At 42.6% G+C, this 57,671-nt stretch carries 50 protein-coding genes and 1 tRNA gene (1 of these 51 running past the window's edge); 25 read left to right on the top strand and 26 right to left on the bottom strand.

All coding sequences use genetic code 11. The features are described from left to right. The 3 genes from EZV76_RS12555 to EZV76_RS12545 form a co-directional block, all read left to right on the top strand. Positions 1-779, top strand: partial view of an FMN-binding glutamate synthase family protein gene (locus tag EZV76_RS12555; RefSeq protein ID WP_136566913.1) — the 3' end only. Its footprint begins 796 nt before the window's first position; 779 of the gene's 1,575 nt are visible here — the last part of the coding sequence; its start codon lies beyond the left edge, outside the window; its stop codon occupies positions 777-779. Positions 780-819: 40 nt separating this feature from the next. Continuing rightward, a complete protein-coding gene (locus EZV76_RS12550) occupies positions 820-1,593 on the top strand; it encodes a mitotic spindle assembly checkpoint protein MAD1 (RefSeq protein ID WP_136566912.1) in 774 nt (257 codons plus the stop codon). 74 nt (positions 1,594-1,667) lie between these two features. Continuing rightward, positions 1,668-2,189 carry a DUF7935 family protein gene (locus tag EZV76_RS12545; RefSeq protein ID WP_136566911.1) on the top strand — a complete coding sequence of 174 codons (522 nt, stop codon included), beginning with the start codon at positions 1,668-1,670 and terminating at the stop codon, positions 2,187-2,189. A 1-nt stretch (position 2,190) separates the two neighbouring features. Here the strand turns inward: EZV76_RS12545 and EZV76_RS12540 are convergent, their stop codons facing one another. Both EZV76_RS12540 and EZV76_RS12535 read right to left on the bottom strand, forming a co-directional pair. Further along, entirely contained in the window at positions 2,191-3,105 is a 915-nt protein-coding gene (locus tag EZV76_RS12540) for a patatin-like phospholipase family protein (RefSeq protein WP_136566910.1), read from the bottom strand. Further along, positions 3,102-5,192, bottom strand: coding sequence for a M1 family metallopeptidase (locus EZV76_RS12535; protein WP_136566909.1), 2,091 nt, complete (start codon positions 5,190-5,192; stop codon positions 3,102-3,104). The genes EZV76_RS12540 and EZV76_RS12535 overlap by 4 nt, the downstream gene beginning before the upstream one ends. A 46-nt stretch (positions 5,193-5,238) precedes the next feature. On the opposite strand from EZV76_RS12535, the gene recG reads away from it, so the two are divergent. Then, positions 5,239-7,344, top strand: a complete 2,106-nt coding sequence (recG, locus tag EZV76_RS12530; RefSeq protein WP_136566908.1) for an ATP-dependent DNA helicase RecG — start codon at positions 5,239-5,241, stop codon at positions 7,342-7,344. A gap of 45 nt (positions 7,345-7,389) precedes the next feature. Here recG and EZV76_RS12525 read toward each other — a convergent pair whose 3' ends face one another. Next, the gene (locus tag EZV76_RS12525; protein WP_136566907.1) at positions 7,390-8,502 is read right to left on the bottom strand and encodes a DUF2911 domain-containing protein; all 1,113 of its coding nucleotides are present in this window, start codon (positions 8,500-8,502) and stop codon (positions 7,390-7,392) included. 312 nt (positions 8,503-8,814) lie between these two features. Here EZV76_RS12525 and leuC point away from each other — a divergent pair, with 312 nt between their 5' ends. From leuC to EZV76_RS12500, 5 genes are all read left to right on the top strand, one after another. After that, positions 8,815-10,224 (top strand): 3-isopropylmalate dehydratase large subunit, encoded by a 1,410-nt coding sequence (gene leuC, locus EZV76_RS12520; protein ID WP_136566906.1) that lies wholly within the window; start codon positions 8,815-8,817, stop codon positions 10,222-10,224. A 102-nt stretch (positions 10,225-10,326) separates the two neighbouring features. Then, positions 10,327-10,923 (top strand): 3-isopropylmalate dehydratase small subunit, encoded by a 597-nt coding sequence (gene leuD, locus EZV76_RS12515; protein WP_136566905.1) that lies wholly within the window; start codon positions 10,327-10,329, stop codon positions 10,921-10,923. A gap of 29 nt (positions 10,924-10,952) precedes the next feature. Then, entirely contained in the window at positions 10,953-12,470 is a 1,518-nt protein-coding gene (locus EZV76_RS12510) for a hydroxymethylglutaryl-CoA lyase-like TIM-barrel protein (protein ID WP_136566904.1), read from the top strand. A 35-nt stretch (positions 12,471-12,505) separates the two neighbouring features. Next, entirely contained in the window at positions 12,506-13,561 is a 1,056-nt protein-coding gene (gene leuB, locus EZV76_RS12505; protein WP_136566903.1) for a 3-isopropylmalate dehydrogenase, read from the top strand. A 181-nt stretch (positions 13,562-13,742) separates the two neighbouring features. Continuing rightward, a complete protein-coding gene (locus tag EZV76_RS12500; protein WP_136566902.1) occupies positions 13,743-14,501 on the top strand; it encodes a methyltransferase family protein in 759 nt (252 codons plus the stop codon). 290 nt (positions 14,502-14,791) lie between these two features. Here EZV76_RS12500 and EZV76_RS12495 read toward each other — a convergent pair whose 3' ends face one another. The 11 genes from EZV76_RS12495 to EZV76_RS12445 form a co-directional block, all read right to left on the bottom strand. Further along, on the bottom strand, positions 14,792-16,384 hold the full coding sequence (locus tag EZV76_RS12495; protein ID WP_136566901.1) for an NADP-dependent glyceraldehyde-3-phosphate dehydrogenase: 1,593 nt from the start codon (positions 16,382-16,384) through the stop codon (positions 14,792-14,794). Between the two features lie 158 nt (positions 16,385-16,542). Next, positions 16,543-17,808 (bottom strand): threonine ammonia-lyase IlvA, encoded by a 1,266-nt coding sequence (gene ilvA, locus EZV76_RS12490; RefSeq protein WP_136566900.1) that lies wholly within the window; start codon positions 17,806-17,808, stop codon positions 16,543-16,545. A 16-nt stretch (positions 17,809-17,824) separates the two neighbouring features. Next, complete coding sequence (gene ilvC / locus EZV76_RS12485) at positions 17,825-19,300, bottom strand: ketol-acid reductoisomerase (protein ID WP_136566899.1); 1,476 nt, start codon at positions 19,298-19,300, stop codon at positions 17,825-17,827. Between the two features lie 21 nt (positions 19,301-19,321). Next, entirely contained in the window at positions 19,322-19,849 is a 528-nt protein-coding gene (gene ilvN / locus EZV76_RS12480; protein ID WP_136566898.1) for an acetolactate synthase small subunit, read from the bottom strand. A 2-nt stretch (positions 19,850-19,851) separates the two neighbouring features. After that, a complete protein-coding gene (locus tag EZV76_RS12475) occupies positions 19,852-20,433 on the bottom strand; it encodes an O-methyltransferase (RefSeq protein WP_136566897.1) in 582 nt (193 codons plus the stop codon). Continuing rightward, on the bottom strand, positions 20,434-22,167 hold the full coding sequence (gene ilvB / locus EZV76_RS12470) for a biosynthetic-type acetolactate synthase large subunit (protein WP_136566896.1): 1,734 nt from the start codon (positions 22,165-22,167) through the stop codon (positions 20,434-20,436). 55 nt (positions 22,168-22,222) lie between these two features. Then, on the bottom strand, positions 22,223-23,899 hold the full coding sequence (gene ilvD / locus EZV76_RS12465; protein WP_136566895.1) for a dihydroxy-acid dehydratase: 1,677 nt from the start codon (positions 23,897-23,899) through the stop codon (positions 22,223-22,225). Between the two features lie 366 nt (positions 23,900-24,265). Further along, the gene (locus EZV76_RS12460) at positions 24,266-25,102 is read right to left on the bottom strand and encodes a 5-oxoprolinase subunit C family protein (RefSeq protein ID WP_136566894.1); all 837 of its coding nucleotides are present in this window, start codon (positions 25,100-25,102) and stop codon (positions 24,266-24,268) included. After that, positions 25,095-25,829, bottom strand: coding sequence for a 5-oxoprolinase subunit PxpB (gene pxpB / locus EZV76_RS12455; RefSeq protein ID WP_136566893.1), 735 nt, complete (start codon positions 25,827-25,829; stop codon positions 25,095-25,097). Before pxpB ends, EZV76_RS12460 begins: the two co-directional genes overlap by 8 nt. Continuing rightward, positions 25,826-26,569 (bottom strand): 5-oxoprolinase subunit PxpA, encoded by a 744-nt coding sequence (pxpA, locus tag EZV76_RS12450; RefSeq protein WP_136566892.1) that lies wholly within the window; start codon positions 26,567-26,569, stop codon positions 25,826-25,828. The genes pxpB and pxpA overlap by 4 nt, the downstream gene beginning before the upstream one ends. Further along, the gene (locus EZV76_RS12445) at positions 26,570-27,766 is read right to left on the bottom strand and encodes an Nramp family divalent metal transporter (RefSeq protein ID WP_136566891.1); all 1,197 of its coding nucleotides are present in this window, start codon (positions 27,764-27,766) and stop codon (positions 26,570-26,572) included. It lies immediately after the preceding gene. A 181-nt stretch (positions 27,767-27,947) separates the two neighbouring features. Here EZV76_RS12445 and EZV76_RS12440 point away from each other — a divergent pair, with 181 nt between their 5' ends. Continuing rightward, entirely contained in the window at positions 27,948-28,391 is a 444-nt protein-coding gene (locus tag EZV76_RS12440; RefSeq protein ID WP_136566890.1) for a hypothetical protein, read from the top strand. On the opposite strand, the gene EZV76_RS12435 is transcribed toward EZV76_RS12440, so the two are convergent. The 7 genes from EZV76_RS12435 to EZV76_RS12405 all read right to left on the bottom strand — a co-directional run bounded on the left by EZV76_RS12435 (position 28,388) and on the right by EZV76_RS12405 (position 38,247). Further along, on the bottom strand, positions 28,388-28,798 hold the full coding sequence (locus EZV76_RS12435; protein ID WP_136566889.1) for a hypothetical protein: 411 nt from the start codon (positions 28,796-28,798) through the stop codon (positions 28,388-28,390). The two genes, EZV76_RS12440 and EZV76_RS12435, sit on opposite strands and share 4 nt — an antisense overlap. 167 nt (positions 28,799-28,965) lie before the next feature. Then, entirely contained in the window at positions 28,966-30,501 is a 1,536-nt protein-coding gene (locus tag EZV76_RS12430) for a YifB family Mg chelatase-like AAA ATPase (RefSeq protein WP_136566888.1), read from the bottom strand. A gap of 127 nt (positions 30,502-30,628) precedes the next feature. Beyond that, the gene (locus EZV76_RS12425; RefSeq protein ID WP_136566887.1) at positions 30,629-33,022 is read right to left on the bottom strand and encodes a penicillin acylase family protein; all 2,394 of its coding nucleotides are present in this window, start codon (positions 33,020-33,022) and stop codon (positions 30,629-30,631) included. Between the two features lie 79 nt (positions 33,023-33,101). Continuing rightward, positions 33,102-35,081 carry a protein-disulfide reductase DsbD family protein gene (locus EZV76_RS12420; protein ID WP_136566886.1) on the bottom strand — a complete coding sequence of 660 codons (1,980 nt, stop codon included), beginning with the start codon at positions 35,079-35,081 and terminating at the stop codon, positions 33,102-33,104. Then, positions 35,078-36,385 (bottom strand): tRNA lysidine(34) synthetase TilS, encoded by a 1,308-nt coding sequence (gene tilS, locus EZV76_RS12415; protein WP_136566885.1) that lies wholly within the window; start codon positions 36,383-36,385, stop codon positions 35,078-35,080. Before tilS ends, EZV76_RS12420 begins: the two co-directional genes overlap by 4 nt. Positions 36,386-36,407: 22 nt before the next feature. Then, positions 36,408-37,706 (bottom strand): anthranilate synthase component I family protein, encoded by a 1,299-nt coding sequence (locus EZV76_RS12410; protein ID WP_136566884.1) that lies wholly within the window; start codon positions 37,704-37,706, stop codon positions 36,408-36,410. A gap of 7 nt (positions 37,707-37,713) precedes the next feature. Continuing rightward, positions 37,714-38,247, bottom strand: a complete 534-nt coding sequence (locus EZV76_RS12405; RefSeq protein WP_136566883.1) for an NADPH-dependent FMN reductase — start codon at positions 38,245-38,247, stop codon at positions 37,714-37,716. 129 nt (positions 38,248-38,376) lie between these two features. Here EZV76_RS12405 and EZV76_RS12400 point away from each other — a divergent pair, with 129 nt between their 5' ends. Beyond that, complete coding sequence (locus EZV76_RS12400; protein ID WP_136566882.1) at positions 38,377-39,573, top strand: heparan-alpha-glucosaminide N-acetyltransferase domain-containing protein; 1,197 nt, start codon at positions 38,377-38,379, stop codon at positions 39,571-39,573. A 79-nt stretch (positions 39,574-39,652) separates the two neighbouring features. On the opposite strand, the gene lpdA is transcribed toward EZV76_RS12400, so the two are convergent. The 3 genes from lpdA to EZV76_RS12385 all read right to left on the bottom strand — a co-directional run bounded on the left by lpdA (position 39,653) and on the right by EZV76_RS12385 (position 42,144). Then, positions 39,653-41,059: a dihydrolipoyl dehydrogenase gene (lpdA, locus tag EZV76_RS12395; protein ID WP_136566881.1), complete on the bottom strand. Its 1,407-nt coding sequence runs from the start codon at positions 41,057-41,059 to the stop codon at positions 39,653-39,655. 128 nt (positions 41,060-41,187) lie between these two features. Continuing rightward, positions 41,188-41,577, bottom strand: coding sequence for a hypothetical protein (locus tag EZV76_RS12390; protein WP_136566880.1), 390 nt, complete (start codon positions 41,575-41,577; stop codon positions 41,188-41,190). A gap of 108 nt (positions 41,578-41,685) precedes the next feature. Continuing rightward, the gene (locus tag EZV76_RS12385; RefSeq protein ID WP_136566879.1) at positions 41,686-42,144 is read right to left on the bottom strand and encodes an Lrp/AsnC family transcriptional regulator; all 459 of its coding nucleotides are present in this window, start codon (positions 42,142-42,144) and stop codon (positions 41,686-41,688) included. Between the two features lie 153 nt (positions 42,145-42,297). Between EZV76_RS12385 and EZV76_RS12380 the strand changes: the two genes are divergently transcribed. The 11 genes from EZV76_RS12380 (at position 42,298) to ribB (ending at position 53,174) form a co-directional block, all read left to right on the top strand. After that, a complete protein-coding gene (locus tag EZV76_RS12380; protein WP_136566878.1) occupies positions 42,298-43,521 on the top strand; it encodes an aminotransferase class I/II-fold pyridoxal phosphate-dependent enzyme in 1,224 nt (407 codons plus the stop codon). Between the two features lie 68 nt (positions 43,522-43,589). Then, positions 43,590-45,080 (top strand): Na+/H+ antiporter NhaC, encoded by a 1,491-nt coding sequence (nhaC, locus tag EZV76_RS12375; protein ID WP_136566877.1) that lies wholly within the window; start codon positions 43,590-43,592, stop codon positions 45,078-45,080. A gap of 209 nt (positions 45,081-45,289) precedes the next feature. After that, entirely contained in the window at positions 45,290-45,934 is a 645-nt protein-coding gene (locus EZV76_RS12370) for a peroxiredoxin (protein WP_116217827.1), read from the top strand. Positions 45,935-45,939: 5 nt separating this feature from the next. Continuing rightward, positions 45,940-46,254 (top strand): thioredoxin family protein, encoded by a 315-nt coding sequence (locus tag EZV76_RS12365; RefSeq protein ID WP_136566876.1) that lies wholly within the window; start codon positions 45,940-45,942, stop codon positions 46,252-46,254. Next, positions 46,235-46,492, top strand: a complete 258-nt coding sequence (locus EZV76_RS12360) for a DUF6952 family protein (RefSeq protein ID WP_136566875.1) — start codon at positions 46,235-46,237, stop codon at positions 46,490-46,492. The genes EZV76_RS12365 and EZV76_RS12360 overlap by 20 nt, the downstream gene beginning before the upstream one ends. Positions 46,493-46,585: 93 nt before the next feature. Beyond that, the gene (gene tpx, locus EZV76_RS12355; RefSeq protein WP_136566874.1) at positions 46,586-47,092 is read left to right on the top strand and encodes a thiol peroxidase; all 507 of its coding nucleotides are present in this window, start codon (positions 46,586-46,588) and stop codon (positions 47,090-47,092) included. After that, on the top strand, positions 47,085-47,450 hold the full coding sequence (locus tag EZV76_RS12350; RefSeq protein ID WP_136566873.1) for a diacylglycerol kinase: 366 nt from the start codon (positions 47,085-47,087) through the stop codon (positions 47,448-47,450). Before tpx ends, EZV76_RS12350 begins: the two co-directional genes overlap by 8 nt. 63 nt (positions 47,451-47,513) lie before the next feature. Further along, positions 47,514-49,895: a DNA translocase FtsK gene (locus EZV76_RS12345; RefSeq protein ID WP_136566872.1), complete on the top strand. Its 2,382-nt coding sequence runs from the start codon at positions 47,514-47,516 to the stop codon at positions 49,893-49,895. 4 nt (positions 49,896-49,899) lie between these two features. Further along, the gene (gene lolA1, locus EZV76_RS12340) at positions 49,900-50,547 is read left to right on the top strand and encodes an outer membrane lipoprotein periplasmic chaperone LolA1 (RefSeq protein WP_136566871.1); all 648 of its coding nucleotides are present in this window, start codon (positions 49,900-49,902) and stop codon (positions 50,545-50,547) included. A 3-nt stretch (positions 50,548-50,550) separates the two neighbouring features. Continuing rightward, the gene (locus EZV76_RS12335; RefSeq protein WP_136566870.1) at positions 50,551-52,041 is read left to right on the top strand and encodes an LptF/LptG family permease; all 1,491 of its coding nucleotides are present in this window, start codon (positions 50,551-50,553) and stop codon (positions 52,039-52,041) included. After that, the gene (gene ribB / locus EZV76_RS12330) at positions 52,038-53,174 is read left to right on the top strand and encodes a 3,4-dihydroxy-2-butanone-4-phosphate synthase (RefSeq protein ID WP_136566869.1); all 1,137 of its coding nucleotides are present in this window, start codon (positions 52,038-52,040) and stop codon (positions 53,172-53,174) included. The genes EZV76_RS12335 and ribB overlap by 4 nt, the downstream gene beginning before the upstream one ends. Positions 53,175-53,213: 39 nt before the next feature. Here ribB and EZV76_RS12325 read toward each other — a convergent pair whose 3' ends face one another. Together EZV76_RS12325 and EZV76_RS12320 are read right to left on the bottom strand one after the other, a co-directional pair. Further along, positions 53,214-54,407 carry a DegT/DnrJ/EryC1/StrS family aminotransferase gene (locus EZV76_RS12325; protein ID WP_136566868.1) on the bottom strand — a complete coding sequence of 398 codons (1,194 nt, stop codon included), beginning with the start codon at positions 54,405-54,407 and terminating at the stop codon, positions 53,214-53,216. Between the two features lie 21 nt (positions 54,408-54,428). Then, on the bottom strand, positions 54,429-55,181 hold the full coding sequence (locus tag EZV76_RS12320) for a sulfite exporter TauE/SafE family protein (protein WP_136566867.1): 753 nt from the start codon (positions 55,179-55,181) through the stop codon (positions 54,429-54,431). Positions 55,182-55,284: 103 nt separating this feature from the next. On the opposite strand from EZV76_RS12320, the gene EZV76_RS12315 reads away from it, so the two are divergent. The 3 genes from EZV76_RS12315 to EZV76_RS12305 all read left to right on the top strand — a co-directional run bounded on the left by EZV76_RS12315 (position 55,285) and on the right by EZV76_RS12305 (position 57,470). Then, positions 55,285-55,369, top strand: a tRNA-Ser gene (locus EZV76_RS12315). Between the two features lie 220 nt (positions 55,370-55,589). Then, a complete protein-coding gene (locus EZV76_RS12310) occupies positions 55,590-56,729 on the top strand; it encodes a tyrosine-type recombinase/integrase (protein WP_136566866.1) in 1,140 nt (379 codons plus the stop codon). A gap of 99 nt (positions 56,730-56,828) precedes the next feature. Continuing rightward, a complete protein-coding gene (locus EZV76_RS12305) occupies positions 56,829-57,470 on the top strand; it encodes a hypothetical protein (RefSeq protein WP_136566865.1) in 642 nt (213 codons plus the stop codon). Positions 57,471-57,671: the final 201 nt, after the last annotated feature.

Genomic DNA, 57,671 nt, shown 5'->3' with positions numbered 1-57,671 from the left:
TGGGCAAAGATGTACTTTCCCCTTCAACCCACAAGGCCTTTAGTTCTATCCCAGAGCTTTTAGAACTCATAGAATCCATTGCCGATGAAACCGGACTGCCAGTAGGCATCAAGGGTGCTGTGGGAAAAATGGACCAATGGGAAGAATTGGCCGATTTGATGAAAAAATCGGGAAAGGGCCCTGACTTTATCACCATAGATGGCGGCGAAGGAGGAACCGGTGCCGCTCCCCCAAGTTTTGCAGACCATGTCTCGCTTCCATGGACTTATGGTTTCTCATCAGTCTATAGACTTTTTGCAGACCGTGGATTAACAGAAAGAGTGGTTTTCATTGGAAGTGGGAAACTGGGATTTCCAGCCAAGGCGGCCATGGCCTTTGCCATGGGTGTAGATTGCATCAATGTAGCCCGGGAGGCTATGATGAGCATAGGCTGTATACAAGCACAAGTATGCCATACCAATCGTTGTCCCACTGGTATCGCCACCCAGAACAAATGGCTTCAGAACGGCATAAATGTACCTTTAAAGTCTGACCGATTGGCACAATACTTCAAGACCTTCAGAAAAGAGTTTTTGGAAATTACCCATGCTGCCGGTTACGAACACCCTTGCCAATTTACCATGAACGATATCCAAGTAAACGTGGATGACGATTACCTAAGTAGTGATCTCGAAGCCGTGTATCGATATAAAAAAGTGGTGGTCCCGTTCGAGTCCATGCAAAGTCTATATGAATGTTCTCATTTGGGAGGACGACCAATTTTGAAAAAAACATCCTAATTTAGCAGTCGATTAAAACAGACCAATACACATACCACATATGAAAAAAAAGTTACCCCTTATTGTATTCTTAGCCATGACCGCAACTATGTTTTCACAAAGAAAAAGCGATCTTTTGGCCGAGATTGAAAGTTTAAAATCCCAAATATCAAGTGTTGAGCAGGATTTGGCCAAGGCCAAGCGAGAGATATCTTCCAGCAAAGCCAAAGCTGAAACTTTGGAGGTGGAAAATGTAGGTCTTAGGGATGCCAATGCAACACTCTTGGGCAACTTGAGCAATTTCTCGGAGCTTTCAAAACAAAATTCAGAAAATGTAAACCGCGCCATGGCTGCCTTGGCCAGAAAAGAAAAACAGCTTAGCGGTATAAACGATATGATATCGGCAAACGATTCCACTGCTATTGTTTCCTTGACCCGAATTAAACAAACCTTGGGTGAAAATGCCAATGTTGGTGTTGGCGATGGCGTAATTGTTATTTCCAATAGCTTAAGCAGTCTTTTTGGCTCTGACACCTCCACCACCCTAACCGATGCTGGTAAAGCATGGCTGGCCAACGTATCCAAGGTAATTTTGGCCAACCCTTCTTTTAAAACCGAAATTGAAGGGCTCAACATTACGGGGGAATTTGGCCCTACTTATGACCAAGCGGTATCCGTTTCCAAAGAGTTGGTAACGGTGTTGGGGGTTCCTAGTACAAGCATTCAAGTTTCTGCCAAAGATGGTAACTTCAAGGAAGGTATCAATATTAAATTACAACCAGATTACAAAGGTTTTTACGCCAAGGCCAAAGAAAGTGCCAAAGCCACCCAATAATATGGGAAGATAGATACTTTTTAAAAGTTTGGTGCGTTCTTGTTCTGTAAAATCAACAAAAACCAAACTGTCTTATGAGTGGAGATGACATCCTTCAGCTTTTTGCCTATTTATTACCTGCCGTTGTAACCGGGGTCGTTGCCTTTTATTTTTTTAGGTTGCATACCCGTAATGAAGATGGCCGCAGAAGATTTCTTTTGCACAAAGATTCCCAAAAAGATACACTACCCGTGCGTTTACAGGCTTATGAACGTATGGTGCTTTTCTTGGAACGTATTGCCATAAACAGCTTGGTGGTTCGGGTGGCACCAAAGGGAAAAAGCAAGAGTGATTATGAGAATCTGCTCATCAAACAGATTGAAACCGAGTTTGAACACAACCTTTCCCAGCAAATTTATATGTCCGATGAATGTTGGAATATTATAAAAGCAGCTAAAAATGCTACCATACAAATTATTCGCTCTGCAGGGATGAGCCAAACGGATTCCCCTGACAAGCTTAGAGAGGACATCCTTAATCAAACTATGGAAAAACAATCCCCGTCCAACACGGCATTGGCTTATGTAAAAAAAGAAGTCAGTGAATTATGGGATTAATCTATTCCTGAAGTTCGGGATTGATTGGACTTGTCTCTTCGTTTTTGTTCTTGGCATACAGATACCCTCTTTTCCACCACAAGGTCATTCGTTCTTTGTTGAAGATGAGCGAATTGGTCGTTAGAACCGTAGGCGTGTAATAAAAGTTGATGATGGCATCCCGCTGATTGGCCACGAGTTTCCCTATCCGTATATTTTGATTTTCTATCCTATCCAACATAAAACCGAAGATAGTGGTAATCAAGTCAAAAGGATTTTTGGAAGACATCCGGTTCAGATAGTTCACCTCAGTATGCAAGACCACTACATCAACTTCAGTTGCGCCACGACTTAGTGCTTCCTCTATGGGGACCAAACTGCCCAGCCCCCCGTCGGCATATTCGCAGCCATCTTTTTTCACCAAGCTCATAAATGGTGTGTAATTGGATGAAATCCAGATCCAATCGCAAAACTCATCATAGGTACACTCGTTGATAGATTTGTATTCTACCTGGTTCAGGGACAAATTGGAAACCGTGACCACAACATCCATATCGCCTTCCTTCAATTCTTCGAACTCCTCCTTGGTTATGGACTCCCTAATCAATTTCCTTAGGTTTTCACTTTCCCCAAACGTTTTCTTTCCCCTGATAAAATTTTTCACCACATTCCAGTGGTTGATGGCAATAATCTCTACGCCATGCTTTTTTTTGATAAGGAAAGGACAATTGTTAAATATGCTATCTTGATCAACGGACGAATAGATTTCCTTGATTTTATCGAGCTTGTTGAGTGCCAAATGGGAAATCAGTAGGCTTCCCGTGGATGTACCCACAAAAATATCGTACTTGTGCTGGGCTTCTTGAATCAAAAACTGCGCAACACCGCCTGCAAAGGCCCCTTTGCTGCCTCCTCCCGAAATGACCAATGCCCTCATTTGCCCAAAGTTTTATCCAAATATTGCTGTTCTTCTTGGTTTAACAAAGGATAAAGTGCTTTTAATCTTGCCATGCTGCCCTCACTTTTCAAAAACTCCTTCAACATGTTCCGAGACGATTTTTTAAAGTGCCATACGTGATGCCCACACGCCTCAATCAAGTTCCGCAACGTTTCATCGTTTAATCCCCCTATGCTTTTCAAATATTGAAAAGCCAACAACCTAACCTCAAAATGATAGTTGGAATTTGTATATGAACCCAATTCCTTGAAAAAGGAAGGTTTTGAATCCATTCGATATTCTGGGGTCACCAAGGCCAGTGTCAACCAAAGCAAACGAATATTTTTGTTTGGAAATCCAATAATGCCATCGACTTTGTCCAGATATTTTGCTTGCTCTTCCGGAAAATCTGTCCAAAGTCTATATAAAGCAGGCTCCAAGGTCGCATAGCTCTTATCGTTAAGCAAGGTCTCAAAATCCTTTTGCAACGCTGCATCTACATTGGACAAAGTAAGTGCCACTGCTTGGCGAACTTTTGTGTCCTCCGTCTGCAAGATTTTTGAAATGAAACTGGTAGGCAATTCAACCCCATAATCCAAAATCAAACGATATTTTAACTGGCTGGATCGTAAAGTGGTCCAATGGTCCGTTAAGATTGCGGCAGCTTCAGCCTTAGATTCCCCAATACTATCCTTGATTTTAAAATAGGTTTTAATGGATGGGCTTTTTTCCATTAAAAAGGTCTTTATTTGATCAAATGGAAAGTCAGAATCTTGCAACCACGTATTCTCAAAATCGGCAAGATTCATTCCAGAAGCTTTTTCCATTTCCCACATAAAATCGGGTATGGTCACATTTTGAAAAGCATATTTGGTCAAATAATTCTTTATCCCTTGTCTAAAACTGGCATGCCCTACCCTGTCTTGAAGCATGACCAATGCCCAGGCTCCTTTTTCATAAAAGGTAAGGCTCCCTGCCCCGGAGTTGATAAGTTCCTCTCCACTGCCATCTTGCGAAAAACGTTCCAAGGCCTCTGCGGTTCCCAACAAATGCCAGTAAAAATATTCTTCTCCAAAAATGTCCTTTTCCGCCAAGTACGCATAGAATGTAGCAAATCCCTCATGCAACCAATGATGACTTCCGCTCTCCTCGGTCACCAAGTTTCCAAACCATTGATGGGCAAGTTCATGCGCATTTACATTGACGTAGTTTTTGTCCACAAAAGCCGTGGAATCGATTACATATTGGTTGGAAAAAATGGTACAGGTGGTGTTTTCCATGCCTGCATACAAAAAATCCTGAACGGGCACCTGTTTGTAATTCTGCCATGGATAAGGAACACCGATCTCCTTCTCCAAAAAATCAAAAATGTGTTGGGTATACCGATACGTGGGTTCAGCTTTTAGGCTGTCCTTGGGTTCATAATACAGCTCAATGGGCACTCCAGAAGAAGATTTGAGCTCTTTTTTATCGAAATCCCCAATGGCAAATCCTACAAGATAACTGCTCATAGGTTTTGTCATATCAAACTGCCATAGAAAAGCTTTTGAGTCTGGATGTGTGTCTTTCTTTTTCAGTTTTCCATTGGCGATGACCTGATAGTCTTCCTTCAAAATAATGTCCAAGTCAAACTCTACCTTCTCCATCATGTCATCAAAACTGGGTAACCAATGACTGGTATATTTACCTTGGCCTTGAGTCCAAACTTGGTCATTGCCAGGAATGTCATCATCCCAACCCAAAAAATATACTGTCTGTTTAGGTTGTGTCGCATATTGGATAAACAGCTTATTCTTTGCTGAAGGTTTTAATTTCTTATGGATTATTAACTTCTTTGTATTGTACAAATAGTCAACTTCTTTTCCGTTCAACTCTACTTTAAAGATTTTCATGTTTTGAGCATCAAGAAAAAAAGTGTCTAGTTGTGAAATGACATTAAATGAATATTCTACCGATCCTTTTATTTTCAAACTATCAACATCCACATAAATACCAGAATTGGCATGGGTAAAATCCACCTTGTCCTGAACCTGGGCGTTCAGCAATTGCACAAATAGGAAAAAAATAAGAGTCGGGCTCAGCTTCATGCCATCATCGTATCAAAAGTCCTTCCAAATTACATATTTTAGTTTGATGAATCCCAATTTTCTGCAAACTCCCATTCCCTATTTAAAAGGTGTTGGCCCCAACCGGGCGGATACCCTCAAGGCAGAACTGGGCATTGAAACCTATCGAGACCTGCTCCATCTATTCCCCAATCGGTATTTGGACAGGACCCAGTATTACAAAATTGCCCAATTGCAGCCCAGCGGAGCCGATGTCCAAATTGTTGGAAAAATCATCCATCTAAAAACGGTTGAACAGAAACGGGGAAAACGCTTGGTGGCCACTTTTGTTGATGAAACCGGACAAATGGAACTGGTCTGGTTCCGCGGCCACAAATGGATAAGGGAAAATCTGAAAATCAATGAACCTTACGTGGTTTTTGGAAAGGTTTCACGATATGGTAGTGCCTTTTCAATGCCCCACCCCGATATGGAGCTCCTGTCCGAACATCAACAAGGGGTAAAAATTGCCATGCAGCCCATTTACCCTTCCACCGAAAAGCTTGTGGCTAAGGGTATTACCAATCGGGTTATAGGGAAAATGATACAGCAATTGTTTTTGGAATCAAAAGCACAGTTCCCTGAGTCATTATCCAATACTATTCGGGAAGAATTACAACTCATTTCAAAAAGCGAAGCACTTTTCAACATTCACTTCCCAAAAAACCAAAACTTACTGGCCAGGGCGCAGTTTCGGTTAAAGTTTGAAGAGTTGTTTTTTGTGCAAATGCAGCTCATCTCCAAAAAAATGCTTCGCAAACAGAAAATCAAAGGGATGCCGTTTGAGGCTGTAGGCGAAAAGTTCACCGAATTCTTTGAGAGTCACTTACCCTTTGACCTTACAGAAGCCCAAAAACGGGTAGTCAAGGAAATCCGAAACGATTTGGGCAGCAACGCACAAATGAATCGTCTCCTACAAGGTGATGTAGGTTCGGGAAAAACCATAGTTGCACTGATGTGCATGTTGTTGGCCATAGACAATGGTTTCCAGACCTGCTTAATGGCCCCAACTGAAATTTTGGTCACACAACATTACAACGGACTCAAGGAGCTTTTGCAGAATATGGACGTGAAAATTGCCCTATTGACGGGTTCCACCAAAAGATCGGAACGGACCTTACTACACAATCAACTGGAAAACGGCAATTTGAATATTTTAGTGGGCACCCATGCGGTTTTGGAAGACAAAGTGCAGTTTAAAAACCTTGGCTTGGCCATTGTGGACGAGCAACATAGGTTTGGCGTGGCACAGCGATCTAAACTTTGGCACAAAAACCAAACTCCGCCCCATATATTGGTAATGACTGCCACTCCAATCCCTAGAACTTTGGCCATGAGTTTATATGGAGACTTGGATGTTTCGGTTATAGATGAATTGCCACCAGGCCGAAAACCCATTAAAACTGTACACCGTTTTGACAGTAACCGATTGAAGGTTTTTCGCTTCATCAAAGATGAAATTAAGAAAGGGCGGCAAATCTATGTCGTATATCCCCTAATCCAAGAGTCTGAAGCACTTGATTACAAGGACTTGATGGATGGTTACGAAAGCATTGTCCGGGATTTTCCGCAACCACAATACCAAATATCCATTGTCCATGGAAAAATGAAGCCCGCCGACAAGGATTATGAAATGGAACGTTTTGTAAAGGGCGAAACCCAAATTATGGTGGCTACTACGGTGATTGAAGTTGGGGTGAATGTTCCCAATGCATCGGTAATGATCATAGAGAGTGCAGAACGTTTTGGGCTCTCCCAACTGCACCAGCTCCGCGGGCGTGTGGGTCGTGGTGCGGAGCAAAGTTTTTGTATCCTGATGACGGGGCACAAACTTTCTGAAGATTCCAAAACCCGGCTACAGACCATGGTGCGTACCAATGATGGTTTTGAAATTGCCGAAGTAGACCTCAAACTCCGTGGCCCGGGGGATTTAATGGGCACCCAGCAAAGCGGCATGCTCAATCTTAAGATTGCCGATATTGTCAAGGACAACCAAATCTTGAAAACGGCACGCTACCACGCCGTTCAATTACTAAAGGAAGATCCCAGGTTGGAAAAGGAAGAAAACAAGCCCATACTTATCGCCTATTCCAAAATGATGCAGAACAAGACGATTTGGAATTATATCAGCTAAAAAAAGCCCGATCAATGCCGGGCTTTATCTTTTATCAACTGATTATTAATTGATATCCGTACCTTCCTGCAATCTGGTTATATTGGCGGCTATGGCATCCTTGTTCAATTGGTCTGGGGCACGACCTTCGGCCACTTTAAGGTGTTTAAGGGCGTTCTTATAATCCCCTACCGCAGAATAGCCTCTGGCCAATCCGTAATCCACTGGCCAGGTACCCTTATGATTTTTTGCATTCCACTGGAACACCGCTAGGGCTTCATCTTTTTTCCCTTGTGCGATCAGTTGCCGTCCGTAACCGTGAATTTCAAATACCGTACCCAGTGGCATGGCTTCATCCATTACCGCTTTAGCCTCTGCAGCTTTCCCCTGTCGCTCCAAAATTTGGGATTTAATGCTCAAGTTGTTAAAATTCTTTTCACTAAAAAACTGTCCCTCAATGGCAGCATTTGCCCAACTTAGGGCCTCATCCAAATCACCTCCATTGTTAAGGGCATAATTAGCGGCCTGTTCCCAACTTTGCCTATTGAATCCCGGGCTTGTCTGCAATTGCTGGCGGATTTCTGCCAATATGTTTTGGGTAACATCGGTTTCAACCTTAAATGGAATTTTCTTTTTCTCCCAACTTAATGAAGCTACCGCAGAGTTGGCATCCACTTGGTCAAAACCAAAGGTAAGTTGCTCCACATGGGAAACCTCTTGGGTTTCAACATCAACGCGAAGGGCATCTTCTGCAGGATCATAAAAGTAACTGCCCCAAGCCCCATAATTCTTCGAAAAAATAACCGTTGCGGTATTGTCTTCATTTACAATCATGTGCATTCCGTACTTACCCGCTGGAAGGTTTTTCCCGCCAATGGTAAGGTCGTGAGTGGTCTTAAAAATGGTGTTCTCGTTGGCTCCTGCCCGCCATGGGGATTCCGCCGCTGTCCCAAATCCAAGATTGTTCATCCCATACGGGACCAATGCTCCCCAGACTTCCCTCTCATTTACGCTAGGTCGGGAGTAAACGATGGTGACATCCGTATTTCCTATCCGTTGGGAAACTTTTGCCATTTGACTTCCCCGTGGTAAAAAGTCCAATTGCGCAAAAGCGGTACTGGACATAAGAAATACGGTCATTAGAATTGTGGCCGAAAAGGCCGAGTAAAATTTTCTCATGGTTCGTTTTTTTGATGTAGTTAATGAATAAACTTTCAAGTTGATGTCCTAAAGTATGCAGCTTCAGGCTTGGATAGCGTTACAACAATGTTAAATAATACTGGAACATGTTAAATAACAATCATTTACCTTGTGCACTTTAAAGTTGAAGGATTCCCTTAAGTGATATTTGAAAATACTACGCCCGCTTTTGTTAACATTCGATGTTTTCTACAAAAATTGGAGTTGAACATCGTAATTTTAAACACAAAAAGCTAGCAAGTTTTTATTCGTACCTTAAATTTGTTGGCTTACCAATTATTGAATGCAACGATGAGTAAAACACTATTTGATAAAGTTTGGGATTCCCATGTGGTCCAGCATATTGAGAATGGTCCAGATGTCCTTTTTATTGACAGGCATTTGGTGCATGAAGTAACAAGTCCCGTAGCTTTTTTGGGATTGAAGAATAGAGGCATCAAAGTACTGTACCCTGAACGTACATTTGCTACGGCAGATCACAACACCCCTACCCGAAACCAACATTTGCCTGTTAAGGACAAACTATCGGCCAATCAACTAAAAGCATTGGAAGAAAATTCCAAGGCCCATAACATCCCATATTGGGGTCTTGGACATAAGAAAAATGGGATTGTGCACGTCATTGGGCCAGAAAATGGGATTACGGTTCCTGGAGCAACCATAGTTTGTGGGGATTCACACACTTCTACCCACGGTGCATTTGGAGCAATTGCCTTCGGAATTGGAACCAGCGAAGTGGAAATGGTCCTTTCCACCCAATGCATTATGCAGCCCAAACCCAAACGAATGCGCATCAATGTGGACGGAGCCTTGAGCAAGGCCGTTACCCCAAAAGATGTGGCTTTGTTTATCATCTCCCAATTGACTACTTCCGGTGCAACCGGATATTTTGTGGAATATGCCGGGGAAGTGTTCAGGAACATGTCCATGGAAGGTAGAATGACCGTTTGCAACTTGAGTATTGAAATGGGCGCCCGTGGTGGGATGATTGCTCCTGACGATAAGACTTTTGAATACATTAAAGGTCGCGAATACACTCCAAAAGGCCAGGATTGGGATACTGCAATGGAATATTGGAAAACTTTATATTCCGATGAAGATGCTGTTTTTGACAAGGAACTTTCCTTCAATGCCAGCGATATAGAACCAATGATCACCTACGGAACCAATCCAGGAATGGGTATGGGTATCCAAAAGTACATTCCGCTTGCAGAAGCCGTTGAAGGCGGTGTGGCCACCTATAAAAAATCCTTGGAATATATGGATTTCAACGAAGGTGAAGCCATGATCGGAAAACCTATTGATTTTGTTTTCTTGGGAAGCTGTACCAATGGTAGGATTGAGGACTTTAGAGCCTTTGCCTCCATCATTAAAGGGAGAAAAAAAGCAGACCATGTGACCGCATGGTTGGTTCCCGGTTCCCACCAAGTGGAAGCAGCCATTAAGGAAGAAGGTATTTTGGACGTTCTTCAAGAAGCTGGTTTTGAGCTTCGTGAACCCGGATGTTCCGCCTGTTTGGCCATGAACGATGATAAGATTCCCGCTGGAAAATATGCCGTGAGCACCTCCAACCGAAACTTTGAAGGAAGACAAGGTCCCGGAGCACGTACCCTATTGGCAAGTCCTCTGGTTGCTGCCGCAGCGGCTGTTACCGGTAAGGTCACTGACCCACGGGAACTCATGGAAGAAGCGTTCGCATAACAATAAACAATGTACAATTGACAATAAACAATGAACCATTATCAATATACCCTGGAGCAATCCATTGTTAATTGAACATTGATAACTGAAAATTAAAAAAACATGGCATACGATAAATTCAACATATTAAAAAGTTCGGCGGTACCCATGCCCATTGAAAACGTGGATACTGACCAAATCATCCCAGCCCGATTCCTTAAAGCCACGGAACGTAAAGGTTTTGGGGACAATTTGTTCCGCGACTGGAGGTACAACTCCGATGACACCCCAAAAGAGCATTTTGTGCTGAACAACCCCATCTACAGTGGAAAAATACTGGTAGGTGGAAAAAACTTTGGTTCCGGGTCATCCCGGGAACATGCCGCTTGGGCTGTATACGATTACGGATTCCGTTGTGTGGTTTCCAGTTTCTTTGCTGATATTTTTAGGAATAACTGCTTGAACATTGGGGTTTTGCCCGTGCAGGTAAGCCCAGAATTTTTGGACAAGATTTTTACGGCCATTGAATCCAATCCCAATACAGAGTTGGAAGTAAACCTTCCTGAACAAAAAATCACCATTTTAGAAACTGGTGAAAGCGAAAGCTTTGACATCAACGGATATAAAAAACAAAATATGCTCAACGGTTTTGATGATATTGACTACTTGTTGAACATCAAAAATGATATCGAGGAATTTGCCGAAAAAACTCCTTTGTAGGCAGCAAAAAACCCGTCAGTAACGTAAAAATGAAGGCACGCACCGTTGAAATCATGGACACCACCCTTAGGGATGGTGAACAAACCTCTGGGGTTTCGTTTTCAGTCTCCGAGAAGCTCACATTGGCAAAGTTGCTATTGGAAGAACTTCGGGTAGACCGCATCGAAGTTGCATCCGCACGTGTTTCTGAAGGAGAGCTTAAGGCAGTACAGAACATCACGGAATGGGCCGCTACCGAAGGTTATATTTCAAAAGTGGAGGTGCTTACCTTTGTGGACAATGGTGTATCCTTGGATTGGATGGTAAAAGCTGGTGCCAAGGTGCAAAACTTGCTAACCAAGGGGTCACTGAATCATCTTACCCATCAACTCAAGAAAACACCCGAGCAACATTTTTCAGAAATTGCCGCTGTAATCCAAAAAGCTCAGGAACTGGGCATTGAAACCAATGTTTATCTTGAAGATTGGAGCAATGGTATGCGAAATTCCAAAGAGTATGTTTACCAATTTTTGGATTTTCTTACCGCCCAACCTGTAAAACGAATTTTGTTGCCCGATACCTTAGGGGTATTGACGCATGGTGAGACAGGCCTATTTTTCAAAGAGATCATTGAAAAATATCCAAACTCACATTTCGATTTTCATGGGCATAATGATTACGACCTCAGCGTGGCCAATGTCATGGAAGCCCTTAAGGCAGGTGCCCGCGGGCTACACCTTACCGTAAATGGTATGGGGGAACGGGCCGGTAATGCCCCCTTGGCCAGCGTAGTGGCCGTTATCAATGACTTTATGCCCGAAATTTCCATCGGGGTCAAGGAATCCTCGCTGTACAAAGTGAGTAAATTGGTGTCGGCATTTACTGGATTTGGCATCCCGGACAACAAGCCAATTGTGGGGGACAATGTATTCACTCAAACTGCTGGTATACATGCAGATGGCGATAGCAAAAAGAACCTTTACTTTAATGATTTATTACCAGAGCGCTTTGGTAGAAAGCGGAAATATGCCCTAGGCAAAACATCAGGCAAGGCCAACATCCAAAAGAACCTTCAGGAACTGGGACTCACCTTGAACGACGAGGAGCTCAAAAAAGTCACCGAGCGCATCATAGAACTGGGCGATAAAAAGGAAAGGGTCACCAAGGATGACCTTCCCTATATCATTTCCGATGTGTTGGACAGCGATCTCCATCAACAAAAGGTGTTTGTAAAGTCCTATGTGCTCACCCACTCCAAAGGACTGAAGCCCTCCACTACCCTTTCCATCGAAATTGAAGGAAAGAGTTATGAGGAAAATGCACAGGGAGATGGACAGTTCGATGCATTTATCAACGCCCTGAAAAAAGTATACAAAAAAGAAGGCAGAGAACTGCCCAAGCTGGTGGACTATGCCGTTAGAATCCCCCCAGGGAGTAATTCGGATGCCCTTTGCGAGACCATCATCACCTGGCAGACCAAGGAGAATGAATTCACTACACGTGGATTGGACTCCGACCAGACCGTATCGGCCATAAAGGCCACAGAAAAAATGCTCAACCTAGTATAGATAATTGTGTTTATTGAAAACTGATAATTAAAGAAATGAAATTAAACATAGCCCTATTGGCCGGGGATGGAATCGGCCCCGAAGTAATAGACCAAGCCGTAAAAGTATCCAATGCCGTAGCAAAAAAATTCGGACATGAAATCAATTGGACGCCTGCCCTTACCGGTGCAGCCGCCATTGATGCCGTAGGAGAGCCCTATCCGGACGAAACCCATGAGGTGTGTGCCAATGCCGATGCCGTACTTTTTGGAGCCATAGGCCACCCCCGCTTTGACAACGACCCATCAGCCAAGGTACGTCCTGAGCAAGGCTTATTGAAAATGCGCCAAAAATTGGGTCTTTTTGCCAATGTACGTCCTACTTTCACTTTCCCGTCTTTGATTGACAAATCCCCATTGAAAAGAGAACGTATCGAGGGCACCGACCTTATCATTCTTAGAGAGCTTACAGGAGGAGTTTATTTTGGTGAGAGAGGAAGAAAGGACAACGGGAACACTGCCTTTGACACCATGACCTATCAACGGTTTGAGATAGAGCGATTAGCCCGTAAAGGTTTTGAAATGGCCCTAAAACGCTCCAAAAAACTTTGCTGTGTGGATAAGGCCAATGTTTTGGAATCCTCTAGATTATGGCGCGAAACAGTACAGAACATGGAAAAGGAGTATCCAGAAGTGGAAGTGTCCTACGAATTTGTAGATGCAGTCGCCATGCGTTTGGTACAATGGCCCAAAGCCTACGATGTTATAATCACCGCCAACCTCTTTGGGGATATCCTAACCGATGAAGCTTCGGTAATTTCTGGTTCCATGGGGTTAATGCCTTCCTCCTCGGTAGGCAGCAAAGTATCGCTTTACGAACCTATTCATGGTTCATATCCACAGGCGGCAGGCAAGAATATTGCCAACCCACTGGCAACCGTGCTTTCGGCGGCCATGTTATTTGAAGACCTTGACCTAATTGATGAAGCTGAGGTAATTCGTGCTGTTGTCAACAAGTCATTGGCTGAAGGCATAGTAACCGAAGATTTGGCCGAAGGCGGTAAATCTTACGGTACCAGTGATGTCGGGGACTGGTTGGCTTCCAATATTTAATCAAACCACAAAAATCAACTTAAAGAGCCCCATTTTGGGGCTTTTTTTATGAGACAAAAGAAGTCTCTTCAACTCAAAACCCCACTACGTCAACCCAAAACCCGTATCCGTCAATTGACCTTCTTTTTTTGTGATAAGCCATGATAGCTTTGGTGCCCAACAAAATCTCAAAAATAATAAGATGGCACTACAAGAGGAATTTGAACAACAGGGCATTTGGTTATTTCGACACCGAAGTTTTTTGCCCATAATTATTATTGTCATTGGGGCAGGCTTATACATCAATACTGAAATACACCCCGAAACATTTTTCCTTAAAGGCACCCCATACGAATTCTACTATGGCCTCTTTTGTTTGGTCGTAGGAATTCTGGGGCAATTCATTAGGGTCATCACCATTGGCTATGTTCCCAAGAACACATCAGGCCGTAATGTAAAGGGTCAAGTGGCCGATACATTAAACACAACTGGTATTTATTCCATAGTGCGTCACCCACTCTACTTGGGCAACTTCTTTATGTGGTTGGGCCCAGCCCTATTGACCGGGAATTTTTGGTTTATCATGGCGTTCTGTTTCCTTTTCTGGGTATATTATGAGCGTATCATGTTCGCCGAAGAGCAATTTTTACGCAAGAAGTTTGGGATGACCTATCTACATTGGTCCGAAAGGGTTCCAGCCTTTATACCCGATTTTAAAAATTATAGACACCCCATCATGACCTTCAATTGGAAAAAAGTCTTGAAGCAGGAGAAAAATGGTCTCTTTAATCTCTTTGTCATCTTTTTTGTTTTTGATGTGATTGGAGAGCTCATTATAGGGGGCACCAACTTCAATCTTATCTTTTTGGGAGGTTTTATCGTTTCAGGAGTCAGTTTTATAGTTTTGACCTTCTTAAAACGACGAACTACCGTCTTGCAAGTTGAAAATAGGTTGCGGTAAGGACTCTTTATTTCTATTTACATATAGCAGCCTTTCTATCATAATAATTATGAATATCAATACACTAATTATGCAAAGCCACACTTGTCTATTTATGAAATAAGTAGTCTGCATTGATTAAAAAAGCCTTGGAGAGATGCCAAGGCTTTTTTTTACACCAAAGCAATACTAGAGATTTCTCGTTGTCCCGATAACCATCGGGACTCACTCGAAATGACATCGAAGCGTTCCTGTCATTTCGAACTGTCATCCTGAGCTCAGTCGAAGAAGTATGTGAGAAATCTGTTCTGCTATAAAATATAATCCGTGCTCAAAAAATTGCTCACCTTAGCTTCCAATAACTGTTCAATGGTCTCATTGTTGAGGTCGTTGTCCTTAAAGGCTACAAAAGTCCGTATGGAGAACGAACGCAGGGCATCATGTACACTCAAGGTGGACTGGGCTGAATCCTTTCGCCCCGTAAACGGGTACACATCCGGGCCACGCTGGCAGGAGCTGTTCAAATTCACCCGGCAAACGAGGTTTGCCAAGGAATCAATAAGCGGTGAAAGTGTATACACATCCTTCCCGAACAAACTCACCTGCTGACCATAGTTGCTTTCAGCCATATCATCCAAAGGTTCCTCAATGTCCTTGAACGAAACAACGGGAATTATGGGTCCAAACTGCTCTTCTTCATACACCCGCATATCCTTGGAAACCGGATATAACACTGCTGGCCAGATGTAGTTATCAAAATGTTTTCCTCCTTTTTTGTTCATCACCTTGGCCCCTTTTGTTTTGGCATCATCCAACAGTTCTTGGATATAGGCAGGCTTACCGGGCTCTGGGAGCGGGGTAAGGTTCACTCCCTCATCCCACGGGTTTCCAAACTTAAGAGCATCGACTTTTTCTGAGAAACGCTTTAGGAACTCTTCCTTGATATCCTCGTGCACATAGACCACTTTGAGCGCCGTACAACGTTGTCCATTAAAGGACAGCGTACCGGCAATACATTCATTGATAGTGAGGTCCAAATCGGCATCGGGCAATACAATGGCTGGGTTCTTGGCTTCCAAGCCCAACACCAAGCGCAATCTGTTGCTCTTGGGGTGCTGTTCTTGTAATGCATTGGCCGATTTACTATTGCCTATAAGGGCCAAGACGTCTATTTTGCCTGTTTTCATAATGGGGGCCGCCACGGCCCTCCCTCTTCCGAAAAGAATATTTACCACGCCTTTAGGAAAACTACTCTTAAAAGCTTCCAAAAGGGGTGTAATCAACAAAACTCCATGTTTTGCAGGTTTAAATACAGTAGTGTTCCCCATAATGATGGCAGGAATCAACAATGCAAAAGTTTCGTTCAACGGGTAGTTATATGGTCCCAAACAGAGTACCACTCCCAGTGGCCCTCTACGAATATGGGCATAGACCCCATCATGCTTTTGAAACTTGGCGCTATCCCTATCCAACTGCTTATATTCCTCAATGGTATCATAAATATACTCTACGGTACGATCAAATTCCTTATAGGAATCTGGCAGCGACTTGCCAATCTCCCACATCAGTAATTTCACCACCTCATCGCGCTTTTGCTCCATTTTCTTCACAAAGGATTCCATGCATTCAATGCGGTCCTTCACTTTCATGGTGGGCCATACACCTTGCCCTTTGTCGTAAGCCGCCAATGCCGCATCCAAAGCCTCCATGGCCTCGGGCTCTCCCATATCGGGAATACTGCCCAAAGTGGTAGGGGCATAATCATTGGTGGAAGAAATTGTAGAAACCACAGGGGTTGTGCTGCCCTCCCATTTACGGAGTTCACCATTGACCAGGTAGGTTCCTTGGTGGATTTCTTGAGTAATTTGAAATGCTTCGGGTATTTTAGTTTTAGTTGCAGGCATAGGTTGTGATTATTGTTGTTAGTGTTCAAAAAAAGTCGCCCATTCATCACAAAGCTAACATAAAAATAGCTGTAAATCGGCTTGTTTTCAAAGGTTTCCCATCGAAAACGATAGAGTTTACACCAGTTTCAAAATAAGCTCAGAATTTGTTAAAAAGGTCACACCAGATACTGAAAAAGATCAGGCTTATTATTGAGATAATCCCCAAAGAAGTTGTTGGCCTTCATCCTCTTGATCAAAGGTTCCAGGTCTTCTGCCGATTTTAGTTCTATGCCCACCACTGCGGGGGCATTTTCCCTACTCGATTTCTTGGAGTATTCAAAATGAGTAATGTCATCGTTAGGCCCCAAGATGTCAGCAACAAATTCTTTGAGTGCTCCCGGACGTTGCGGAAACCTCACAATAAAATAGTGCTTTAAATTGGCGTACAACAAAGCACGCTCCTTAATTTCGGCGGTTCGGGTAATGTCGTTGTTGCTTCCACTGATAATGCAGACCACATTCTTGCCTTTGATTTCATCGGAAAAATCATCCAATGCGGCAATAGTCAATGCCCCTGCTGGTTCCACCACAATGGCATCCCGATTATACAAGTCCAATATAGCCTGACAGACTTTCCCTTCGGGAACAGTCGCCATTTTGTGAAGATGGTCTCTACAAATAGGAAAGGTCAATTGCCCCACTTTCTGAACAGCGGCCCCATCAATAAACTTGTCAATCTGTTGAAGCTCCACTAGTTTTCCATTATCGATGGATTCTTTCATGGAAGGGGCTCCTTGGGGCTCCACTCCAATAATCTTGGTACTTGGGGACAATGCATGAAAGGTGGCACAAAGTCCAGAGGCCAATCCCCCGCCCCCTACGGCAGCAAAAACATAGTCAACTGGAACATCGGTCTGCTGAAGCAATTCCAATCCCACAGTTGCTTGTCCTTCAATGATTTTTTCATCATCAAACGGGTGGACAAAGGTTTTTCCTTCCTCCTCGCAAAATAATTGGGCTGCTTTATTGGAATCATCAAAGGTATCTCCCTCCAAAACCACCTTTACCCAATCGCCGCCAAACATCATGGTCTGGTCTATTTTTTGTCTTGGGGTCACTACAGGCATGTAAATGGTTCCTTTTACCTGCAAATGACTACAAGCAAAGGCCACGCCCTGGGCATGGTTACCTGCGCTGGCGCAGACAACCCCTCTCTTTAATTCTTCTTTGGAAAGCGAACTGATTTTATTGTATGCACCTCGAATCTTGTAACTCCGAACGCGGTGCAGGTCTTCTCTTTTCAATAAAATATTGGCCCCATATTTTTTTGAATAACGGATGCTCTGTTGTAAAGGCGTAACCTCGGCCACCTGGCCAATCGTCTTTGCAGCTTGGTATATGTCCGCTATTTGAGGGAAATAGGCATCCACGGTCTTCTTCATGGGGCCAATATCTATATTATGCTATAGGCTTCATAGCCGTCATTGATGCACGCAAACGAGCTCCCACAACCTCTACGTCATGTTCGCGAATAGCTTTGTTCACTGCAATTAGCTTAACATTGTCCACACCGCTGTCTTTTCCTTCTCCAAAGTGTTTGCCAATAACGTCTGTTTCCACTTTTTTCATGAAATCGGTCAACAAAGGCTTACAAGCATGGTCAAACAAATAGCAACCATACTCAGCGGTATCGGAAATTACCCGGTTCATCTCGAACAATTTCTTTCTTGCTATGGTATTCGCAATCAATGGAGTTTCATGTAGAGACTCATAGTAAGCAGATTCCCCAATGATTCCAGATTCTGTCATGGTCTCATAGGCCAGTTCCACACCAGATTTTACGAAAGCAACCATTAACACCCCATTATCATAGTAGCCTTGCTCAGAAATGGCCACATCTCCTGCAGGTGTCTTTTCAAATGCAGTCTCTCCAGTTTCTGCTCTCCAATCCAATAGGTTTTTATCACCATTGTCCCAATCTTCCATCATGGTTTTAGAGAAATGACCACTCATGATGTCATCCATATGCTTTTGGAATAAAGGACGCATAATGTCCTTCAGCTCCTCTGCCAAATCAAAGGCTTTGATTTTGGCCGGGTTGGACAAACGGTCCATCATATTGGTAATCCCGCCTTGTTTCAACCCTTCAGTAATGGTTTCCCAACCGTATTGAATCAATTTGGATGCATATCCCGCATCAATGCCTTTTTCGATCATTTTATTGAACGAAAGGATAGATCCTGTCTGTAGCAATCCACAAAGAATGGTTTGCTCCCCCATCAAATCTGATTTTACCTCAGCCACAAAGGAAGATTCAAGCACACCAGCCTTATCACCACCGGTAGCAGCAGCATAGGCCTTGGCTTGTTCCAACCCTTTTCCTTCAGGGTCATTTTCTGGGTGAACGGCTATTAGCGTAGGAACACCAAAACCTCTCTTGTATTCTTCCCGTACTTCAGAACCAGGACTCTTAGGAGCAACCATGATAACAGTAATGTCTTCACGTACCTGCATTCCCTCCTCCACTATGTTAAATCCATGGGAATAGGAAAGTGTAGCGCCTTTCTTCATCAAGGGCATAACAGTGCTTACCACATTGGTATGTTGCTTGTCCGGAGTCAGGTTGATGACCAAATCTGCGGTAGGGATCAATTCCTCGTAGGTACCTACCGTGAAGTTATTCTCTGAAGCATTCTTAAAAGATTGTCTTTTCTCTTTGATGGCCGCTCCCCGCAGCGCATAGGAAATGTCCAATCCGGAATCTCTCATGTTCAACCCTTGGTTCAACCCTTGGGCCCCACAGCCCACAATTACAATTTTCTTACCTTTTAGAGCGGTAACACCATCAGCAAACTCGCTGGGGTCCATAAACCTGCATTTTCCCAATTGGGTCAATTGCTCGCGAAGTGATAGTGTGTTGAAGTAATTTGCCATTTTCTGTATTTGATTTTCTATTTATTGATTTTGAAATTCTGCTAAAATGTTGGTGATCGGCATAGCCGCCTTGCTCACGGCTATCCTGCCCGAACGAACAAACTGCATTATACCATATGGTTCAAGGGCATCGTGCATTTCGTCAATTTCATGGCGTCGACCTGTTTTGGCCAAGACAAAGAAATCCCTGCTCACAGTAACAATCTGAGAATTGCTTTCTTTGATGATATTTTGAATTTGGCGTTCATCAAACAACAAATGCGATGCTATTTTGAACAAAGCCGATTCTTGATAAATGGTCTCATCGTCTGTATGGTAATAGGCTTTGATTACCTCTACCTGCTTCTCAATCTGATTGACAATCTTGCGTGCCCAATCTTCTGTGGAATGAATCACAATCGTGAATTTTGATACATTTTCAATTTCTGACTTTGAGACATTTAAGCTTTCTATGTTAATGTGTCTCTTTAAGAATATTCCCGATATCCTGTTGAGCAATCCCACATTGTTTTCGGAATACACCGATATGGTATACCATTGATTTTTCATGTTCATTTTAATTTAACCGCAACTATAAGTCCAGTGGACCAATTCATTTTTGTAATTGTTATATCTTCTCTCCTTTCCAATTCTTGAATCAATTCTTTTGCCTTTTCCTCATGACCCGCGGGCCAATTGGGTTGTCTTATCATGTCGTCGATGATGTAAAACCCACCTACCTTCAGTAAAGCCAACGTTCCGTCCAGATGGCTATACTTTCCGGGCCAAGCATCTGCAAAAATCAAATCGAAAGGCTTGCCTTCATAGGATTCCAACCATTCACCTGCATCGGCACAAATCAGTTTCACTCGGGAGTCCTCCTTAAAAAAGGTGCTGGCAATCTGTACAAGCTCCGAATCGTTGTCCACACTGGTACTATGCGAATCTCCATCCATTCCTTTGATCATCCATGACAAGGACAGACCTATCCCAGTGCCCAACTCCAAGAAATTCCCTTTGGGTTTTGACGCCACCAAGGTTTTCAAGAGGGTGCCCACATACATATCCGAGCACATGGAAAACCCCATTTCTCTTGACTTGGCCACTAAAGCCGTATACTTGGACGGTGCGTCCAAAATTTGGGCTTGATCCATTTATTTCAACCTTATGTCGGAAACCGATGCTCCGGCTGGAATCATAGGAAACACGTTATCTTCTTTCTCTACTTTAACTTCCAAGAAATACGGATTTTTGGAGGCCATCATTTCTTCAATGGCAGATTTAAGTTCCGAGCGCTCCGTTACTCTCCTGGATTGGATATGATACCCCTCAGCAATCTTGACAAAGTCTGGGTTCGTCATTACCGTAGAGGCATATCTGCTTTCAAAGAACAGCTCTTGCCATTGGCGCACCATTCCCAAGTGGTCGTTGTTCAATACCACAATTTTTACAGGGACATTATGTTGGAAAATAACTCCAAGCTCCTGGATGGTCATTTGATAGCCCCCATCTCCTATGATGGCCACTACTTCACGATCCATAGCTCCCATTTTGGCCCCAATGGCCGCAGGAAGGGCAAATCCCATGGTTCCCAATCCTCCCGAAGTAATATTACTCTTGGTCTGCTTAAACTTAGCATATCTGCATGCAATCATCTGATGTTGACCAACGTCTGTAACAATAACCGCTTCATGCTTGGAAGCAATGTTTATTTGCTCCACAACTTCACCCATGGTTAGTTTTTCCTTTGTTGGGTGAATATCTTTTTCAATGACGGTGTCAAATTCTATTTGGTGCTTCTTGTCAAACTCCGCTCTCCACTCTTTGTGTTCGTTCTTGTTCACCAAGGGCAAAAGCAAGTCCAAGGTCTGTTTGGCATTTCCCAGAACAGCCAAATCCACCTTAACGTTTTTATTTATTTCCGCAGGGTCTATCTCAAAATGAATGATCTTGGCCTGCTTGGCGTAGGTATCCAGATTACCGGTTACCCGGTCATCAAAACGCATTCCTATGGCCAAAAGGACATCACACTCGTTTGTTAGGACATTAGGACCGTAATTTCCGTGCATACCTACCATACCCACGTTCATAGGGTGGCTTGTATCCAAGGCAGAAAGCCCCAAAATAGTCCATGCTGCGGGAATACCAGCTTTTTCCACCAAAGCCTTGAGTTCCTCTTCAGCTTCACCCAAAATAATTCCTTGCCCAAAAACAATGTAGGGCTTTTTGGCATTGTTAATCAATTCAGCTGCAGCCTCAATAGTCTTCAAATCGGGCTCAGGAGCCGGTTTATAACTTCTTACCCCTGTGCACTTTTCATACACAAAATCAAACTCTTCCACTTGGGCATTCTTGGTGATATCAACCAATACCGGGCCCGGTCTCCCCGATTTAGCTAAATAGAAAGCCTTAGCCATAATTTCGGGGATTTCTTCAGCACGGGTAACTTGGTAATTCCATTTGGTCACTGGAGTTGAAATTCCAACAATATCAGTTTCCTGAAATGCATCGGAACCCAACAAATGTCTGAACACCTGACCTGTAATGCATACCATTGGTGTGGAGTCTATCTGTGCATCAGCCAGTCCTGTCACCAAATTGGTAGCGCCAGGTCCTGAAGTAGCCATGGCCACACCTACTTTTCCACTTACGCGTGCATATCCTTGTGCCGCATGGGTAGCTCCTTGCTCATGTCTTGTAAGAATATGTGTCAGCTTGTCTTGAAACTTGTACAATTCGTCATATACTGGCATAATGGCCCCACCAGGGTAGCCGTAGATAAGGTCCACACCTTCTGCCAAAAGACAATGTATAATTGCTTCTGCACCGGTTATGCGTATAGATGTAGTCTTTTTGTTCTCTTTTTTTTGTGCTTTCAATGTTTCCATGAGCCTTAATTTTTGGAAATACTATCCTTTCCCAATATGGGCATTGTATGTTTTTTTAAAATAAATCAGTAACACATCCTTTTGAGGCGGATGAAACCGTTTTAGCGTACTTATATAGACTTCCTGATTTTATTTTCAGTTCAGGTTGCTTCCACGCCTTTTTTCTTTGTTCGAATTCTTCATCCGAAATATTGATGTTTATGGTATTCTTAACAGCATCTATGGTTATTTCATCCCCATCTTTCACCAATGCTATTCCTCCACCAACTTGTGCTTCGGGAGAAACATGCCCCACCACAAAGCCATGGGACCCTCCTGAAAACCTACCATCGGTAATCAACGCAACATCTTTACCCAAACCTGCGCCCATAATGGCAGAGGTGGGTTTCAGCATTTCGGGCATTCCAGGAGCTCCTTTTGGTCCCTCATAGCGAATGACCACCACATCTCCTTTTTGTACTTTTCCTGTATGAATGCCTTCGTTTACTTCAACTTCACTGTTAAAAACCCTTGCGGTACCGGTAAAACTCAAACCTTCCTTACCTGTAATCTTGGCCACAGCACCTTCCGAGGCCAAATTGCCATAAAGAATTCGAATGTGTCCCGTTTCTTTGATAGGCTGGTCCAAAGGTCTGATAATGTCCTGCCCTTCTGCCAAGTCTGGGGCATCCAATAAATTTTCAGCCAATGTTCTACCTGTAACTGTGATGCAATCTCCATGAAGCATCCCCTTCTTCAACATATATTTTAGGACCGCAGGAACACCCCCAACCTTATGAAGATCTTCCATGAGGTATTTCCCACTGGGCTTTAAATCGGCCAGTAAAGGAGTGGTTTCACTTATCCTTGTGATATCATCCAAAGTAAAGTCCACCTGCGCAGCATGGGCAATAGCCATAAAGTGCAGGACAGCATTTGTAGATCCACCTAAAACCGTTACCAGTCTAAATGCATTTTCCAATGACTTTTTAGTGACGATATCTTTTGGTTTGAGGTCCTTTTGCAGTAGATTCAGTAAGGCAGTCCCTGCAGCTTCACAATCCGCATTCTTATTTTGGTTCACAGCTGGTATTGAGGAGTTAAACGGCAAAGACATTCCCATGGCCTCTATGGCCGATGCCATGGTGTTGGCCGTATACATTCCTCCACATGCTCCGGCACCCGGACATGCTTTGTGGATTACTTCCTTATATTCGGTTTCATCAATGGTTCCCGCCACCTTTTGTCCATACGCTTCAAATGCGGAAATGATATCCAATTTCCTGTTATTGTGGCATCCTGGAGCAATGGTTCCTCCATACACTAAAATGGAAGGTCTGTTCAAACGCAATTGTGCCATTAAAGCTCCCGGCATGTTTTTATCACAACCCACAACGGTCACCAAACCATCGTAACTCATGGCTTGAACCACAGTTTCCATAGAATCTGCGATAATGTCCCGCGAGGGCAGTGAATACCGCATTCCGGGCGTTCCGTTGGAAATTCCATCACTGACTCCAATGGTATTAAAAATGAGCCCAACCATATTGGTAGACTCCACTCCCTTTTTCACCTCTAATGCCAAATCGTTCAAGTGCATGTTACAAGGATTTCCCTCATAACCTGTACTGGCGATGCCTATCAATGGTTTTTGTAAATCTTCATCGGTCAACCCAATGGCATGCAACATGGCTTGTGCAGCGGGAAGGGTTGGGTCTTGGGTCACATTTTTACTAAACTTGTTCAGTTCCATTATCAAATTTCGTTCAAATCGAGATTTCTATTGAATTTACTTCAGTAATTCAAAGATAGATGTTTAAAAAACCCTATATTTTTAACAGTTTCGGGCTGTTTAAATCCATTTGAATTATAATCAATATACCATACTGATTATCAGCTATTTGTGCTGAAAAAAATCCAATATTCATTTATTTTTTATTCCAAAAGAAAAGGGCCTGTATCAAATTTGATACAGGCCCTTTCCATCAACAGCAAGTCTGTATCATTCCAAATTTGGAACAATAATGACGACACCGTTGACTAGAATAGTTCTTTTCATACGTCAATGTTACAAAAAAATATTCTGAAACAAACCTATCCTTAAAAAATATTTGATTTTTTATACAAGCCTAAATGAGAGCTTATCTCCCATTTTCTTTTGTGCCAGTATGTCCATAGCTTGTTCGGAGAGCTGAAGTACCCTTGGATATCCACCTGTGGTCTGCCCGTCCTTCATTAAAATAATTAATCTGCCTGCGGGAGTAAACTGGACGGTTCCCGGCAAGGTTCCAGATGTGAGCATGGACACTTCATGGCCCGGGATCACTTCCTTAAGTTGGTATGCCATGCGATTGTTTTCCTTGGACACCGTGAATGGTTTTGAAAAAATATCTGCTAATTGTGTATCAGACAGGATATCAAACTCAGGGCCTTTGAACACTTCCAATTCCTTGGCCAAAAAATGATTTTCAATCTTCACTTCCGATATCATTGGCGAGTAAGCAGCCTTTTCATACGGAATCCCATCCCCATCCTTAATTCTTTTCTTTGATGTGACTGGGAAATACTGGGAACGACTTTGCAAAACTTTTTCGGTTAGAAAACCTCCTTTAACAGCCAAGTATCCCCTAAGACCTGCTTCTAATTTGCCGTAAGAAAGAATATCCCCCGATGACACTTGCACTACCTGATAATTCTCAACGGGTATATTGTTAAGCGTAGCGGAAATATTGGCTCCAGAGAGGCATATAGCAGTGGGGGCATCAAACTGGAGTGTTGGTCCGGTCATTGTAATCTCCAATACGGCCGCATTTGGGTCATTTTCCAAAAGAAGATTGGCTTTTTTTACCGAATCCGTATCCATGGCCCCAGAAATAGGTACTCCAATATCACGGTATCCAAATCTACCCAAATCTTGAATGGTTGTAAAAAAGCCCGATTTTAAAACCTTAAGCATTCAACTCAGTTTTTTCAGGTTTATAAATGCCTACCTCCCCTTCTATTTTATGCAAGTCGTATTCGGCCTTGGATATTTGCTGAAATTGTATTTTGTCCCCAACCTTTATAAAACAAGGTTCCTTTAATTTTGGGTTGAATAGATTCACCGGACAATTCCCAATGATGTTCCATCCTCCAGGGGAGTCCTGTGGATAAATGCCCGTTTGTTTACCCGCCAATCCTACGGAGCCTTTTGCCACTTGTAACCGAGGTTCTGCCCGTCTGGGTATTTCCAAGGTTTGGGGCAATCCACCCAAATACATAAATCCCGGCAAAAAACCTATCCCATAGACAACATATTGATGTGATGTGTGCTGTAGAATCAACTCCTCGATGGATAGTTCCAATTTCTTGGCGACTTCTTCCAAATCAATGCCAAACTCCAAATCATAACACACTGGTATCTGCCATAAATGTTGGGCCCGCCTTATTTTAATATTCTCCAACTTGGCGTGACAGTCCAAAACCACCTTTTTGATTTGCTCAAAATCCAAATGCTCTTTATTGCATACCATGGTCAAGGAATTGTATGCAACGGACATCTCCCAACCAGGAAGTTTCAACTCTTTAAAAGCATCATAAAAATCGAGGATGTTCGCCAAAATGGCTTCTTCAACTTGGTTGGGCCATTCAATAAGTATGGCACGTTCTCCAAAGGGCTTGATGGTTATGGGGTAACTTTTCACTTTTGTAATAGTACCTGGTGGTTGGGCAATTCTTCCGAAAGATACATCAATATTTCCAATGCGGAAGTGGTATCGCCATGCACACAAAAAGTTTGTGCTTCAATTTTTATTTCCTCACCTGAGACCGTCAATACCTTATTCTCCTTTATCATTGGAACCATATGTTTTAAGACACTTTTAGGGTCCTGAATTAGAGCATTTTCCAGTTTTCGGGAAACCAATTCCAAATCATCGGTATAGTTTCTGTCCGCAAAAGCCTCAAATCGAACTTTATAACCTTTGAGCAGGGCCTTTGACTCCATCACTGAGCCAAACGGAACATATAAAAATGCCTTCTCCTTATACTGGTTTATCGCATCCAAATAGATTTCGGCCAAATTTTCATCCTTTGCTGTTTGGTTGTACAAAGCCCCATGCGCCTTAATATGATGCAGCTTGACCTCCTCACTTTGCAAAACCTCCATAAAAGTTTTCAACTGATCCCGGATGCTGTTCTGTAGTTCTTGGGGTGAAATATCCATGACCTCCCTTCCAAAATTCACTTTGTCCGGATAGGAAGGATGCGCCCCTACCTTTATATGATGCTTTTTGGCCAAATTTACAATCCGTCGCATGGTGGTTTCATCTCCGGCATGTCCACCACAAGCAATATTACAGGAGCTTATGTAGGGAAAAAGCAAAGCTTCATTGCCCATTCCTTCTCCCACATCGCAATTAATATCTATAAACCATTGTTTCATCTACAACAATCCCGTTACGGTGAGAATACTTTTCAAGCCTAAAAAAATGGTAAATCCCACAATGCCTACTCCGATAGCATTCTGAGCTGTGGTATTTCTATAAGACCCCATTACTGACTTTCGGTTCACAATCCACAACAACAGAATTGCCATTATGGGCAGCAGTATTCCGTTCGCCATCTGGGCAAATTGGATGACTTGAATAGGTTTTATATCAAACGATAAAAAGAAAACTCCACAGAACAATATAAAGCTCCAAACCATTTTGAACCTTTTGTCCTGCATTCCCCCACTCCAACCAAAACAACTGCTAGCCACAAAAGCAGCGGCAAGGGATGCGGTTATGGCAGAAGTGACGCCAGCAGCCAATAGACCAATGGCCATAAGATGTACCGCCATTTTTCCAAATAGTGGCTCCAAGCCCCTGGCCATATCCAAAACATGGTTTACATCATCTATAGGTGCCGCAGAAGCGGTGACCAAGATAGCCAAGGATACCAGACCACCCAACCCAATGGAGATGGCCGTATCCCACTTCACCGCTTTCAAGTCTTTATCGGATTTCCATTTTTCCTTTACCAAAGAGGCATGGAGAAAAAGGTTGTAGGGCACCACAGTGGTTCCTACCAAGGCAACAATGGTCAACAAACTGCCTTCGGGCAGGCTAGGAACAAACATACCTTGTAATATATCCGAAACGGAAGGCTGGGTCAAAAAAGCACATATCACAAAACATACGCCCATTAGAGCAACCAATCCCGCAAAAATCCGCTCCAACAATTTATAATTGCTGAACCAAAGCAAAAGAAAGATTGCAACTCCCACTAAAAGTGGATAAAAAGGCATTAGTGATTTATCGGGAAAAAGTTGTTCAAGTCCCAAGGTGGCACCGCCAATATTTCCAGCCTCATAAGCTGCATTACCAATTAGAATGGCTCCCAAGACCATCGCTACCACTATTTTTTTTGCCCAAGGACTTGTCAGCTCGTTTTTTACCACATCCACAAGTCCTGTTTGTGCCACTACCCCTATTCTTCCGGCCATTCCCTGAAGTGCAATCGTGGCCAGAATGGATACGAACAAAGCCCAGATAAGGGCATAACCAAACCGAACCCCTGCCAAAGTACACATGGCAATGGTACCGGGGCCCACAAATGCTGCAGCCACCAAAACCCCTGGGCCAATTTTTTTCCACATATCCGTGTTGATTTCTTGGCGTTCAAAATAAGAGGATATTGGGAGAAATGCTGCATTTCATCCAAAAAAATGCATTTCGTCTAAAAGTGGGGTGTTTTATATCGACAATTTATACGATAATGGAAAAGCAAAAGTTATAATAATCCCAAATCATACATAGACCTAAACCGAACAAATACTTATGACATGTAAGGATTGCGCCAGAAGTATCGGACACGAACAATACAGGGAATCTTTAGACTCCCTAAGTGTAGCACTTTGCGAAAGACATACCAGACTCATTAAAAGGGTCATCCTAAATAACAATACCCCATTAGAGGCCATACAACTCTTTTACGCACTAAAAGAAGCTGGGGCCAACCCCATGTTGGAATGGTGGGATGGCAAACGCTCCGTGGACATTGCCATTTCCCGGGTAAAACTCAATATAGAAATAGACAAAGATTACAATATGATTACCCATGAGCAAGCCATCAACGATTTAGAAGATGCCATGCACTCGTTTAAAAATGGGTTTACAACCATACGGATTCCCCATTTGGCCGTGAAGTACTATCTTGAAGATACCGTTCAGAATATTTTGGGGATCATCTCTGGTCTTAAAGCAAACATCAAGGCTATCTAGTTGCAAAACTGCAACTTGTTGTCCAACTTGGTTTCCTTATATTCCAAAATGTTGATGACAATGGGGTCTTCCCCAATGTTCTCCAAATCGTTTATATAGTTTTTCCCCCGATACTCAAAATATTCAGTATCCCCTGAATCCAACTTAACCATGTCTATTTTGCCATTCCCGTAACGGGTCAAGGCCAATCCACCTGTTGTACACACCCAACCATAATTGGTATTGTGCTTTCTAAAAGGAATCCGTTGCCGTGGTGCCAGGCGTAGCTCCCATAATTTCACACTTTCATTTTCAAACACCAACCGATCGCTCAACGATTGTGTAATTTCTTGATGCAGCAACTCATCTATCTTCTCTTGCTCCCACGGGTCGAAATTTCCTGCAGGATTCAACTCTACACATTGCATTACAGTACACTAATTTAAAAACGGCTGCAAAATTATTGTATAATTCTTTCAATAACCGATTGAAAAACAATGTTTAACGTATTTTTTGCACTTTTGCCGTTTTTTTCGAGTTTTTTTATCATTTTGAATATGAAGTCCTTATAACCTCTTCTATTCATTCAAGAAAATCACCCTAACCACCCCTCACGATCTAAACTTCTGTATTGAATAGCTTCGGAAATATGGTTTTCTTTTATATGGGAAGCATTCTCCAAGTCAGCAATGGTTCTAGATACTTTTAATATCCTATCATAGGCCCGTGCAGAAAGGTTCAACCGCTTCATGGCCATTTTCAAAAGTTCTCTGGACGGATTGTCCAAAACGCAGAATTTTCTAATGTTCTTGGGGCCCATCTGCGCATTGTAATGTATACTTTCCGTATCCCTAAACCTTTGAATCTGTATTTCTCGTGCTGCCATTACACGCTTTCTAACCATAAAGCTATCCTCTCCGTTCCTTTCCTCTGATAGCTTATCGAAAGGCACTGGGGTCACCTCAATATGAATGTCGATTCGGTCCAACAAGGGCCCTGATATCTTGCCAAGGTATCGTTGCATTTCTGCTGGGGATGAAGTCACCGGGGCATCCGGGTCATTGAAATATCCTGAAGGACTTGGGTTCATGCTGGCCACCAACATAAAACTACTGGGGTAAGTTACGGTGTATTGGGCCCTGGCTATGGTGACTTCCCTATCTTCCATGGGTTGCCTCATTACTTCCAACACCCTTCGTTCAAATTCCGGAAGCTCGTCCAAAAAAAGTATTCCATTATGGGCCAAGGAAATTTCACCGGGCTGTGGATAACCTCCTCCGCCTACCAATGCAGCACTGCTTATGGTGTGGTGTGGATTCCTGAAAGGTCTTTGGCTCATCAAGCCTTGATTTTTAACCTTCCCCACCACACTATGGATTTTAGTAGTCTCCAAGGCCTCTTGCAAGGTCATTGGTGGTAATATGGAAGGTAGTCGCTTGGCCAACATGGTCTTTCCCGCTCCCGGTGGTCCTATCAAAATAATATTATGCCCGCCAGCTGCCGCAATTTCCATGCATCGTTTTATGCTCTCTTGCCCCTTTACATCGGCAAAATCGAATTCCGGATGGTCTATATTATTGTAAAATTCCTTTTGGGTATCTACTATGGTTTGATGCAGTGGGGTTCCGCAATCAAAATAATCAATTACTTCCTTAATGTTCTCTACACCATAAACTTCCAAACCATTGACCACTGCGGCCTCGGAAGCATTGTCCTTGGGAAGGATAAATCCTTTAAATCCTTCCGCTTGTGCTTTTATGGCTATGGGTAAGGCACCTTTTATGGGCTGAAGGCTCCCGTCCAACGAAAGCTCACCCATGATCAAATAATCTTCAATACCATTGGATTTAATTTGTTCTGAAGCCGTCAATATCCCCAAAGCTAAGGTAAGATCATAGGCAGAACCTTCTTTTCGCATATCGGCTGGGGCCATGTTGATCGTAATCTTCTTACCGGGAATTTTGTAACCAATATTCTGCAGAGCTGCAGCTATCCGATAATTACTTTCCTTTATGGCATTGTCGGGCAAGCCGACTAAATGGTAACCCACGCCTTTATCAATATTTACTTCTACAACAATGGTTGTTGCCTCGATGCCAAATACGGCGCTTCCATAGACTTTTATGAGCATTTGGGACTTCTTGTTAAATCATCCCAAAAAGTAAATAATCTCTATCAACAATTATCCCCCGTTTGACGGATACCGGGTTCCCAGTTGACGTAAGCCTATTTAGAACCAACGGATTTTTTTAACGACATCATTCTTTAGTGAAGATAAGTACGGATTCCGCAGTACTTTCAATCTCTTCTTGGTTCATCATCATTTTTCGGAACTTGCCTTGTGCATACATTTCCGCCTGATCTTTGTAGTGTTTGCTGAACGGGTTACCTGATTGCCCTGTGGGCAAAATGCTGATACTGTTCTCTATATCTGAAAAATCAACAATACGTCTGGTAGACGGCCCAGAGTTTACTTTGTAAAGCCCTGTGCTATCGTAGGGGAAAGCTAAATTGTTGATAACCTCACGGCTTCCTTCAACCGAGAACGGCCCCACATTGAAGTATTTTCGCAGTGATTCCACCTGACCTATTGGGTGCGGATGTTCCAATGTATGAACCTTGTCCCATGTCCATTGGCTGGGATCAGGACCAAAGTCCTCTACCAGGGAAATCCATGCATCCGAAAAAGATTTTAAGACTATGTCCCTGCGGGTTTCCACCACATCCTTGGTGTTCACATTATCCCACCACTGCCCTTCGGCCATATTAGCGCCCCATGCAATCTGTCGTTTAAAGAGATGGGTTGCCAAAAACTTATTGAACATTTCTTCACCCATCTCATCTTCCATGGTATTCTTTACAGTAAAATATTCGCATCTGTGGTATAAGGTAGGTACCGTACTGTTCAAGGAGTAACGGCCATCCCAGTTTTTTAGGGAATCTACCTGTACCAATTGTTCCTTGGTAAGCAAGGTTACATCGAACATTTTGATTAGTTCTGTGATCAAGGAAGGATTAACGGAAGAGGTAACATCCAATATCATCTCAGATGCAGTGGTTTTATCCCAATCATTCTTAGCATCCAATAATTGCACAATGCGTTTAGCCCTGTTCTCGGGCAAATAATATCCTGGATAAAGCTGTCCGGCTATCGAATCTGGTTGATTGTTGGCAGAATACACATAATGCCAAGGCGGATTGATCGCACTTGGGTTTTCCGAAAAGTCTATATAATGTAATGGCTCTTCTTTCCCTGTTGCTCCATCCAAAATAAATTTTGTGGACAAGCTATCAGGCATTTGGTAGAGTTTTGCCGCAGCCCACCAGGCCACATTGCCTTCTGAATCCCCATACATAATGTTGAGCCCTGGAGCGTGAATTTTGGGCAAGGCATTTTTAAACTCATCTAAATTAGCGGCATGGCTTATTCCGTATAGGGCATCCAAAACCTCATTCTTGGGCTTTGTATAGACCCAGGACATGGATACAGGCCTTTCTTGTGAAATCTGGTCAGCAATGCCATTTAAGACAGGGCCATGGTGCGTCTTTTTGTACGTAAAGGATATATCTTCACCATCTTTCACCTTGATGGTCTTGTTCACATACTCAAAATCCAACCATGTATTGGCAACCTTGTATTTTGTACTATCCGATGGGTGTACTTCTTCATAATAGAAATCAATATCATCATTCTCGAACATGGTCATTCCATAAGCCAAGTTCCTATCATGGCCCAAAATTGGAAACGGAATGCCCGCCATATGATACCCGTACTTTTCGTAGTTTGGGGTGTTTACATGCGCCTCGTACCATACAGAAGGCTGAGCAAAACCAATATGGGGGTCGTTGGCAAAAATAACCTTGCCGTTTTTGGTTTTTTCAGGCGCAATGACCCAACTATTGCTTCCAATAAATTGAGGTATTGGTAACTTATCCAATGCTTGGGTTACACTTTTGGTAATATCCACAGCCAATGAATCCATGGAAGTTTTTCGATAATTTTTGATCCATACGGTAGAAGTGTCGGAATCTATAGCCAAATCGCGCATATATTCCTCTCCCAACTTATCGCGCAAACTGGTTAGCAGCGGGTCCGTTTTATGAGCCATGGCAAAACTAAAAGCCATATAACCAACTGCATTATAAATGTCTTCCAGTATAAAAGGCTCTTTTTCCAATCCAGTGAGATGGAACTCTACAGGGGTCGGTCCTTTTTTTATGAATTCGTTGATTCCATCAAGGTAGGCTCTTGAAAGTACCACCATGTCACTCTTCATGTTGAGATTAGCTACTGTTTGGGCCGAATACTCATCTATACCCAAAGAGAGAAAAAACTTGTCCGTTTTCACCAAATCCTCTCCAAAAACCTCTGAAAGTCTTCCAGTGGCCACACGGCGCAATAATTCCATTTGCCAAAGTCGGTCTTGGGCATGTACATACCCCAACGCCTTTACGGCATCTACCTCTGTGCCGGCATAAATATGGGGAATGCCATAGGTGTCATAAAAAACCTTGACTTCTTCCTGCAAACCGGGCAATGGTTTTTCTCCAGAATAATCAGGTTTAAGTGAGTTGACAAAAATAAGCGCTCCAACGGTTATGAGCAGTAGCAAAATGGCTATTGCCCAGAGTACCTTTTTTATCTTTTTCATGGAATTTTGGTTAAGCTAATTAGCATTCTAAGGTAAGTTTATTTTCTTGAATGCATTAAAAACCAACTAAAAATAACTGTTATTTATTCATGGAAAGTTGATGCTTCTCCAGTCCTGAACGCAACCATTTTTCATAGGTCTCTACATCAACATATTGCACAGCATCATTTAATATTTCCAAATTTGGGGATAGCAATACGTAATACGGTTGCGATGCGGCATTAAAGTTAATGGTCTGGAAGGTCCCCCACTTTTGACCAATGGTTTCTATGGTTTTTATTCTTCCGGAATCGTACTGAAAATCAAACTTTTCGGAGTCGGGAAGCTCTTTTCGGTCATCTACGTAAAGTGAAATAAGAACATACTCATCCTTCAACAGAGGATATATACTGGAATGGCTCCATACATTTTCCTCCATCTTTCTACAATTCACACAAGCCCAACCTGTAAAATCCAACAAAATGGGCTTATTGACTTCTTTGGCATACGCAACGCCTTCGTCAAAATCCTTGAAGCAATCCAATCCCAATGGACAATCGCTCTCGGTTTGGGAAACACTATAAAAATCAGGAGGTGGAAAACCACTCAAAAGTTTTAATGGTATAAGATTGAAGATCCCCAGCACCAAGTATACCGAAAATGCCAATCCGAAAAGACCGAACATTTTGCGGGTAGCGGACAATTTTTGTTTGGGACCATCGTGTGGAAAGCGGAACAACCCAAAAAGGTAAAGGGTCATGAGCACAAATAGTACAATCCAAATACCCAAGAAAATCTCTCTTTTGAATATTCCCCAATTACCTACCAAATCTGCATTGGAGAGGAACTTGAAGGCCAAGGCCAGCTCCAAGAAACCTAAAACCACTTTAACGGTGGTCATCCATCCCCCAGACTTGGGCAAAGAATTCAACCACGCTGGAAAAAGGGCGAAGAGCGCAAAGGGCAAGGCCAATGCCAGGCCAAAGCCTACCATGCCCACCGTTAAATTGGTGGCCACATCACCATCAGCGAGGGTTGTACTCCCCAAAAGTCCTCCTAAAATTGGCCCCGTGCATGAAAAGGATACAATGGCCAAAGTCAAAGCCATAAAAAAGATTCCCAAACCTCCTCCTACTTTTGATGAGGCTGAATCCATCTTATTGGCCCATGAACTGGGTAGAGTGAGTTCATAATAACCGAAAAATGAAAAAGCGAAAACCACAAAAATGACAAAGAAGAAGACATTAAGCCAAATATTGGTGGCTATGGTATTCAATACTTGTGAGTCTACCGAATTGAATACGTGAAAGGGCAAACTCAACAAGAAATAAATCAACACAATAAAAAATCCGTACAAAACGGCGTTGGCAATTCCTTTTGATTTCTGCTGTGACTGTTTGGTAAAAAAAGAAACCGTCAATGGAATCATAGGAAAAACACAGGGAGTGAGCAAGGCAATAAGCCCTCCTAAAAATCCTAGACCAAATATCATCCACAAATTGGATTTTCCATCCGCCCCACCAAGTCCTCCTTGATTCAATAAAGATTTGTTCTTTAGTTCCACCCGAAGCGATTCGCCCAAGGCCAGGCTGCGCTCATCCAATTCTTTTTTGGTTTCAGCAAATGCATTGCCATCCAACGAAATTTGGAACAATACATCTTTGGGAATACAGACTTCTTTGCAGATTTGATAAAAGAGATTGACCGATATCTGTCGAATAGCTGGATTGATCAGTTTTATTTTCTGGGTAAAAATGGCCTCTTTTTTGAAAAAGGTCTCCTCTACTTCAAAAATATCACTGTATTCTTTAATGGTTTCACTCTCAGAAGCCTTACCAATAAGTTCGTAATCCTCTCCAGCCTTTTCAAAGGTGAACTCACTAGGCAAAGAACCCCCTTCGGCAGTATATTGGGAATACACATGCCAACCATCCATGATCTTGCCTTTAAAGACCAATTCGTACTCGGTGTCCGATATTTTTTTTACTTCATGACTCCAAAGTGCAGGGTCTGCATCTGTTTGCGCAGAAAGGGCAAGGGTAGTAATAAAAAAACCAAATACAAGTAAAAAATACCTCATGTAACCAGTGTAATCTTTAAAATATCCTTGGTTGAATCCTCAACCTTGAACCGTTTGTCCGCCCTTCTTCCCACAACCCAGGCAATAGTATCGTTGGAACATAGCAACCATTGCTTTTCTTTGGAAATAACATCCACTTTTTCATCCTTGAAAAATTTGGACAATTTCTTCTTTCCATCCATTCCGTAGGGATAAAAGTAGTCGCCTTTTTCCCAATTCCTTAACAATAACGGGAAGTTTAACTTTTCCTTATCCAAATAGATGGTGTTTCTTCCTGTGTTTTCAATGGTTTTAACGTTTTCAAACCGAAGACTGATGGGGTTTTCCGTTTCCGTTACTTCTTCCGAAATCCAAAACACCTGTTCCAGTGTGGTTTCAATCGGGGATAAAATCAGATGGGTACGGTCTTTTACCAAACGATGAGTCTTGGAACGCACTTCCTTACCGCTCATGGCATTCAGCAAATCTTTGACATCGTTCCATTCGGTAAAACCATATTCATGCAGTAGTCCATACAAATAAGATTGCAAGGGGACCAACCTTGCTAGTTCCGCCACCTCTATTTTGGCGGTATCCCCATGCCTCATGAACAGCTTAGTCCTGATATCCTCCATGTAATTGTGCACCAAAGACTTGGTCTGCTCTAAATGGGATTGGGTCCGTTTAAAGTTTTCCAAAAAAGAAGGATGCAATGTTTTAAGTTGGGGCACAATATCCAATCGGATTTTATTGCGAAGGTATTTACTCTCCGCATTGCTGCTGTCCTCCCTCCATTCCAATGTATTTTCCTTGGCATAATCCAAGATTTCTTGCCTTGAAAAGTTTAACAAGGGGCGAATTACTTTTTCATTCCGGATGGGAATCCCCGTAAGCCCTTCAATGCCCGTTCCCCGAGACAGATTGATTAAAAAGGTTTCCAAATCGTCATCGGCATGATGTGCCGTCAATACAAAATGGAACTTCCCTGTTCCCAGAAGCTCCTTGAACCATTGGTAGCGCATCTCTCTTGCTGCCATTTGAATGGACCCTCTATGTACTTCGGCATATTTTTCCGTATCAAACTGATTGGTAATCACCTTCACCCCCAACTTTTCACCAAGCTCTTGGACAAAAGTTTCATCTGCGTCGCTTTCATCCCCCCTCAATTGAAAGTTGCAATGGGCCAAGGTTACCTTCAAACCCGATGAGGTACACAACTGGGCCAATACCACACTGTCCACTCCTCCACTACAGGCCAATAAAAGTGGTCTTTCCCTTAGGAGAGGGAGATTGGAATTGATATGTTCAGTGAACCGTTTCAGCATGACACAAAAATAGCAATAAAGATCAGCTCGCTTCCAAGACGTTTCGCATGGCTTTGGCTTTTAGCAAACATTCTTGGTATTCCTTTTCGGGGTCCGACTTTGCCGTAATGGCACTACCTACCGAGTAGGACACATAGTTGTTGGTGGCATTGTATAGAATGCTTCGGATGACCACATTAAAATCGAAATCCCCTTTGGGGTCAAAATAGCCTACAGCGCCACTGTACAAGCCTCTTTTGGTTTCTTCCAATTCCTCAATGATCTTCATGGCCGAAATCTTCGGTGCCCCAGTCATGCTACCCATGGGAAAGGTCTCTTCAATAAGCTCGACCGGATTTTTGTCTTTTGGCATAGTGGCAACTACCGTCGAAATCATCTGATGCACTTGCTTGTAAGGATATACTTTGCATAACTCTTCAACAAAAACACTTCCTTTTAGCGCACTTTTTGAAAGATCATTGCGAACCAAATCGGTGATCATGATATTCTCTGCACGCTCCTTTTCATCTTGGGTCAGTCGCTGCTTTAGCTTTTCATCTTCCTTCTTATCCCTACTTCGGGGTGCAGTACCTTTAATTGGCTGGGAAATAACTGTTTGTCCTGTCTTTTTTAAATAGCGCTCTGGTGAAGCACAGAGAAGATATCTCTCGTTCAACCGCATAAAGCTGGCAAAAGGAGGTCGTGAAATGGTATTCAGGCGCTTGTAAGTTTCCCAAGGGTCTATGATGCTATCTTCAGCATAAAACTCCTGGCAGAAATTGGCCTCGTAAATATCACCGCGATGGATATGCCCCAGAAAACGGTTGGCTTTTTCAAAGTAGGCATCCTTGTGGATACGCATTTTTATTCGGATGGGAGTGGATGCGATTCTCTTTTCTTGCAACACTCCCCTATTTGACAAAAGTTGTTCGTAATCACTTTCAATGTCCTCATCACAATGCTCCAAATACAAGAAGGTCAATTCTTTTCCGTTGAGCAATATGATCTTTTCAGGCTGAAAAAACTGCAAGGTCTGAAATCCCAATCCATCAAAATTATGGGAATACAAGTCTTCCAATTCATTTTTAAGGTCGTATGAAAAATACCCAAACAACCAATCTCGATTATCCCGAACAATATTCTTTAGTCCTTGCAATGAATTGATATCCTTTAGATCGTCTGTCTGGCGAGAAACAGCCAAAACCGCATCATAGGAGTGGTAATCATTACGATGGTCATTGTCATCCAACCATACAATCTTTTCATAATCCCTGATCCAGTGCAACAAGGACTGCTTAATAGTGTCTGGGTCGGAAATTGTATACGTTCGTTGCTTTCGCAAGGGTCGCTTATTGAAGTGTTTCTAGAAAGGTGTCCAAAGCGGTAAGGTGCTCTTCTTTAAATTCGGCATTGACAATGGCCCCAGACCCAAAATTTTCATGGAATGAGGGCAGGGAAAATGTCGATACAATCTCTGCGCCAAACCTTGGCAACATATTTTCAATGACCCCCAAAGAACCTATACCACCTCGTTTGCCTCCTGAGGTCGACATTAAAAAAACCTTTGTTCCTTCCAAAAATTTACGGTCAATGCGGGATAGCCAATCCAATACATTCTTAAAGTAAGCCGAAGGATTTCCATTGTGCTCGTTCACAGAAAGAATAAGGGCATCCGCTTGCTGAACAATGTTCTTTAATTCGACCAAAGCATCTGGATAACCGTTCTGCTTTTCATCATCCTCACTGAACATAGGGTAGGGATGTTTAGCCATGTTTATCTCCTGAATATCATGGGTTTGCACCAATGAAGTGGTATATTGAACCAATTTAAAATTGATGGAAGTTGAAGAATTGCTTCCGGCGAGTGCCAAAATTGCAGCCATTACAAGAAATATTTGATTGTTTCGCTAAAATACCCCAATTGATGAACAGATGCGACTATTTTGTATAATTTTGCCCCGAAAAGCATCCAAACCTATTGCTAAACAAGTATATAGGATAGCCGAAGACAAATGAAAGCACAGACCAACAGATTGTTTTTTATCGATGCCATGCGGGCTTGGGCCATTTTAATGATGCTCCAAGGGCATTTCATTGATGGGCTTTTGGACCCCGTTTACAGGGATACAGAAAACTCTATATTCAATGTTTGGTTGTATTTCAGGGGCATCACCGCGCCTGTTTTCTTTACGGTATCTGGTTTTATTTTCACGTATTTGTTGATTCGGATACCCCAAAAAGGATTCAATAATCCCAGAGTTGCAAAGGGTTTCCGCCGCGGATTACAGCTTCTTTTGATAGGGTATTTGCTTCGTTTAAATGTTTTGGGACTTTTCAAGGGACAACTGTACAACGCTTTCTATTTGGTAGATGTGCTGCACTGCATTGGTCTTTCCATTTTGGCGTTGATTGGCGTCTATCTTCTTGCAAGCAAGCGAAAACCATATCTTTTCCCAACAATATTACTAGGGATTACCTTAATACTGTTCCTGTTTGAACCTGTGTATAAACAGTGGTCGTTTTCCTTCTTGCCCAATGCTCTTGCCAACTATTTCACCAAGGCCAACGGATCCGTGTTTACCATAATCCCTTGGTTGGGATATGCTACACTAGGCGGGTTTGTTTCAGTGCTCTTTACCCGATTCAAGGATTTTAAATATTTATATACTGTAGGCATTCCTTTGGCAACAGCTGTGGGGTATTTGTTGATTTATCATTCATCAGGTGCATTTACATCCCTATATAAAATTACGGGATGGGAGTTTTTTGGCTTGATACCTTTGAACAACTACCTGTTCATTAGACTTGGCAATGTATTTATCGTTTTTGCCGTGTTCATGCTCCTACGGAGATTCTTGACCAACCGTACCATTTTGAATATTGGCGCCAGCACATTGTCCATTTATGTGATTCATTTTATTATTCTATACGGTAGTTTTACCGGAATGGGACTCTATCGTTTTTTCAACCATTCCCTTACTCCGCAGATAGTGATTCCCGGGGCCATTTTTTTTATGGTGGTCTGTACCTATCTGGCCTTGAAATACAATCGACATGAAGTAGAAATCAAATCGCAGATTGCGTGGGCGATGGCTTCCATAAAACGACAAGCCATTGATGCTAAAGAGGCATCGATTCCCATGTTGAGGGAACTTTCCATCCGGGCGCGATTGGTATTGCGCAGATTTCTACGTACCGTTAGGGGCTAAAAAATGCCCAAAACGTCAGCGATTTATCTCGATGACCCTTTGGGCAAATTTCCATGCAGCCAAGGGCTGATACTTTACTTTAAACGTGTATGGCCCTATCGTCAGTAGCAGCCAGAGCAGCTTCCTTAACGGCTTCTGCGAATGTTGGGTGAGCATGGCTCATTCGGGCAATGTCCTCTGCAGATGCCCTAAATTCCATGGCGGTGACCCCTTCCGTGATCAAATCCGCGCTTCGGGCGCCAATCATGTGCACACCAAGGACCTCATCGGTCTTTTTATCGGCCAAAATCTTTACAAATCCATCAATGTCCATACTGGCACGGGCACGGCCCAAGGCACGCATGGGGAATTGACCCACTTTATATTCCACTCCAGCTTCCTTAAGCTGCTCTTCGGTTTTACCCACCGCGGCAACTTCTGGCCAGGTATACACTACTCCTGGAATCAGGTTATAATCGATATGTGGTTTTTGACCTGCCAACAATTCTGCCACCAAAGTTCCTTCTTCTTCGGCCTTATGGGCCAACATAGCACCACGAATCACATCACCAATCGCATAAATATTGGATACATTGGTCTGAAGGTGATCGTTCACCTCCACTCTACCACGGTCATCCAACTTCACTCCGGCAGCTTCAACGTTCAGTCCGTCTGTGTACGGTCTTCTTCCTACACAGACCAAGCAATAATCTCCCGTAAAGGTGACTTCCTGTCCTTTTTTATCATCGGCCTTTACAATGACCTGGTCGCCTTTACGCTCCACTGATTTTACTTTGTGGGATAGGTTGAAGCCCACCTTTTGCTTCTTCATCACCTTCATCAACTCTTTGGAAAGTGCCCCATCCATTCCAGGGATAATACGGTCCATGAACTCCACTACGGTTACTTCGGCACCAAGACGCTTGTATACCTGACCCAATTCCAGTCCAATGACCCCGCCTCCAATAACAATCATGTGCTTGGGAACTTCTTTCAGTTTCAACGCCTCGGTGGAGGTAATAACCCGTTCCTTATCAATTTTGATGAAAGGCAATGTGGATGGCTTGGAGCCAGTAGCAATGATGGTATGTTTTGCTTCAATGGTCTCTTTTTTGCCATCAGCTTTGTCAATGTTGATATGGGTGGCATCCTTAAAACTGCCTAAACCTTCATAAACATCAATCTTGTTTTTATCCATCAAGAATTGAATTCCCTTGGTGGTCTGGTCCACAACACCCTGCTTACGGGCGATCATTTGTTCCAAGTTCACCTTTATCTCTCCGGGAATATCAATTCCGTGTTCCTCAAAATGTTTTACGGCATCTTCGTAATGATGCGACGAGTCCAAAAGGGCTTTGGATGGAATACAGCCTACATTTAGACAGGTTCCCCCCAAGGTGGCATATTTCTCAATTATTGCAGTTTTCATTCCCAGTTGGGCACAACGGATTGCCGCTACATAGCCTCCGGGCCCAGAGCCAATAACGGCCACATCATATTGATTCATAGTAAATGCTTAGAGATAATTATTCTTTCGATTATCAGATACAAAAATAACAATGTTTCTCTGATAGACCATGCATTTTTCCTTAACATATCCGGGTAAAAAAGTTGGGGGTCTCCCTAGCGGAACAACTATACTGGAGCCAATGGGAATTTAATGGCACCGTAGCATCCCAACCATAATCCACCTAAGAGTGAAAGATGCACTCCCGACTCAAACCACAAAGGCCCACCCCATTGGCCACAAAGTGCCACCATGGATAGTTTTCCAACAATAAAGAGCGAAATAATAAAATGGGGCCAAAGATTATCCCGGACCACTATCAATGAAGAAATGAAACCTGTGAGAACGGCCGAGGTGAACATGGCCAATGTGCCCAATGTCAAATCCATTGTGGAGGAAGAGCAAAAACTCATGCCTTCAAACAAAATATCTTGGGAAAGTGTGGTGTACAGGACCAAACACAGTCCTCCAATGACCGTGGCCAACACGGTGAGAAACAATCGGGTACGGGTTTTCATGACGGAAAAAGAAGTCTTTTGATGGTTGTTCGTTTTTTGATACGCCAAAAATTACACATCCCCCTTTATCCGATAGGCTTTTTTAACACCGATTTAGGTTAAAGTTTGCTAAATATGGACCGATGGACTGTTTTTCACCTCGTTGATAACAAACGAACTCTGCGTATTTCCAATATTGTTGATAGTGGTTAGCTTGGTCAACATGAACTCGCGATAGCTTTTCATATCCCCCACATGGATTTTTAAAATGTAGTCATAGTCTCCCCCTACATGAAAGCATTCGGATACTTCTTCCAACTTAAGGATTTCCCGTTCAAATTTCAATACATTTTCCTTGGTATGCTGTACCAATCGTATCTGGCAGAGCACCATAAAATCGCGCCGTACCTTCTCCTTGTCCACCAAGGCCACATAGTTTGTGATTACCCCATTGCGCTCCAATCTTCTTATGCGTTCATACACTGCTGTTTTGGAAAGTTGTAAGCTATCCGCATATTGTTTTGTGGTTTTCTTGCAGTCTTCCTGAAGCAAGTGTACCAACTGTATATCTGTTGCATCGAGTTCCATCCTGATGAATTTTCTGTTTCCGATTAAATATTACATTAAAAATAGAATATAAATCTTAATTAGGAACTTTATATAGATATAAAATCTAAATAATAACACAAATGTTGACTTAATACCCACATTTGAATACTTTTCACCTAAAATTATCAAACAATGGACTATAAAGCATCGGAACACATCCAAGACCTTCAATATTTTGGTGAATTTGGTGGGGTAAACCCCTCCATATCAGATTCTTCCACCTATACATTTCTTTCCGCAAAGACCATGTTCGACACCTTTGAGGGCAATACTGAAGGTTGCTATCTGTACAGCAGACACTCCTCCCCTTCCAATCTGTATTTGGGTGAGGCCATGGCCCAATTGGAGGGTACGGAATCGGCCAATGTATTTGCCAGTGGAATGGGCGCCATCAGTGCTGTGGTTTTTCAACTTTGCGATACGGATGACCATATTGTTTGCAGTAGGACCATTTACGGAGGCACCTATGCCTTTTTGAAAAACTTTGTGAAGAAGTTCAATATTTCCACATCCTTTATAGATATCACCGATTTGGACATGGTGGAGCAATCCATCACCCCAAAGACCAAAATGATCTATTGCGAAGCCATTAGCAATCCCCTTTTGGAAGTAGCAGACATCGCAGCCCTTTCCAAATTGGCCAAGAAACATGGTATTCCTTTGGTGGTGGACAATACCTTCTCCCCTTTGAACATTAACGCGGCCCAATTGGGTGCGGACATTGTCATACACAGTCTTACCAAGTTCATCAATGGCAGCAGTGATTGCGTTGCCGGCGCCGTTTGTGCTTCAAGCGATTTCTGCCTAAGCCTAAAAGATGTGAACAATGGAGCGGGAATGCTCATGGGAAGTACGTTGGACAGCCTCCGGGCGGCATCCATCCTCAAAAATATGCGTACACTGCATATCCGCATCAAAAAGCACAGTGAAAATGCTTTGTACTTAGCTCAACAATTTGAAAAAGACGGCCTAAAAGTAGTCTATCCTGGATTGGAAAGTCATCCTGGTCACAAGTTGATGAAATCCCAAATGAACCCTGAATATGGTTTTGGCGGGCTGCTCACTTTGGATGTAGGCTCTGTGGATCAAGCGAACGCCCTAATGGAACTTATGCAAACCCAAAAATTGGGTTATTTGGCAGTAAGCCTCGGTTTCTACAAGACCCTCTTCAGTGCATCAGGCAGTTCTACCTCTTCAGAAATTCCCATGGAGGAACAGGAGGCGCTGGGATTGTCGCAAGGACTTATCCGTTTTTCAATTGGATTGGACAACAACATCCACCAGACCTATTTGGCCATGAGGAGCTGTATGGAGAAATTGGGGATTCTAAACCTATCACCATCAGCCATTGATTAAAGGATAAAAAGCGGTTTGGAGAACAAGGTTCAAAATCGTAATATTACCTCTTAACAAACTCAGACCACATGCCAAACAAAGAGGAAAAACCAAAGTACAGACAGGATGAACATATTGTTGAAAATAAGGAACTGACCATTGGGGAAGCCTTGATTCCTGTTTTTGCGCTGGTAGCCATGTTGGCCTATAACGTTTATGTTTTTGGTGATGACGCCCTGAGCGGTTCCAACCAGTTCATCCTTCTTATGGGAGGTGCCATGGCGGCCATTGTGGGTTTTTTCAACAAGGTATCCTACAAACAAATGATTGCCGAAGTGGCCGAGAATGTGCGATCCACTACCGGGGCCCTGCTCATTTTATTGATGGTAGGCGCCCTTTCGGGAACTTGGCTCGTCAGTGGTATTATTCCGGCCATGATCTATTACGGCCTCCAAATATTGAATCCAACCATATTTTTGGCAGCCTGCGTAATTATTTGCGCCATCATTTCCATTGCCACGGGAAGCAGCTGGACTACAGCCGCAACGGTGGGTATTGCCTTGGTGGGCATTGGTGAAGCCTTGGGCATTTCTTTGGGAATGACAGCTGGCGCGGTACTTTCAGGAGCTTATTTTGGAGATAAAATGTCCCCTTTGAGCGACACTACCAACTTGGCCCCTGCCATGGCGGGTGGCCAATTGTTTTCCCACATTCGATATATGGCACTGACCACCGTACCCACTATCACCGTAACCTTATTGGTGTTCATTATTATGGGCTTTACCATTGAAACCGAAGGAGTGGCTGACACAGGAGCTATTCTTGAGACCATTGGAAGTACTTTTAATATTAATGGTTGGTTGTTCTTGGTACCTGTTGTGGTGATTTTTTTAATCGTTAAAAAAGCGCCTCCTCTTTTGGCCTTGTTAATAGGAACTTTATTGGGCGGCGCCTTCGCATTGATTTTTCAGCCGGATATTGTCACCTCCATTAGCGGTAGCGAAAACCTCACCTTTGAATCGGGATACAAAGGCATCTTAAATGCCATCACCGTGGACACTTCCATTGCCACGGACGACCCTGCACTGAACGATTTGTTCTCCTCGGGAGGAATGGCGGGCATGTTGGACACCATTTGGCTCATAGTCTGTGCTATGGTCTTCGGGGGTATCATGGATGGCATAGGTGCCTTGGAGCGCATTACCGAATCCTTGTTGAAAATGGCCAAGACCACATTTGGGCTTTTTGCCAGTACCGTGGGCAGTTGTTTGGCGCTCAATGTAACCGCATCGGACCAATATCTGGCTATTGTGGTCCCCGGAAAAATGTTTTCCAAAGCATATCGGGAACGTGGTCTGGCCCCAGAAAATTTAAGTAGGTCCCTTGAAGATTCAGGAACCGTGACCTCTGTTCTGGTGCCTTGGAACACCTGTGGTGCCTACCATAGCGGCGTATTGGGCGTTGGTGTTATGGAATATGGGATTTATGCGGTCTTCAATTGGTTGAGTCCGTTCATGACCCTATTGTTCGCCGCCTTCAAGATTAAAATCAAAATGTTGACCGAAAAGGCTATGGCATAAAAATTTATGGTCTCATTTTTACCCTAGGGCCATTTCTTTGCGAAATTGCAATTTTTCACCCTTCGTAATTGTTGGATTTTTAAAAATCCTCTTCTTTTTTTAAACCATAAGTTAGGGTTATCCATCCATAGGAAATACTGATTTTTTCCTTGGGGAAAGCCATTTCCCTGCGCTAATTTTGCAGTATAACCTATATAAAAAACACAAGAATGACATTAGTCGGAAGAAAATTTCCAAACATCGAAGTAAATGCCATTGATGAATTGGGCGACACTTTCAAAATCAACATTTTAGAAAAAGCCAAGGCTGAAAAAAAGAAAATTTTGCTTTTCTGGTACCCAAAGGATTTCACCTTTGTTTGCCCAACGGAGCTACACGCTTTTCAACAACATTTGGCCGAATTTGAAAAAAGGAACACTTTGGTGATTGGCGCATCTTGCGATACTGCAGAGGTACACTTTGCTTGGTTGAACACTGCAAAGGACAATGGTGGGATTGAAGGAGTAACTTACCCTATCGTTGCCGATAGCAATAGAAACTTGGCCAAGGCTTTGGGCATTTTGGATATTACCAACGAAGATTATAATGAGGAAACCGATTCTGTTCTTGTTGAAGGAGACAATGTAACCTACAGAGCCACATATTTGATTGATGAGGAAGGTACTGTTTTCCATGAGGGCATCAACCACATGCCCCTTGGTAGAAATGTAAAAGAATTCATCCGTTTGGTGGATGCATTTGCCCATGTACAGGAAAAAGGTGAGGTATGTCCCGCCAACTGGGAAGAAGGTAAGGAAGCCATGAACGCCAACCGTGACGGAGTAGCGGAATATTTGGCTAACCACGTAAACTAAGGGTCATGATCATAGAATTGGAAAAAGATAACCTAAGCGAGCTTGTTGCCAGTAACGAGTCCGTGGTGGTGCAATACTCTGCATCATGGTGTGGAAATTGCAGGATTATGAAGCCCAAGTTCAAAAAAGAGGCTTCCCTTAACCAAAATGTCACTTTTGTGATGGTTGATGCTGAAAAATTCCCGGAGTCACGGAAAATGGCCAATGTGGACAATCTGCCCACCTTTGCCGCCTTTTCCAACGGGACATTGAAAAATCAGGTACAGACCAACAAATATGATGTATTAAAAACTTTGGTCCATGAAGTTGCCCATAATTAAACAGCTGGTCAATTTTGTTGAGGAGCATGATGAAGACTATCTTCTAGAAACTGCAGAAACATTGGAACATATTTGCGATGTTCCCAGTCTAAAAGATGAAGAATTAGACACTATTGGAGAACTCATCTCCAATATCTACGGCGCCTTGGAAGTATCAAATGAGATAAAGAATGGGACACCAAAAAAAGAAGCCTTAAATGCTTTTATGTCCCGAGTGCTGAGTTCCATCGACAAATAAACCTTACTATATTTTCTAGTCAAGAACCTTCCCGTAATGCATTACGGGAAGGTTTTTTTTAAGTATTTTTGAGCCTGAACCAAATATATAGTTATGGCTACAGTCACCTTAAAAGGAAATGAAATAAACACCCTTGGAAACCTTCCTGAGAATGGTTCCCAAGCTCCAGAATTTAAACTGACAAAGAACGACCTCTCCCAGGCTTCCCTATCAGATTATGCAGGCCAAAAAGTGGTCTTGAACATATTCCCAAGTATAGATACAGGCACTTGCGCACAATCGGTTCGCCAATTCAACCAAGAAGCTGCCGAACTGGACAACACCAAGATACTTTGCATCTCCAAAGACCTTCCTTTTGCCCAAACCCGTTTCTGTGGTGCCGAGGGGATTGATAAAGTAGAAACCCTATCCGATTTCAGGGATGGAAATTTTGGAAAATCCTACAATGTAGAGTTTACCGATGGACCATTGCAAGGGCTTTTGTCACGCTCCGTGGTAGTGCTCAACGAAAAGGGACAGGTCATCTATTCCGAGCAAGTTTCCGAAACTGTGGATGAGCCCAATTACAAAGCCGCTCTTGAAGCATTGATGGATGCCTAAAGAATCTTTTTTCAAAAATAGGATCCGTAGTATCGGTTATGCGCTCAAAGGCATGTTCCTGCTTTTGCGTACCGAGGCCAGTATTAAAATACAATTTGTCATTGCTTTGTTGATGACAGCCGCAGGGTTTTATTTTGAAATCTCCGCTTTTGAGTGGATTATGCAACTCTTTGCCATTGGATTGGTCATGGGCATTGAAGGAGTTAATACAGCCATTGAAAAAATAGCGGATTACATTCAACCCGATCAAGACCCAAAAATTGGCTTGATCAAAGATATTTCAGCAGGCGCAGTAATGATTGTATCCATTGTGGCCAGCATCATTGGATTGATTATTTACATCCCCAAGTTTGGGTAAGAACATCCAAGACCTTGTATAGCAGCGTAAATTTGTAAATTAGCCCCATATCAAAAAGGATTAATGGCAAAGAAAAGGACAAAATCAAAATCCAAACCTACCACTGCCAAAAAGAAGGTAACATTAAAGCCCTCAAAGCAAAACAAGATTATCTTCGGCAGTTTGCTTATTGTGCTCAGCATAGCACTTTTCTTCTCGTTCATGTCCTACTATTTCACATGGCAGGAAGATCAGAGCATACTATCCGAGTTTGCCCACAGAAATGCGGAAGCCAGTAATCTTTTGAACAAGTTTGGCGCTAGTGTGAGCCACTTTTTCATGTACCAGGGATTTGGACTGGCTTCGTTCGCCTTCCCCTTATTGCTCGCCGTAACTGGACTTTACTTGTTCTTGGGGTTGAGTGGCAAAGGGTTGATAGGAAAGTGGATTTGGGGTCTAACTGGTATCATATGGATTTCAGTGGCCTTGGGTTTCTTTGCTGCAGAGCAACCCCTTTTGGGAGGGCTTATCGGTTATGAGATGAACGACTTCCTTCAAGATTATACCGGTAAGATTGGAGTCTTCTTGATCTTGATTTTTATGTTGATGGTCATTTTAGTACGACTCTTCAACTTCACGCCTGAAGGAGTTGCCAATTTCTTCCGGTCCCAACGACAAAAAATAAAATCCGATTTTCAAAAGGATGCTCCTCATGTTGAAAATATGGATGAGCTTGATGAACTCAGCGTTCAATTGGAGACAAAGGAAGTAGATGTTGCTCCAGTTGTGGATACTTACACCCATAAAAAAGACATACCTCCACTCCAAAATGAAGCAGGACTGGATGTTAACCTCCCCCAAGAAGAAGAGATAGACATTAGCCTTGAAGTTGAAAAAGTAAAGGAAGAAAAGGAGGAAAAAGACATCAAGGCAGAGAAATTGGTCAAGGATTTTGGGGAATTCGACCCAAAATTGGAATTAGGAAACTACAAATTCCCTCCTTTGGAGCTTCTGGAAGCGCATGGTGCATCTGGCGGAATCACCATCAACCAAGAAGAACTGGAGGAAAACAAAAATCGTATTGTAAGCACCCTAAAGAACTACAAAATTGGAATTGCCCAAATAAAGGCCACTATCGGCCCCACGGTTACCCTCTACGAAATTGTCCCCGAAGCTGGTATTCGTATCTCCAAAATCAAAAATCTTGAGGATGACATTGCCCTATCGTTGGCTGCTTTGGGCATACGTATCATTGCGCCCATTCCAGGAAAGGGAACGGTGGGTATTGAGGTACCCAATAAAAATGCATCCATAGTTTCCATGCGGTCAGTAATTGCCTCCAATAAATTTCAAAAGGCGGAAATGGAACTGCCCATAGCTTTTGGTAAGACCATTAGCAATGAAACCTTTGTGGTAGATTTGGCCAAAATGCCCCACTTGCTTATGGCGGGTGCCACAGGACAGGGTAAATCCGTAGGATTGAATGCTGTGATCACTTCGCTACTCTATAAAAAGCATCCTGCAGAGATCAAATTTGTTTTGGTAGACCCCAAAAAAGTGGAGCTGACCCTCTACAATAAGATTGAACGACATTTTTTGGCCATGCTTCCGGATTCCGAAGAAGCCATTATCACGGACAACACCAAAGTGATCAACACCTTGAACTCGCTCTGTATTGAAATGGACAATCGGTATGAGCTGTTGAAAACTGCAATGGTCCGGAACATTAAAGAATACAATGCCAAGTTCAAGGCCCGTAAGTTGAATCCTAATGATGGACATAAGTTCCTCCCTTATATTGTCTTGGTGATTGACGAGTTTGCAGACCTTATTATGACTGCGGGGAAAGAAGTAGAGACTCCGATTGCCCGTTTGGCGCAGTTGGCAAGGGCCATAGGAATCCATTTGATCATTGCCACCCAACGACCTTCGGTAAACGTAATTACCGGTATCATAAAGGCCAACTTCCCGGCCCGTATTGCTTTTAGGGTGACTTCCAAGATAGACTCCAGAACCATTTTGGATGCACAAGGAGCCGACCAATTGATAGGTCGTGGAGACATGCTTTTCACCCAAGGCAATGATGTGACTCGCTTGCAGTGTGCCTTTGTGGACACCCCTGAAGTTGGAAAAATAACCGAATATATTGGGTCGCAACGTGCCTATCCTGAAGCTCATTTACTGCCAGAATATGTAGGAGAAGACTCTGGCACGGGTATTGATTATGATATTTCGGACAGGGATGCTATGTTCCGTGAGGCGGCCGAAGTGATTGTTACGGCCCAGCAAGGATCAGCCTCCCTCATCCAAAGAAAATTAAAGTTGGGGTACAACAGGGCCGGTAGGATCATTGACCAATTGGAAGCCGCCGGAATTGTAGGTCCCTTTGAAGGAAGTAAAGCACGTCAGGTATTGATTCCGGACATTTACTCATTGGAACAATTTTTGGAAAACGAATCAAAATAACGCTATGATCAAAAAGCATATTCTTTTTATTGGACTATTAACCGTTGCATTTTTCTCCCATGCCCAAAGCTCATCCAAGGCAAAAGCCCTGTTGGATGAGGTATATGATAAAGTGAAGAGTTATGACAATATTTATATTGATTTCACTTCCACCATAGAAAATACAGAAGCAAACCTAAAACAAGAAACGCATGGCAATGTGACTCTAAAGGGCGAAAAATATTTCTTGAATTATTTTGGGGCACAACAATTGTTCGATGGCGACAAAGTCTACACTGTGGTTCCTGAAAACGAAGAAGTTACCATAGAGGATGTGAATGAAGATGCAGACAACGTAAGCCCTTCCAAAATGCTTACTTTTTATAAGACCGGCCACAATTATTCTTGGGACATTCTGCAAAATGCTGGCGGAAGAAAAATTCAGTATGTTAAGCTCACTCCAATTGATTCCAATACCGAGATAAAATCGGTTCTTTTGGGTATAGACACCCAAACCAAGCACATATACAAATTGATTCAAACCGGGAACAACGGTACAAAAACGACCATAACCGTTAATTCTTTCAAAACCAACCAGCCACTTTCAAGTACCCTATTTACCTTTGACGAGAAAAAATACGAGGATAAAGGGTATTACATAACACGAAACTAAGCATTGAAAATACTAGACCAGTATATATTATCGAGGTTTCTCTACAACTTCTTTAGTTCCTTTGTCATCTTGATCGTCATATTCATCTTTCAGGGAATATGGCTCTTCATAGATGATTTGGCGGGAAAAGGTCTAGGGTTTGTAATTATAGCCAAGTTTATTTTTTACTTTATCCCTACCTTGGTAGACAAGGTGCTGCCTTTGACCGTATTGCTCTCCTCCATTCTTACTTTTGGAACCTTTGCCGAAAATTATGAGTTTGCGGCCATGAAGGCTTCCGGCATTTCATTGCAAAGAGGAATGCGAAGCTTGGTCATTTTTGTACTTTTTCTAGGGGTGGTCACCTTCTTTTTTGCCAATAATGTCATCCCAAAATCCGAACAAAAAATATTCAACCTTAGACGGAACATTGCCAAGGTAAAGCCAGCCGCCGCCATTACCGAAGGGGTCTTTAGTGATTTTGAAGGCACAGGGGAGGGTATGAACATTAAGGTAGACCGTAAGTATGGGGACCAAGACCGGTTTTTGGAGAATGTGGTCATCCATAAAAAAACCAATCAAAATGTAAACAATACTGTCATCAAGGCGAAAGGAGGGGAATTGATCAGCAGTGAAGATTCCGATATCATCCAACTGGTTTTGAAAGATGGTAATTACTACGAAGAGTTGGTAAAAGATGACAATAAGGAAAAAAGGAAACAACCCTTTGCAAAAGCCCATTTTGAAACCTATACCATCAACATAGATATTTCCGAACTAAATGATCAAGATTTGGAAGAGGATGGCAACATTACCACGGACAAAATGAAAAACGTGGGCCGTTTGATCAAGGATATTGATTCTTTAGGCACCAACAATCTTGAAAAAGTAGAGGCATTTTCGAAAAACATTGTCAATCGAATGGGCGCCTTTCCCGTAAACCCTCCAGTTGTAGACAGTTTAGAAATCGCATCACAAATACAGGATAAGGCAATTTCCAAGGATTCCATAAAAACAGTGGACGATTTACTGGACGCATTGCAAGAATGGCAGCGTTTGCAAGTAGTGAACAACGCCAAGAACTCCGTAAACAGTATTATGAACACCGTGGTTTCCAAAAAAGAAGAGTTGCAACAACGGTACAAGTTCTACAATGCCCATATATTGTCCCTGCACAAAAAATTTGCACTTGCTTTTTCTTGTATCATTTTATTTTTTGTTGGGGCGCCATTGGGGGCCATTATCCGAAAAGGAGGATTGGGATTACCTATGGTCATTGCCATTGTTCTATTTTTGACCTATTATTTTATTGGGGTCTTCGCTGGCAATTATGCCAAGGAAGGCAATATCCACCCAGCAATCGGAGCTTGGCTCTCTACCTTGATCATGTTGCCCTTGGGCATTTCATTGACCAAAAGAGCCACGGCGGACAGAGGATTGTTTGGTTTTGGACATATTATTGATCGTATTAAGAGCATTTTTAAACGAAAAAGCAACGTTGTTGAAGAGGAATGATTGAGGAAAAACAAATACAATTGAACGCCATAGAGGAAGCCATTGAAGACATTAGGCAAGGAAAGGTCATTATTGTTGTGGATGATGAAGACCGCGAAAATGAAGGTGATTTTGTGGCTGCTGCTGAACTGATCACTCCTGAGACCGTAAATTTTATGGCCACTCATGGCCGAGGGCTTATCTGTGCCCCGCTTACCGAAGGTAAGTGCAAAGATTTGGGCCTCCATAAAATGGTCACCCACAATACAGACCCATTGGAGACCGCCTTTACTGTTTCTGTGGATTTGAGGGGAAATGGAGTCACGACTGGGATTTCCGCTTCGGACAGGGCCAAAACCATCTTGGCATTGACCGATGCAAATACCAAAGCCCATGAATTGGCTCGCCCTGGACATATCTTTCCCCTAATTGCAAAAGAGGGTGGTGTGCTGCGCCGTACAGGACATACCGAAGCCGCTATTGATTTTGCCCGCTTGGCCGGACTGGAACCAGCCGGCGTCATCGTGGAAATCATGAACGAAGACGGTACCATGGCCCGATTACCTCAACTTTTGGAAGTAGCGAAAAAATTTGACCTTAAAATTGTATCCATTGAAGACTTGATTGCCTACAGAATGGAGCATGACAGTCTTATTGAGCTTAAAGAGGCCTTCAATATCAAGACCCGGTTTGGGGAATATCGTTTGCGTGCTTACAAACAGACCACAAACGACCAGGTGCATATTGCCTTGGTTCGAGGTAACTGGAAACATGGCGACCCTGTGCTTACCCGAATCAACTCTACCCTTGTGAACAATGATATTTTGGGCACCCTCACCAACAACCCGGACGAAACCTTGCACAGAATGTTCAACGTTTTGAATGCAGAGGACAAAGGCGCCATGATTTTTATCAATCAAGGAAACCAATCCAAAAATTTATTGGGCCGTTTGGCAGAATTAAAGAAACTTCAGGCGGAAGGTGTCGTCAAAGCTCCCAAGATTGATATGGACACCAAGGATTTTGGTATCGGCGCCCAGATTTTGCACGACCTCAACATTTCAAAGATTCGTTTGCTTTCAAATTCTGAACAGACCCGCCGAGTAGGGATGGTAGGTTACGGATTGGAAATTGTGGAATATGTGAAGTATTAGTTTTTTCTCAAGCTCAAAAATCAATACAAAAATTGTGGGCTATCTGGTTTTCTTAAGTATTTCCACCATTTTTTTGGCCCTTTCCTGTACTTCAGTTTCAGTCCAACTTAATTTAATCAGACAGGAAATGGTCCTGCCTAACCAGTGGTCGGATGCGGAAAAATCAGTTTTGGAATAGTCCGGCAACCCATTTATCACTTCTTGCGGTAGTTTGCCCAACGCTTTCTTTTGGGTAAGGTGTTCCCATTTTCTATAGTAATGCCAGTTGTTATTGTACCAATAGAAGCAAGCGTCAACCCCATTTTCCCCCAAGGCTTTGTGTGCTTTTTGGGCAATCGCTTCCGAAGGAAGGAAGAAACTCAGGAAAGAGTAGTTCTCTTCTCCCTCATCAGGCACCGTTCGAAAGGTAATCTCCGGGACCTGGGACAGGGCTTCCCTTAAAATGGTATAATTTTTCTTCTGAAGAGCGATAAATTCATCCAATCTATTCAGTTGAGCCAGTCCCACGGCAGCGTTCAATTCTGAAATCCGAAAGTTGTATCCCAAGAAAGGATGCTCTTCCGCTCCCCTGTCGTTTCCAATATGGTCGTGCCCATGATCTGAATATTTATGGGCATTTTGGTAATAGGTCTCATTATTGGTTATAACAGCTCCTCCCTCACCACAGGTTATTGTTTTTACATAATCAAAGGAAAAACAGCCCAAATCCCCAATGCTGCCCAAAGGTTTACCTTTATAACTTCCCCCGATAGCTTGACAGGCATCTTCCAAGAGCAAAAGGTCTTGTTGGTCACAAATCTGTTGTAACGCCTCCAAGTTGGCCATGGAGCCGCACATATGTACTGGCATCACCACTTTGGTTTTTGACGTTATGGCTTTTTCCACTGCGGAAGGATCTAACGTCAAGGTATCGTCTATATCCACCAAAACAGGAATGGCACCAAGGGCCAAAATAGATTCAAAACTGGCCACAAAGGTGAACGTGGGCATGATCACCTCGTCTCCTGCCCCTACACCTGCACTGGCCAACGCAACCGTAAGTGCGGCCGTACCACTGCTCAACAGATGTACATGCTTGGACTTCATTTTAGCGGAAAGGGCAGCTTCCAACTCCTTAGCCTTCCAATGTCCGTTACGCATTCCATCGAACCCATAACGCATTAACACCCCAGAATCCAACACATCCTGTACCTGTTTCCGTTCCTTATCTCCAAAAAGTTCAAAACCCGGCATTCTTGTCTTGTTTAAAATTGTTTAAAAAAACCATAATTTAACCGCCATGGCAATGACCACGACCACTAAAAAAGTTTTTATGAATCCATCTCCTTTTTTTACCGAATAACGGCTTGCCACCCATGCTCCTGACCCGTTTCCAATGGCCAAAATAAGTCCCAATTTCCAATTCACCTTATCATTAAAGGCAAAAACGGCCAAAGCGGACAACATGTATATAAAAACCACGGCCACCTTGGTGGCATTGACCCGAACAAGGTTCATTCGGTTTACATAATGCATGAAAAATATCATTAAAAAACCTAGACCTGCGTTGATGAATCCACCGTAAATCCCGAAGAGGAAAAATACAATGAGGCTCAACCAGAGATACTTGCCTTTGAGCCTCTCTTCCATCTCCTCCAAGCGCATTTTGGGTTTGAAAACAATGATAAGCACCACGGCCAACATAACCATGGCCAAGATCCGGTTAAAGGTCTCGCCATTAATGTCAATGGCAATCCAAGCGCCCAATATGGCCCCTAGAAAGGCTGCAACACCCAGATATAGATTGAAAGGGAAAGTGGAAACCCCCTTACTCTTAAATCCTGCTGTGGCCAAAGCCGTTTGGATAACAATGGCAACCCTATTGGTACCGTTTGCCACGGCTGGGGGAAGTCCCAAAAAGATAAGGGTTGGCAAGGACAGTAAGGAACCTCCACCGGCTACGGTATTGATAAAGCCTACGGCAAAACCAACCGCAACCAAAAGCACATAGTGGTACCATTCCATCATGCCAACAAAAGTACTCCCTTAAAATGGGATTCATTGGTACAAAAAATTAAAGTTTATAAACTTTTACAGAACCAAAAAAGCTTTATATATTTGCACCCGCTTAGGAGGAATGGCAGAGTGGTCGAATGCGGCAGTCTTGAAAACTGTTGAGGGTCACACCTCCGGGGGTTCGAATCCCTCTTCCTCCGCAAAAGCCTTTGTAAAGCCCCTGTTTTAGGGGCTTTGTTTTTTTGGTTGACAATCTAGCTGACAGAACTTGCTTTTATATGATAAATATTAAAAGCTAGCCAATAACGAATATTTTCCGCATTTCCCCTGATATTAACCTCAATATCTTTATCTTATCCTCTAGTAATCCCAGCCTCTTCACAATATTGACTTCTTTAGTCATAACTATAATAACTTTTTATGGAGAAGCCTGTTGTTTTATTTTCCAAATCCCATTATAAAGGAAAGGAAATACTGCTCGTTGGATTTACACATAATTCTAAACTGTATGAGTATTTAAGTAAGTATGATGGTATTTTTTGGAGCAAATCTTTAAAATCATTCTACCTACCCTATTCTAGACTAACTACCAATGATCTCTTCCAATACCTTAGAAAAGAAGGCTACTTTATAGATTACTCTGCGCTCAAGTCTAAATTAACATCTGTAAAAAATATACCACTGGGTAAAAAAGTTATGCTTAGTCAGCAAATCGCAGACAAGGACGAATACAAAATAGAAAGCTTTACAAAATGGATGGCTCAAAAGCGATATAGCGAGAATACCATTAACACCTATGAAAGCATGTTACGAATATTCTTCAGATTCCATTTCCCAAAATCAGTAAATGAAATTTCGGATAGCGATGTTTTAAGGTTTAACGTGGATTATATTATGGCTAACAGATTTTCATATACATATCAAAATCAAATGATTAATGCCATTAAACTCTTCTACAGGCAGCAAGGCAATACAACACTAATTCCAGAGAATTTGGAGCGCCCTAAAAGATCTAAAAAATTACCAGAGGTACTTAGCATTGAAGAAGTAAAGTCAATTATTCAAAACACCATCAATCTTAAGCACAAAACCTTGTTAAGCCTTCTTTATTCATGTGGTCTCAGAATTGGTGAGGCTTTAAAGCTTCAAATAAAGGAGATTAATTTTGAACGGAGGTTTATGCATATAAAGTCCGCAAAAGGTTCTAAGGATAGATATGTTCCTATCCCTAAACAGATGATTGATTTATTAATCAACTATCTTGATTCTTATAAACCGTCTGAATTTGTTTTTGAAGGTCAAAATGGCGGAATGTATTCTGCTGTAAGTGCTAGACAGATTCTGAAACGCTCCTTGCGTTTATCGAGTATTTCTAAGCAAATAACCCTACACACATTAAGACATAGCCACGCAACCCATTTATTGGAAAATGGAACAGATTTGAGATTTATTCAGGAACTTCTTGGTCATAACAATCCGAAAACTACAATGATATATACTCACGTAAGCACAACAAGTCTTGATAGAATTAAAAACCCGTTTGATGATTTTGATATTTAATATAAAAAACAACTCCGATCATCGGTTTTATTCCTATTTTGGGTGTATATAGATGTATTTTACATCCATATAAACAAGTTGTGTGCAAGCGAAAAAAAAATGACCGATAAGAAACTAAAATATTACGAAAGAATAAATTCGACTTTTATCGGACGGAAAATAATTGAAGTCTATTATGAAGAGTTGAATTACGAAACTGACTCTGAATATTGGGAATATTCGACCGATATTCACTCTGTAGATATGAATGTTATCTTTCGTTTAGACAATGATGAACTGATTCAAATTAAATGGGATAATGAATTTTACTGTTATGGAATCGGATTTGAAAAACTGACTGAATTAAACAAAAGAGAAGGAATTAAGACAATTTCGCTGACTGAAAATGCGAATTGGAAAAATTTGACCGATAAAACAATTACGGAAATGATTGTTCTTTGGGATGAGAGTTTTAGTCAAGAATTGCACAAAGTAAATGACGAATTTATACCAAAAGGAGAAAATAAGAAAATTACTTTACCCCAAACTTGGCAAATAGCATTCGGAAATCAGAAAATATGGATTTCAGCACTTGAAATCAAAGAAGATGGAACTGACTCATATTGGGCTGACCATTTAACAATTTTATTTACTAATAACGGACAAGAAAAGTATCAACTGATTAAAAACGCCAGCACACAACAATGTATAACCGCAATTACGGCGGATTCGACTACTTCCGAATCCACTCGGAATTGCTAAAGTCTGTGCCAAACCGAAAATTAACGCATATTAACCCGTAACTGACGGTTATACGTATTCCAAGATCAAATCCAAACTTATTTCAACCTTTTTCAAGCAGCGAATTTTTGTAAAACCACGTATGGTGTCCCTCTTTTAACCACAGAGAATGCCCTTGCCAAAAGTTTGTTCCTGACATTGTTCAAAGCAACCATCTTAGGC

It is taken from the genome of Flagellimonas alvinocaridis, from assembly GCF_004916895.1.
GTDB lineage: Bacteria > Bacteroidota > Bacteroidia > Flavobacteriales > Flavobacteriaceae > Flagellimonas > Flagellimonas alvinocaridis.
Note: the sequence above shows the minus strand (reverse complement) of the source record. Positions and strands in the feature narration are given on the sequence as shown.

Coding starts and splice junctions, on each gene's coding strand:
- EZV76_RS12385 (WP_136566879.1), bottom strand. CDS start 42,144: ATGGAACTCGATGCAACAGATATACAGTTGGTACACTTGCTTCAGGAA.
- ilvC (WP_136566899.1), bottom strand. CDS start 19,300: ATGGCAAATTACTTCAACACACTATCACTTCGCGAGCAATTGACCCAA.
- EZV76_RS12475 (WP_136566897.1), bottom strand. CDS start 20,433: ATGGATCAAGCCCAAATTTTGGACGCACCGTCCAAGTATACGGCTTTA.
- EZV76_RS12425 (WP_136566887.1), bottom strand. CDS start 33,022: ATGAAAAAGATAAAAAAGGTACTCTGGGCAATAGCCATTTTGCTACTG.
- EZV76_RS12550 (WP_136566912.1), top strand. CDS start 820: ATGAAAAAAAAGTTACCCCTTATTGTATTCTTAGCCATGACCGCAACT.
- EZV76_RS12370 (WP_116217827.1), top strand. CDS start 45,290: ATGACATTAGTCGGAAGAAAATTTCCAAACATCGAAGTAAATGCCATT.
- ilvD (WP_136566895.1), bottom strand. CDS start 23,899: ATGGAACTGAACAAGTTTAGTAAAAATGTGACCCAAGACCCAACCCTT.
- EZV76_RS12310 (WP_136566866.1), top strand. CDS start 55,590: ATGGAGAAGCCTGTTGTTTTATTTTCCAAATCCCATTATAAAGGAAAG.
- EZV76_RS12350 (WP_136566873.1), top strand. CDS start 47,085: ATGCCTAAAGAATCTTTTTTCAAAAATAGGATCCGTAGTATCGGTTAT.
- nhaC (WP_136566877.1), top strand. CDS start 43,590: ATGCCAAACAAAGAGGAAAAACCAAAGTACAGACAGGATGAACATATT.
- EZV76_RS12525 (WP_136566907.1), bottom strand. CDS start 8,502: ATGAGAAAATTTTACTCGGCCTTTTCGGCCACAATTCTAATGACCGTA.
- EZV76_RS12390 (WP_136566880.1), bottom strand. CDS start 41,577: ATGAAAACCCGTACCCGATTGTTTCTCACCGTGTTGGCCACGGTCATT.
- EZV76_RS12360 (WP_136566875.1), top strand. CDS start 46,235: ATGAAGTTGCCCATAATTAAACAGCTGGTCAATTTTGTTGAGGAGCAT.
- leuB (WP_136566903.1), top strand. CDS start 12,506: ATGAAATTAAACATAGCCCTATTGGCCGGGGATGGAATCGGCCCCGAA.
- leuC (WP_136566906.1), top strand. CDS start 8,815: ATGAGTAAAACACTATTTGATAAAGTTTGGGATTCCCATGTGGTCCAG.
- lpdA (WP_136566881.1), bottom strand. CDS start 41,059: ATGAATCAATATGATGTGGCCGTTATTGGCTCTGGGCCCGGAGGCTAT.
- EZV76_RS12420 (WP_136566886.1), bottom strand. CDS start 35,081: ATGAGGTATTTTTTACTTGTATTTGGTTTTTTTATTACTACCCTTGCC.
- EZV76_RS12320 (WP_136566867.1), bottom strand. CDS start 55,181: ATGATGGAATGGTACCACTATGTGCTTTTGGTTGCGGTTGGTTTTGCC.
- EZV76_RS12440 (WP_136566890.1), top strand. CDS start 27,948: ATGACATGTAAGGATTGCGCCAGAAGTATCGGACACGAACAATACAGG.
- EZV76_RS12500 (WP_136566902.1), top strand. CDS start 13,743: ATGGCACTACAAGAGGAATTTGAACAACAGGGCATTTGGTTATTTCGA.
- ilvB (WP_136566896.1), bottom strand. CDS start 22,167: ATGGAAACATTGAAAGCACAAAAAAAAGAGAACAAAAAGACTACATCT.
- ilvA (WP_136566900.1), bottom strand. CDS start 17,808: ATGAAGAAGACCGTGGATGCCTATTTCCCTCAAATAGCGGACATATAC.
- EZV76_RS12545 (WP_136566911.1), top strand. CDS start 1,668: ATGAGTGGAGATGACATCCTTCAGCTTTTTGCCTATTTATTACCTGCC.
- EZV76_RS12365 (WP_136566876.1), top strand. CDS start 45,940: ATGATCATAGAATTGGAAAAAGATAACCTAAGCGAGCTTGTTGCCAGT.
- EZV76_RS12495 (WP_136566901.1), bottom strand. CDS start 16,384: ATGCCTGCAACTAAAACTAAAATACCCGAAGCATTTCAAATTACTCAA.
- EZV76_RS12380 (WP_136566878.1), top strand. CDS start 42,298: ATGGACTATAAAGCATCGGAACACATCCAAGACCTTCAATATTTTGGT.
- EZV76_RS12305 (WP_136566865.1), top strand. CDS start 56,829: ATGACCGATAAGAAACTAAAATATTACGAAAGAATAAATTCGACTTTT.
- tilS (WP_136566885.1), bottom strand. CDS start 36,385: ATGCTGAAACGGTTCACTGAACATATCAATTCCAATCTCCCTCTCCTA.
- pxpA (WP_136566892.1), bottom strand. CDS start 26,569: ATGAAACAATGGTTTATAGATATTAATTGCGATGTGGGAGAAGGAATG.
- ilvN (WP_136566898.1), bottom strand. CDS start 19,849: ATGAAAAATCAATGGTATACCATATCGGTGTATTCCGAAAACAATGTG.
- tpx (WP_136566874.1), top strand. CDS start 46,586: ATGGCTACAGTCACCTTAAAAGGAAATGAAATAAACACCCTTGGAAAC.
- EZV76_RS12430 (WP_136566888.1), bottom strand. CDS start 30,501: ATGCTCATAAAAGTCTATGGAAGCGCCGTATTTGGCATCGAGGCAACA.
- leuD (WP_136566905.1), top strand. CDS start 10,327: ATGGCATACGATAAATTCAACATATTAAAAAGTTCGGCGGTACCCATG.
- EZV76_RS12510 (WP_136566904.1), top strand. CDS start 10,953: ATGAAGGCACGCACCGTTGAAATCATGGACACCACCCTTAGGGATGGT.
- EZV76_RS12405 (WP_136566883.1), bottom strand. CDS start 38,247: ATGGCTGCAATTTTGGCACTCGCCGGAAGCAATTCTTCAACTTCCATC.
- EZV76_RS12435 (WP_136566889.1), bottom strand. CDS start 28,798: ATGCAATGTGTAGAGTTGAATCCTGCAGGAAATTTCGACCCGTGGGAG.
- recG (WP_136566908.1), top strand. CDS start 5,239: ATGAATCCCAATTTTCTGCAAACTCCCATTCCCTATTTAAAAGGTGTT.
- EZV76_RS12445 (WP_136566891.1), bottom strand. CDS start 27,766: ATGTGGAAAAAAATTGGCCCAGGGGTTTTGGTGGCTGCAGCATTTGTG.
- ribB (WP_136566869.1), top strand. CDS start 52,038: ATGATTGAGGAAAAACAAATACAATTGAACGCCATAGAGGAAGCCATT.
- EZV76_RS12535 (WP_136566909.1), bottom strand. CDS start 5,192: ATGAAGCTGAGCCCGACTCTTATTTTTTTCCTATTTGTGCAATTGCTG.
- lolA1 (WP_136566871.1), top strand. CDS start 49,900: ATGATCAAAAAGCATATTCTTTTTATTGGACTATTAACCGTTGCATTT.
- EZV76_RS12325 (WP_136566868.1), bottom strand. CDS start 54,407: ATGCCGGGTTTTGAACTTTTTGGAGATAAGGAACGGAAACAGGTACAG.
- EZV76_RS12460 (WP_136566894.1), bottom strand. CDS start 25,102: ATGCTTAAGGTTTTAAAATCGGGCTTTTTTACAACCATTCAAGATTTG.
- EZV76_RS12400 (WP_136566882.1), top strand. CDS start 38,377: ATGAAAGCACAGACCAACAGATTGTTTTTTATCGATGCCATGCGGGCT.
- EZV76_RS12540 (WP_136566910.1), bottom strand. CDS start 3,105: ATGAGGGCATTGGTCATTTCGGGAGGAGGCAGCAAAGGGGCCTTTGCA.
- EZV76_RS12345 (WP_136566872.1), top strand. CDS start 47,514: ATGGCAAAGAAAAGGACAAAATCAAAATCCAAACCTACCACTGCCAAA.